The organism is Aeromonas sp. Y311-2, from assembly GCF_027706025.1.
GTDB classification, from domain to species: Bacteria; Pseudomonadota; Gammaproteobacteria; order Enterobacterales; family Aeromonadaceae; genus Aeromonas; species Aeromonas veronii.
Genome location: NZ_JAPDCL010000002.1, coordinates 115343 through 171104, shown reverse-complemented (window position 1 = coordinate 171104; position 55762 = coordinate 115343). Strand labels below are relative to the sequence as shown.

58 protein-coding genes (2 of these 58 cut by a window edge) are annotated in these 55762 nt (G+C 59.1%); 32 read left to right on the top strand and 26 right to left on the bottom strand.

Annotated features, from left to right (window positions below):
• The 9 genes from OKC42_RS02795 to glpT all read right to left on the bottom strand — a co-directional run.
• A protein-coding gene (locus OKC42_RS02795; RefSeq protein ID WP_005350888.1) for an amino acid aminotransferase crosses the window boundary here: on the bottom strand, positions 1-391 show its beginning. It extends 800 nt beyond the left edge of the window; the window shows 391 of its 1191 coding nt (coding positions 1-391); the start codon lies at positions 389-391; its stop codon lies beyond the left edge, outside the window.
• 145 nt (positions 392-536) lie between these two features.
• Positions 537-1478: a hypothetical protein gene (locus tag OKC42_RS02790; RefSeq protein ID WP_162518375.1), complete on the bottom strand. Its 942-nt coding sequence runs from the start codon at positions 1476-1478 to the stop codon at positions 537-539.
• Between the two features lie 171 nt (positions 1479-1649).
• Positions 1650-2522, bottom strand: coding sequence for an HTH-type transcriptional regulator HdfR (gene hdfR, locus OKC42_RS02785; protein WP_005337525.1), 873 nt, complete (start codon positions 2520-2522; stop codon positions 1650-1652).
• Entirely contained in the window at positions 2522-2893 is a 372-nt protein-coding gene (locus OKC42_RS02780; RefSeq protein ID WP_005350885.1) for a DUF413 domain-containing protein, read from the bottom strand. Before OKC42_RS02780 ends, hdfR begins: the two co-directional genes overlap by 1 nt.
• 298 nt (positions 2894-3191) lie before the next feature.
• Positions 3192-3674, bottom strand: coding sequence for a serine protease inhibitor ecotin (gene eco / locus OKC42_RS02775; protein ID WP_005337529.1), 483 nt, complete (start codon positions 3672-3674; stop codon positions 3192-3194).
• Between the two features lie 218 nt (positions 3675-3892).
• Complete coding sequence (gene glpQ, locus OKC42_RS02770; protein ID WP_127005842.1) at positions 3893-4981, bottom strand: glycerophosphodiester phosphodiesterase; 1089 nt, start codon at positions 4979-4981, stop codon at positions 3893-3895.
• A gap of 106 nt (positions 4982-5087) precedes the next feature.
• Positions 5088-6575 carry a glycerol-3-phosphate dehydrogenase gene (gene glpD / locus OKC42_RS02765; protein ID WP_005350869.1) on the bottom strand — a complete coding sequence of 496 codons (1488 nt, stop codon included), beginning with the start codon at positions 6573-6575 and terminating at the stop codon, positions 5088-5090.
• A gap of 311 nt (positions 6576-6886) precedes the next feature.
• Positions 6887-7645, bottom strand: a complete 759-nt coding sequence (locus OKC42_RS02760) for a DeoR/GlpR family transcriptional regulator (protein WP_005347045.1) — start codon at positions 7643-7645, stop codon at positions 6887-6889.
• A 102-nt stretch (positions 7646-7747) separates the two neighbouring features.
• A complete protein-coding gene (glpT, locus tag OKC42_RS02755; protein WP_005337540.1) occupies positions 7748-9106 on the bottom strand; it encodes a glycerol-3-phosphate transporter in 1359 nt (452 codons plus the stop codon).
• Between the two features lie 489 nt (positions 9107-9595).
• On the opposite strand from glpT, the gene OKC42_RS02750 reads away from it, so the two are divergent.
• The 4 genes from OKC42_RS02750 (at position 9596) to OKC42_RS02735 (ending at position 14647) form a co-directional block, all read left to right on the top strand.
• Positions 9596-10444: an MIP/aquaporin family protein gene (locus tag OKC42_RS02750; RefSeq protein WP_005350866.1), complete on the top strand. Its 849-nt coding sequence runs from the start codon at positions 9596-9598 to the stop codon at positions 10442-10444.
• A 54-nt stretch (positions 10445-10498) separates the two neighbouring features.
• The gene (gene glpK, locus OKC42_RS02745; protein ID WP_005337546.1) at positions 10499-12001 is read left to right on the top strand and encodes a glycerol kinase GlpK; all 1503 of its coding nucleotides are present in this window, start codon (positions 10499-10501) and stop codon (positions 11999-12001) included.
• 243 nt (positions 12002-12244) lie between these two features.
• The gene (locus tag OKC42_RS02740; protein WP_270819040.1) at positions 12245-14221 is read left to right on the top strand and encodes a methyl-accepting chemotaxis protein; all 1977 of its coding nucleotides are present in this window, start codon (positions 12245-12247) and stop codon (positions 14219-14221) included.
• Positions 14222-14413: 192 nt separating this feature from the next.
• Positions 14414-14647 (top strand): hypothetical protein, encoded by a 234-nt coding sequence (locus OKC42_RS02735; RefSeq protein WP_199428413.1) that lies wholly within the window; start codon positions 14414-14416, stop codon positions 14645-14647.
• 171 nt (positions 14648-14818) lie between these two features.
• On the opposite strand, the gene OKC42_RS02730 is transcribed toward OKC42_RS02735, so the two are convergent.
• A complete protein-coding gene (locus OKC42_RS02730; RefSeq protein WP_199428414.1) occupies positions 14819-15721 on the bottom strand; it encodes a LysR substrate-binding domain-containing protein in 903 nt (300 codons plus the stop codon).
• 195 nt (positions 15722-15916) lie between these two features.
• Between OKC42_RS02730 and OKC42_RS02725 the strand changes: the two genes are divergently transcribed.
• The 5 genes from OKC42_RS02725 to dkgB all read left to right on the top strand — a co-directional run bounded on the left by OKC42_RS02725 (position 15917) and on the right by dkgB (position 18891).
• On the top strand, positions 15917-16321 hold the full coding sequence (locus OKC42_RS02725) for a DUF6404 family protein (protein ID WP_270819039.1): 405 nt from the start codon (positions 15917-15919) through the stop codon (positions 16319-16321).
• Positions 16308-16670: a VOC family protein gene (locus OKC42_RS02720; protein WP_270819038.1), complete on the top strand. Its 363-nt coding sequence runs from the start codon at positions 16308-16310 to the stop codon at positions 16668-16670. The genes OKC42_RS02725 and OKC42_RS02720 overlap by 14 nt, the downstream gene beginning before the upstream one ends.
• A 265-nt stretch (positions 16671-16935) precedes the next feature.
• Complete coding sequence (locus tag OKC42_RS02715) at positions 16936-17526, top strand: HEPN domain-containing protein (RefSeq protein ID WP_082044030.1); 591 nt, start codon at positions 16936-16938, stop codon at positions 17524-17526.
• 199 nt (positions 17527-17725) lie between these two features.
• On the top strand, positions 17726-18022 hold the full coding sequence (locus OKC42_RS02710; protein WP_270819037.1) for a putative quinol monooxygenase: 297 nt from the start codon (positions 17726-17728) through the stop codon (positions 18020-18022).
• Positions 18023-18087: 65 nt separating this feature from the next.
• On the top strand, positions 18088-18891 hold the full coding sequence (dkgB, locus tag OKC42_RS02705) for a 2,5-didehydrogluconate reductase DkgB (RefSeq protein WP_139434693.1): 804 nt from the start codon (positions 18088-18090) through the stop codon (positions 18889-18891).
• A gap of 162 nt (positions 18892-19053) precedes the next feature.
• Here dkgB and OKC42_RS02700 read toward each other — a convergent pair whose 3' ends face one another.
• Entirely contained in the window at positions 19054-20064 is a 1011-nt protein-coding gene (locus tag OKC42_RS02700; protein WP_270819036.1) for an HAD family hydrolase, read from the bottom strand.
• Between the two features lie 349 nt (positions 20065-20413).
• Between OKC42_RS02700 and OKC42_RS02695 the strand changes: the two genes are divergently transcribed.
• Together OKC42_RS02695 and OKC42_RS02690 are read left to right on the top strand one after the other, a co-directional pair.
• On the top strand, positions 20414-21592 hold the full coding sequence (locus OKC42_RS02695; protein ID WP_201941726.1) for an MFS transporter: 1179 nt from the start codon (positions 20414-20416) through the stop codon (positions 21590-21592).
• Positions 21593-21735: 143 nt separating this feature from the next.
• On the top strand, positions 21736-22407 hold the full coding sequence (locus OKC42_RS02690) for an NAD(P)H-dependent oxidoreductase (RefSeq protein WP_005359664.1): 672 nt from the start codon (positions 21736-21738) through the stop codon (positions 22405-22407).
• Between the two features lie 100 nt (positions 22408-22507).
• Here OKC42_RS02690 and OKC42_RS02685 read toward each other — a convergent pair whose 3' ends face one another.
• From OKC42_RS02685 to OKC42_RS02650, 8 genes are all read right to left on the bottom strand, one after another.
• Positions 22508-23116 (bottom strand): HvfX family Cu-binding RiPP maturation protein, encoded by a 609-nt coding sequence (locus tag OKC42_RS02685; protein ID WP_064338242.1) that lies wholly within the window; start codon positions 23114-23116, stop codon positions 22508-22510.
• On the bottom strand, positions 23113-23907 hold the full coding sequence (locus tag OKC42_RS02680) for an HvfC/BufC family peptide modification chaperone (protein ID WP_199428419.1): 795 nt from the start codon (positions 23905-23907) through the stop codon (positions 23113-23115). Before OKC42_RS02680 ends, OKC42_RS02685 begins: the two co-directional genes overlap by 4 nt.
• The gene (locus OKC42_RS02675; protein ID WP_199428420.1) at positions 23900-24757 is read right to left on the bottom strand and encodes a DUF692 domain-containing protein; all 858 of its coding nucleotides are present in this window, start codon (positions 24755-24757) and stop codon (positions 23900-23902) included. The genes OKC42_RS02680 and OKC42_RS02675 overlap by 8 nt, the downstream gene beginning before the upstream one ends.
• Complete coding sequence (locus OKC42_RS02670) at positions 24745-25074, bottom strand: hypothetical protein (RefSeq protein WP_199428421.1); 330 nt, start codon at positions 25072-25074, stop codon at positions 24745-24747. Before OKC42_RS02670 ends, OKC42_RS02675 begins: the two co-directional genes overlap by 13 nt.
• Positions 25067-26026, bottom strand: a complete 960-nt coding sequence (locus OKC42_RS02665) for an MBL fold metallo-hydrolase (RefSeq protein ID WP_199428422.1) — start codon at positions 26024-26026, stop codon at positions 25067-25069. The genes OKC42_RS02670 and OKC42_RS02665 overlap by 8 nt, the downstream gene beginning before the upstream one ends.
• Positions 26027-26155: 129 nt before the next feature.
• The gene (cydX, locus tag OKC42_RS02660; protein ID WP_005337572.1) at positions 26156-26266 is read right to left on the bottom strand and encodes a cytochrome bd-I oxidase subunit CydX; all 111 of its coding nucleotides are present in this window, start codon (positions 26264-26266) and stop codon (positions 26156-26158) included.
• A 16-nt stretch (positions 26267-26282) separates the two neighbouring features.
• A complete protein-coding gene (gene cydB / locus OKC42_RS02655) occupies positions 26283-27422 on the bottom strand; it encodes a cytochrome d ubiquinol oxidase subunit II (protein WP_199428423.1) in 1140 nt (379 codons plus the stop codon).
• Positions 27422-28993, bottom strand: coding sequence for a cytochrome ubiquinol oxidase subunit I (locus tag OKC42_RS02650; RefSeq protein ID WP_201941732.1), 1572 nt, complete (start codon positions 28991-28993; stop codon positions 27422-27424). Before OKC42_RS02650 ends, cydB begins: the two co-directional genes overlap by 1 nt.
• Positions 28994-29115: 122 nt before the next feature.
• Between OKC42_RS02650 and OKC42_RS02645 the strand changes: the two genes are divergently transcribed.
• Positions 29116-30534, top strand: coding sequence for an aminotransferase-like domain-containing protein (locus tag OKC42_RS02645; RefSeq protein WP_199428425.1), 1419 nt, complete (start codon positions 29116-29118; stop codon positions 30532-30534).
• Between the two features lie 69 nt (positions 30535-30603).
• Here the strand turns inward: OKC42_RS02645 and OKC42_RS02640 are convergent, their stop codons facing one another.
• Entirely contained in the window at positions 30604-31242 is a 639-nt protein-coding gene (locus tag OKC42_RS02640; protein WP_199428426.1) for a tellurite resistance TerB family protein, read from the bottom strand.
• Positions 31243-31390: 148 nt separating this feature from the next.
• On the opposite strand from OKC42_RS02640, the gene OKC42_RS02635 reads away from it, so the two are divergent.
• Together OKC42_RS02635 and rsmS are read left to right on the top strand one after the other, a co-directional pair.
• Entirely contained in the window at positions 31391-31858 is a 468-nt protein-coding gene (locus tag OKC42_RS02635) for an acyl-CoA thioesterase (RefSeq protein WP_111899541.1), read from the top strand.
• A gap of 94 nt (positions 31859-31952) precedes the next feature.
• Positions 31953-32108, top strand: coding sequence for a pleiotropic regulatory protein RsmS (gene rsmS, locus OKC42_RS02630; protein WP_005337582.1), 156 nt, complete (start codon positions 31953-31955; stop codon positions 32106-32108).
• A gap of 76 nt (positions 32109-32184) precedes the next feature.
• Here the strand turns inward: rsmS and OKC42_RS02625 are convergent, their stop codons facing one another.
• Positions 32185-33027, bottom strand: coding sequence for a LysR family transcriptional regulator (locus OKC42_RS02625; protein WP_199428427.1), 843 nt, complete (start codon positions 33025-33027; stop codon positions 32185-32187).
• Between the two features lie 176 nt (positions 33028-33203).
• Here OKC42_RS02625 and OKC42_RS02620 point away from each other — a divergent pair, with 176 nt between their 5' ends.
• Positions 33204-34466 carry a cyanate transporter gene (locus OKC42_RS02620; RefSeq protein WP_199428428.1) on the top strand — a complete coding sequence of 421 codons (1263 nt, stop codon included), beginning with the start codon at positions 33204-33206 and terminating at the stop codon, positions 34464-34466.
• 52 nt (positions 34467-34518) lie between these two features.
• Here the strand turns inward: OKC42_RS02620 and rluF are convergent, their stop codons facing one another.
• Positions 34519-35535 (bottom strand): 23S rRNA pseudouridine(2604) synthase RluF, encoded by a 1017-nt coding sequence (gene rluF, locus OKC42_RS02615; protein ID WP_199428429.1) that lies wholly within the window; start codon positions 35533-35535, stop codon positions 34519-34521.
• Positions 35525-35647 (bottom strand): hypothetical protein, encoded by a 123-nt coding sequence (locus OKC42_RS02610; RefSeq protein ID WP_258721269.1) that lies wholly within the window; start codon positions 35645-35647, stop codon positions 35525-35527. The genes rluF and OKC42_RS02610 overlap by 11 nt, the downstream gene beginning before the upstream one ends.
• Positions 35648-35992: 345 nt before the next feature.
• On the opposite strand from OKC42_RS02610, the gene OKC42_RS02605 reads away from it, so the two are divergent.
• Positions 35993-37573 (top strand): alpha/beta hydrolase, encoded by a 1581-nt coding sequence (locus tag OKC42_RS02605; RefSeq protein WP_199428430.1) that lies wholly within the window; start codon positions 35993-35995, stop codon positions 37571-37573.
• Positions 37574-37689: 116 nt separating this feature from the next.
• Here OKC42_RS02605 and OKC42_RS02600 read toward each other — a convergent pair whose 3' ends face one another.
• Positions 37690-38058 carry a VOC family protein gene (locus tag OKC42_RS02600; RefSeq protein ID WP_199428431.1) on the bottom strand — a complete coding sequence of 123 codons (369 nt, stop codon included), beginning with the start codon at positions 38056-38058 and terminating at the stop codon, positions 37690-37692.
• A 204-nt stretch (positions 38059-38262) separates the two neighbouring features.
• Positions 38263-38526, bottom strand: coding sequence for a hypothetical protein (locus OKC42_RS02595; RefSeq protein ID WP_042056561.1), 264 nt, complete (start codon positions 38524-38526; stop codon positions 38263-38265).
• 214 nt (positions 38527-38740) lie between these two features.
• Between OKC42_RS02595 and OKC42_RS02590 the strand changes: the two genes are divergently transcribed.
• The 9 genes from OKC42_RS02590 to gloA all read left to right on the top strand — a co-directional run bounded on the left by OKC42_RS02590 (position 38741) and on the right by gloA (position 49596).
• Complete coding sequence (locus tag OKC42_RS02590) at positions 38741-41884, top strand: DUF3427 domain-containing protein (RefSeq protein WP_270817006.1); 3144 nt, start codon at positions 38741-38743, stop codon at positions 41882-41884.
• A 181-nt stretch (positions 41885-42065) separates the two neighbouring features.
• Positions 42066-42647: an electron transport complex subunit RsxA gene (gene rsxA / locus OKC42_RS02585; protein ID WP_005337600.1), complete on the top strand. Its 582-nt coding sequence runs from the start codon at positions 42066-42068 to the stop codon at positions 42645-42647.
• A 2-nt stretch (positions 42648-42649) separates the two neighbouring features.
• Complete coding sequence (rsxB, locus tag OKC42_RS02580) at positions 42650-43228, top strand: electron transport complex subunit RsxB (protein ID WP_005350799.1); 579 nt, start codon at positions 42650-42652, stop codon at positions 43226-43228.
• A 14-nt stretch (positions 43229-43242) separates the two neighbouring features.
• Positions 43243-45954 carry an electron transport complex subunit RsxC gene (gene rsxC / locus OKC42_RS02575; RefSeq protein ID WP_199428664.1) on the top strand — a complete coding sequence of 904 codons (2712 nt, stop codon included), beginning with the start codon at positions 43243-43245 and terminating at the stop codon, positions 45952-45954.
• Between the two features lie 11 nt (positions 45955-45965).
• Entirely contained in the window at positions 45966-47018 is a 1053-nt protein-coding gene (gene rsxD, locus OKC42_RS02570) for an electron transport complex subunit RsxD (protein ID WP_005337606.1), read from the top strand.
• Positions 47019-47061: 43 nt separating this feature from the next.
• Positions 47062-47694: an electron transport complex subunit RsxG gene (gene rsxG / locus OKC42_RS02565; protein WP_005359614.1), complete on the top strand. Its 633-nt coding sequence runs from the start codon at positions 47062-47064 to the stop codon at positions 47692-47694.
• 15 nt (positions 47695-47709) lie between these two features.
• Complete coding sequence (locus OKC42_RS02560) at positions 47710-48471, top strand: electron transport complex subunit E (protein ID WP_407704807.1); 762 nt, start codon at positions 47710-47712, stop codon at positions 48469-48471.
• Positions 48472-48484: 13 nt separating this feature from the next.
• Complete coding sequence (gene nth, locus OKC42_RS02555; RefSeq protein ID WP_199428665.1) at positions 48485-49126, top strand: endonuclease III; 642 nt, start codon at positions 48485-48487, stop codon at positions 49124-49126.
• Between the two features lie 56 nt (positions 49127-49182).
• Positions 49183-49596 carry a lactoylglutathione lyase gene (gene gloA / locus OKC42_RS02550; protein ID WP_005347113.1) on the top strand — a complete coding sequence of 138 codons (414 nt, stop codon included), beginning with the start codon at positions 49183-49185 and terminating at the stop codon, positions 49594-49596.
• Positions 49597-49682: 86 nt separating this feature from the next.
• Here gloA and OKC42_RS02545 read toward each other — a convergent pair whose 3' ends face one another.
• Complete coding sequence (locus OKC42_RS02545) at positions 49683-50558, bottom strand: flagellar protein MotY (protein WP_005337611.1); 876 nt, start codon at positions 50556-50558, stop codon at positions 49683-49685.
• Between the two features lie 223 nt (positions 50559-50781).
• Between OKC42_RS02545 and OKC42_RS02540 the strand changes: the two genes are divergently transcribed.
• The 7 genes from OKC42_RS02540 to OKC42_RS02510 all read left to right on the top strand — a co-directional run.
• Positions 50782-51747, top strand: coding sequence for an autotransporter domain-containing protein (locus tag OKC42_RS02540; protein ID WP_199428666.1), 966 nt, complete (start codon positions 50782-50784; stop codon positions 51745-51747).
• A gap of 624 nt (positions 51748-52371) precedes the next feature.
• Positions 52372-52944, top strand: a complete 573-nt coding sequence (locus OKC42_RS02535; RefSeq protein ID WP_270819035.1) for a hypothetical protein — start codon at positions 52372-52374, stop codon at positions 52942-52944.
• A gap of 87 nt (positions 52945-53031) precedes the next feature.
• Positions 53032-53415 (top strand): hypothetical protein, encoded by a 384-nt coding sequence (locus tag OKC42_RS02530; protein ID WP_005359606.1) that lies wholly within the window; start codon positions 53032-53034, stop codon positions 53413-53415.
• Between the two features lie 312 nt (positions 53416-53727).
• The gene (locus OKC42_RS02525) at positions 53728-54354 is read left to right on the top strand and encodes a phospholipase D family protein (RefSeq protein WP_021230635.1); all 627 of its coding nucleotides are present in this window, start codon (positions 53728-53730) and stop codon (positions 54352-54354) included.
• A 69-nt stretch (positions 54355-54423) separates the two neighbouring features.
• Complete coding sequence (locus OKC42_RS02520; protein WP_150388841.1) at positions 54424-55014, top strand: hypothetical protein; 591 nt, start codon at positions 54424-54426, stop codon at positions 55012-55014.
• A 17-nt stretch (positions 55015-55031) separates the two neighbouring features.
• Positions 55032-55187 (top strand): hypothetical protein, encoded by a 156-nt coding sequence (locus OKC42_RS02515; RefSeq protein ID WP_199428667.1) that lies wholly within the window; start codon positions 55032-55034, stop codon positions 55185-55187.
• A gap of 459 nt (positions 55188-55646) precedes the next feature.
• A protein-coding gene (locus OKC42_RS02510; protein WP_199428668.1) for a hypothetical protein crosses the window boundary here: on the top strand, positions 55647-55762 show its 5' portion. The gene runs 88 nt beyond the window's last position; only the first 116 of its 204 coding nucleotides appear in the window; its start codon is at positions 55647-55649; its stop codon lies beyond the right edge, outside the window.

Sequence of the window (55762 nt, the reverse complement as noted above, 5' to 3'; positions counted from 1 at the left end):
CCCAGGTGGGATCGGAAATCCAGATGGTCTTGGCCAGACCGTTGCGCACCACGAATTCGGCCGCGATACGCAGGGCACCGGTACCGCCCGGCGCTTGGGCTGTCTTGGCACGGCCACTGGCAACCAGCGCAGAGTGCTGCCCGAACAGCAGTTGCTGCACGATGCGGCCATATTCGATATTGCCTTCAATACCGAGGTAGTTCTTGGTCTTCTCGTCGGTCAGCAGCTTCTGCTCGGCTTTCTTGACACAGTGAAGAATGGGGGTGGCACCGGACTCGTCCTTGTAGATCCCTACGCCCAGATTGATCTTGTGGCTGCGAGAGTCAGCGCGGAAGGCTTCGGTCAGGCCCAGGATCGGATCCGCTGGGGCGGCAACAACCTTTTCAAACATGGTATTCCCTGTATTCCGTTGAGTTCGTTGGGTGGCAAAGCGGCTTGATAAACAAAAGCGCTCATCTGGCGAGCGCTTCGTCAACTCTTTATATCACCGCGTTCAATGAGGGAAAACCGCTTTTTGGCTCGCTTTCAGACCAATTTCAACCAACGGCATGCCACGCTGGCGCCAGTGCGCACACCTCGGCCGACAAGCCACCATTGGACTCAACCAAACCGCTACAAACTGCTAACAATGACTTGGGGATCCGGCTCGGTTCCCACGGCCTAGCCTCGGTCAAAGGTTGGGCATACGCACTGAGAATGGGGGCCAGATCACGGGGCAGCCACCAGCTGGCCGGACGACCCAAGCGCTGGGCCAGCGCCTGCAGCCGATCCACCCCGGCAGGGTCGAGGGCGGTGAGATGACTCCACAGCACATTGGGGGGCAAGGCGGCCACCACCTGCTGCAAGGCCAGAGGAGCCGATGGGGGAGCCCACACCAGCAAGGTGCCAGCATCAAGGGGCATCTCGGCAAAGGCGCCGACGCTGTCTGTGGTGATCACCCGCTCGATACTCCCCTCCCCCCACAGGATCTTGCCAAGACCCGCCAGGGTGCGCTCGGGCAGGGCCACCTCCCCCAGCGCCTGCAACCAAGGGCCTGCGTCGATCAGGGTGCCGCCGCTAAAAAAGAGGCTGAACGGCTGGGCTGCGCGCAAGCGCAACAGCTGATCGGCGCAGAGCCGGATCCCCTTGTCCTCGAAATCGATCTGCTCGTTGGGGGTGAAGTTCACCTCGCTCTTGCGATAGAGCGCCGCCAGCACCCGTTCGTTGATCTGCTCCCCCAATTGCCAGCCCTGAGCATGCAACCACTCCTCGGGCTCGGGAGGAGCGGTGGCGATCTCGGCCAGCATCAGCTCGCGGGTGAGATAGCGCCGCCCGGCCGGGGTGAGCTCATAGCTGTGGCTGCCATGGGCGAGCAGCAGCTGGTTATCCTTGAGCAGGCCCACCAGCGGTTGCCACTGGCGGCCACGGATCACCACAGGTGAGTGGCTCAGCAACTGCTGCGCCAGCGCCCGCCATTCGGGGTGACTAAAGTCGATCAATTACAATCCATCCCTGTCAGTGCTCAATCGGATAAACAGCCTGAAAAGGTACCGTTACAGGCCGATGACGCCAAGCCTCCCGCGCCAATTACGTGACCTCGCTCCCTGCAATTTTCCCCAAACAGAAGAGCCCACCGTGGGGTGGGCTCTTCCTTAGATAACACTCGACGCTTATTCGACGTTGAGACGCAGCTCGGCATCGTGCCAACCCAGTGGCAGGGTCAGCAACTGATCGATCAGCTCCCGGCGATCGGATTTCTCCAGATAGGCGAGATAGAGCGGGCGGCTCAGCGGCTGGCCCCCCTCCACCAGATGGAGCGCCCCCTTCTCGAGGAAGGGGCTGACCATCCGCCGTGGCAGGTAGGCAGCACCACCGTTGGCCAGCACGAACTGCAACGCCATGCTGGCTGAGCTGGAGTGCAGCACCGGGGTCTTTTGCAGGCTCTGCAAGCGGCTGGGTTGCGGCTCGAAGCTGGTGCCCCAGTCGAGGTGGATGTGCGGCATCTGCATCAGGTTGTCCGCATTGGCAGCCGGATCCCGGCTCACCAGCTCGAACACCAGCTCACCGATGGGATGCAGGGCAATCTCGTCGATCTTGGTGGGTTCGGAGAGCAGGGCCAGATCGAGGGAACGCTCCAGCAACTGGCGGCAGAGGTGCTCGCGGGAGGCTGTTTCCAGCCGCACCGCCAAACCGGGCGCCAGCGCATAGATATGATTGAGCCAGTCGTTGAAATCGAGCTCCCAGAACACCGCGGGCGCGCCGATAGCCAACTGCTGGCTGAATCCCGGCGAGAGCGCCACATCCTGCTTGGCGCGACCAAGGGTGTGCAAGATGGCGTCTGCGTAGGGCAGCAGACGCTCACCGGAGGCGGTCAGGCGGATGTTGTTGCGATGACGGGCAAACAGACTGACACCCAGTTGCTGCTCTAGCTGGCGGATCCGGAAACTCACCGCCGACTGGGTCAGGTAGAGATTTTCAGCAGCCCGGCCAAAATGCCGGGTCTTGCTCACCTCGATAAAGGTCCGAAGCAGCTCGGTATCCATTAATCGATGGACTCGTCACTGCCACCGCCGCTGCCACCACCGACATCAAAGCTGCCGCCACCGCTGCTCTCTTCGCTGGCGCCGCCAACGACGGTGCAGAGGCGATGAACGCGCTTGGGACCGATCACCTTGAGGTATTTGAACCACACCTTGGCATGGGGGTTGGCACCGGCTTCGCCGGATTTGACCTGCTCGACGAAGGCTGACTCGACATCGTCACGGGGTGCAAGGTTGCCCTGGTAGAGTGCCAGCATGGCGGTACCATACTTTTCCAGACTGTCCGCTTCGGCCACAGTGAATTCACCACTGCGACGCAGGCCACGGGGAAAATGTTTGAAGTCGTTGAAACGCTTGTCTGATTCGAAGCTCATAGTGCTCTTTTTTCTGGTTAGTTTGACCTTTGCGGGCAAGTATCATCAGGCCATCGCCGAGTGCAAAATCAATTTTCTCACTATGTTAATAAATATCTTTTATCGAAGTCACTTTGCCCCATCGCTGACGCCGATTTTGTGGCATAACGCACAAAAAACGTTGATAAATAATAAACTTATGTAAACGTGCAGCCAATTTGCACGTCACTTTTTGGACTGTGCAGGCAAAAATAAAGCGCCATACGGCGCTTTATTTATCACATCAGGTGAACCAGCTGAACCTATGGTTCAAACATGCTTACTCAATCATGGCCGGTTGGGCCAGGTTGTCGGCACGCCACAGACGGTAGCGCACTTCATACTCCTGCGGCACGTAAATCACGAACGGCAGTTTTGAGTTGTAGTTCACGAAGAAGCCCTGACCGTAGATCTGGACGAAGGTCTCTTTCTGCTGGTTATCCGGGCACATCATCAGGGTGCTGATGGGGTCGGAGACTTTGCCCAGTTTCAGGTAGTTGTAGCCCCAGCCTTTGACGCTGTGCTGTTCCAGGTTGCCTGCAAAACGCGGTACGTTGCAATCAACCATCATCTTTTTGCCGACCTGCAGCTCGACCATCATGTCGGCTTCTTTTTCGACTTCAGGCAGGCGGATCACCACACGTTCCTGATTCACGTCAGCGGCTGGGAACATGCTGATATCAAATTTTTTCGGCTCGGCGGCGAAGGCATGGCCACCCAGCAACAAGGCGCCCAGCAGGCTAAAACGCAATACGGTTTTCATCTGTACCTCATGGGGTTGGTTCAACGCCGCTAGACTAACCGCTCTGCCGATTTCATGCCAGCGATCTGCTACGTAAAAACTGCGTAAAATGATGCAGATCCGGCACACCATGACGTGATCTGGCTATTTTCTGACAGGACGCACACTCCCGTTGCGGGAACCTGAAACAAAAAGCGAGGCCAATTGGCCTCGCTTTGCATTCAAATGGCGCCAGAGTGCTATTTGGCCGCCTCTTGATGGGCCTTGATGACGGCCACCGCCTTGTCGGGGAAGTCGCTGAACACCCCATCCACATCGGCCTGATAGAGGAAGATATTAAGTAGATCGGTGAAGTCCTTGGCATAGGCCGGGATCTGCCCCTCATCCTGACGGAAGGTATAGGGGTGAACTTTCAGGCCCGCCGCATGGGCTTCTTTTACTATACCGGTGAAGACCGGTTTGCCCAAAGTGCCCGGCTCGGTGACGATCATCGGTTTCCACGGGCCAATCCCTTCGGCATAGCTGGCGATGGTTTTCATCGCCCCCGGCTTGAACATCCAGTCATAGTTGTAGGGGGTAGCCTTGCCCTTGGCGTCGTAGACCATGGTCTCGTTCCAGTCGGTCTCTGCCATCAGCTGCACCAGTTTCAGATCCATACCCATGGCGGGCATCAGTTCGCTGTTGATGCGCTTGAGCTCATCGGCATCGAAGCACTGCAGATAGACCTTGTCATCCTTCCCGGTGTAGCCGTACTCCTTGAGCACCTTCAGCACCGCCTTGGAAATATCCTTACCTTCGTGACGGAACAGCCAGGGTGCTTTGATCTCCGGATAAATGCCGATGTTCTTGCCGGTGCTCTTGTTGAGCCCCTGGATCATCTCGATCTCCTCCTGGAAGGTATGGATCTTGAAGTCTGACTTCCAGAGCGGGAAGCGGGCCGGATAAACCGGCACCTGCTTGCCATCCACCAGCTGGAACGGCTCGGTCATACGCAGGGAACGCACCTCATCCAGGGTAAAATCCACCACATAGTAACGACCGTCCGGACGGGCACGGCCAGGGAAGCGCGCCGCCACATCGGTGATGCCATCGAGGAAGTGATCGTGCATCACCACCAGCTGGTCATCCTTGGTCATCACCAGATCCTGCTCCAGATAGTCAGCCCCCATGCCATAGGCCAGCGCCTTGGACTCCAGGGTATGCTCGGGCAGGTAGCCGGAAGCGCCACGGTGGGCGATCACCACCTTGCCTTCATCGGCAGCCAACACGGGTAATGAGAGGGATGCCCCAAGGCTCAAGGCGATGAGGGAAACGGCGAGTTTTTTCATATGTGATGCTCTTTATTATTGTGTGTAGGTAATTGTTCTATCAGAGGTTTGTTGCATATTTTCGGTGGAAAGCGGTGGGCAGCAGCGCACTGCCCACCGTCACACATCAGCTCGCCTTGCGCAGAGCCTGATGGTATTGGTCGAGCCAGATCTGCAGCATCTGCTGCTCTGACTCGTTCAGGCGCAGCCCCAGCTTGCTGCGGCGCCAGAGGATATCATCCAGTGAACAGGCCCACTCCCGCTCGATGAGATAGCGCACCTCAGACTCGTACAGGCCACCACCGAAGTGAATGCCGCGATCCTCTTTCAGCCAGAGACGGGCATGGGCGCCATAGGCCTCGGCAATACGCAGGGCGCTGCGATCATCGAGCCAGTCAAACTCCAGCGCAAAGGCGCGGGCCAGCTCGCGCACCGAGCAGTCAAACTCGCCGCCGGGCAGACGGCTGGTCGCCGTCCAGTCATCCCCCATCTGGCTGAACCAAGGCTTGAGCTTGTTGCAGGCGGCCTGCGCCAGCTTGCGATAGGTGGTGAGCTTGCCGCCAAACACCGACAAGAGCGGCGCACCGTCAGACTCGCCAGAGAGTTCGAGGGTGTAGTCGCGGGTCACCGCTTGCGGCGAGTCTGACTCGTCATCACAGAGCGGGCGCACCCCGGCATAGGTCCAGATCACATCTTTCGGCGCAATTTGGCGAGTGAAGTGGGCGTTGACCACCTTGCACAGGTAGGTAATTTCGGCCTCGCTGATCTTCGCTTCCCGCGGACTGCCGTGGTGCTCCACATCCGTGGTGCCGATGAGGGAGTAGTCCTGCTGATAAGGGATGACGAAGACAATGCGGTTGTCTTCGTTTTGCAGGATATAGGCCTCTTCGCGCTCATGGATGCGCGGCACTATCATGTGGCTGCCTTTAATAAGGCGAATGCCGCGGGGGGATTTCTCGTGCAGGCTCTCGTCATAGAAGGTCTTGACCCAGGGGCCCGCCGCATTGACCAGACCACGGCAGGTGACGGTGAACTGCTCGCCCCCTTCCCGCTCCAAAGTGAGCGTCCAGTGTTTGGAACCGCGCACCGCCTTGATGCAGCGGGTGCGGGTCTGCACGTCGGCCCCCTTGTCACGGGCCATCATGGCGTTGAGCACCACCAACCGGGCGTCGTCGACCCAAGCATCGGAATATTCAAACCCCTTGTTGATCCCCGCGGTCAAGCCATCTTGCGGCAGGAAGCGCACGCCACAGCTCCCCTTGAGCTTGTCGCGCTTGGCCAGATTGTCATAGAGGAACAGACCGGCGCGGATCATCCAGGCCGGACGCAGGTGCGGACGGTGCGGCAGGCGAAAACGCATGGGACGCGCGATGTGAGGCGCCATACCGAGCAGCACCTCACGCTCCGCCAACGCCTCTTTCACCAGCCGGAATTCGTAATGTTCGAGATAGCGCAAACCGCCGTGGATCAGCTTGCTGGAGTTGGACGAGGTGGCAGAGGCGAGATCTTGCGCCTCAAACAGGGCAACCTTCAGACCCCGTCCTGCCGCATCGGCTGCGATGCCGACCCCGTTGATGCCGCCACCGACGACGACCAGATCATAATGTTCGCTCATGTTCACCTACTTTCATTTTTATGATTGCTATAACAGCAATGTTTGATTTCGCTCATTTTAGAACATGAAAATACAACAAACGAACATTTTATGGCGAAAGTGTGATCGCCACAGCCCGCCAGAGGTGGCAAAAGTGGTACGGCAAGTGACCGAATGGCGTCGGGCCAAAATCGGCGGGTTAATAGCCAAAAAAACCAGATTGAATAGTGGTTTTTGCAATACCTATAAAGGGGTGAGAAGGGTGCAGGGATGGGGGAGAGAAAGGAGGCCGCCCTGGCGGGCGACCGGCACAGCCTTGGCGTGTTTCGCCGTCAGCAGATGTGGCAGGCGATCTGGTGTTGCGCCATCAATCGCGTCAGCTTTTCCGGTGGCTCCTGATCGGTAAAGAGGGCGTGGATCTGGCTGAGATTGCCCAGATTGACCATGGCATTGCGACCGAACTTGGTGTGGTCGGCGGCCAGGAACACCTGACGGGAGTGAGCGATGATGGCCTGGGCAATCTTCACCTCGTGATAGTCGAAATCGAGCAGGGAGCCGTCGTTGTCGATCCCCGAAATCCCGATGACACCATAGTCCATGCGAAACTGACCGATAAAGTCGCGGGTCGCCTCCCCCACGATGCCGCCATCGCGGTTGCGGATCTCGCCGCCGGCAATGATGACGGTGAAGTCATCCTTGGCCGTCAGAATGCTGGCCACGTTGAGGTTGTTGGTGACGATGCGCAGCTCGCGGTGATCGAGCAGGGCACGGGCAATCGCCTCGGTGGTGGTACCTATGTCGATAAAGAGCGATGAGCCGTCGGGAATATTGGCCGCTACCTCGCGGGCGATGCGCTCTTTCTCCTTGAGTTGCATCACTTTACGGGCGCTGTAGGCGGTATTGACGGTACTCGAATGCAGGGAGGCACCGCCGTGATGGCGCCGGATCTTGTTCTGTTCGGCGAGATCGTTCAGATCCCGGCGAATGGTCTGGGGGCTGACGTCAAAGTGGGTCACCAGATCGTCGGTCGAGACAAATCCCTGCCGCGTCAGGACGTCCAGGATCTCCAGATGTCGTTGGGTTTGCTTCACGCTTGCACTCCGATGATGAAACGAAAAAAGGCCCCGGCAGATGCGGGGCCTTTTGGCAGTTTACCTGATCCCCTTTGGGATCAATAAGCTGAGGATCACGTTTTATGCCTTATGGGCAGCCGCTTTCTTGGCCGCAACGGCAATGTTCTCATGCTTGAGGGTCATCGCCAGCAGAATGATGGAGAGCACGCAGGAGACGGTCAGCACCATGAAGCCGCCATCCCAACCGAAGTGGTCAACGGTATAACCCAGCATGGCGTTGGCTGCCACGGCGCCGCCCAGATAACCGAACAGACCGGTGAAACCTGCCGCAGTACCGGCTGCTTTCTTCGGTGCCAGCTCAAGAGCATAGAGGCCGATCAGCATGACAGGGCCGTAGATCAGGAAGCCGATTGCCACCAGCGCCATCATGTCGATGGTCGGGTTGCCGGCCGGGTTGAACCAGTAAACCAGCACAGCCAGGGTGACCAGCACCATGAACAGGATACCGGCCGGGGCGCGGCGGCCCTGGAACATCTTGTCAGAGATCCAGCCACACAGCAGGGTGCCCGGAATACCGGCCCACTCGTAGAGGAAGTAAGCCCAGGAGGAGTTGTCGACGGTGAAGTGCTTGGCCTCTTTCAGGTAGGTTGGCGCCCAGTCCAGCACACCGTAACGAATGAGGTAAACGAAAGCGTTGGCGATCGCGATGTACCACAGCAGTTTGTTGTGCAGCACGTACTTGACGAAGATCTCCTTGGCGGAGAACTCCTGCTCGTGGCTCTCGTTGTAATCCTTCGGATAGTCGTTCTTGTACTCCTCGATGGGAGGCAGACCGACCGATTGCGGGGTATCACGCATCACGAAGAAGGCGATCACCGCGATGGCGGCCGCCGCAGCCGCAGGCACATAGAAGGCGCTGCGCCAGTCGTTGAACCAGCCCATCCCGAGGATAAACAGCGGGCCAATCATGCCGCCACCCACGTTGTGAGCCACGTTCCAGACCGCAACCACTTCGCCGCGCTCTTTCTGTGACCACCAGTGCACCATAGTGCGACCGCAGGGCGGCCAGCCCATGCCCTGTGCCCAACCGTTCAGGAACAACAGCACAAACATGATGGCAATGCTGGAGGTGGCCCAGTGCATGGTACCCATCATGAACATGATGGCAGCCGAGAGCAGCAGACCGGCGGAGAGGAAGTAACGGGCGTTGGAACGGTCAGAGACGTTCCCCATCAGGAACTTGGACAAACCGTAAGCGATGGAGACCCCGGAGAGCGCGAAACCGAGATCACCACGGGAGAAGCCCTGCTCGATCAGATAGGGCATCGCTAGGCTGAAGTTTTTCCGTACCAGATAGTAGCCGGCGTAACCGAAGAAGATCCCGAAAAACACCTGCCAACGCATGCGTTTGTAGAAGGGGTCGACCTTGTCAGCCGGGAGCCTGTCGATGTGCGCCGCAGGCCTGAAGAGACTAAGCATGTTCTGCTTCCTTATTGTTGTTATGGGCGGTTGAGGATGCCCTGACCATTCCAACGAATCATGTGAGTCCACTAATTCGTAAGCGAGCCCATTGTGCTCATATGCGCTCATTTAATCTGTGATGCATGCTCAAATATTGCAGTTTTATTACAAAAAAAAGCTCCAAATGAGAAATCGCTCAGCAAGCGCCAACCCTTGTGTGGCAAGGGTTGCAAGCTACCCCCTAAGTGGTAACTGGCGGTTATCAAGATGCTTTACGTCACATTTTCTTAGCAATGAGTGGGATCTTGTCCACATTTCCTATGGAGGGGGGATGGTGAAATTATTGGGAAGGGTTATTTTCTGTCACGACCGATAACGAGCGCAAACGAGCATGACGTTTGCGCAAGACGCAAAAACAACAAGGAAACGTTTTCGGCGGCAACGGATAGACACAAAAAGATAAAACGGAACATCAAACCTCTACGGGTGGATATAAGGAACAAAAGTATGAGCATACAAAGACCCAATACCCTGCTTGGCGAGTGCATCGCCGAGTTTATCGGAACCGGCCTGCTGATATTTTTCGGCGTCGGATGTGTGGCGGCACTGGTGCTGGCAGGCGCCAACTTCGGGCAGTGGGAAATCTCCATTACCTGGGGTCTGGGTGTGGCCATCGCCATCTATGTGACCGGCGGCATTTCAGGTGCTCACCTGAACCCGGCTGTAACCCTGGCGCTGATGACCTTCTGCGGTTTCGACAAGCGCAAAGTGGTACCCTACATCATCGCCCAGATGGCCGGTGCCTTCTGCTTCGCAGCCCTTGTCTACTTCCTTTATGGTAACCTTTTCACCCAGTGGGAAGTGACCCATAACGTGGTGCGCGGCAGCGTCGAGAGCCTCGGCACCGCCGGGATCTTCTCCACCTATCCCAATGCCCTGCTGACCAACATGCAAGCCTTCGCCGTCGAGCTGGTGATCACCGCCGTCCTGATGCTGGGCATCATGGCGCTGGGTGACAACAACAATGGCGCCCCCAAAGGTTTCGCCGCCGCTCTGCTGATCGGCATCCTGATCGCGGTGATCGGTGCCTCCCTTGGCCCGTTAACCGGTTTTGCCATGAACCCGGCCCGTGACTTTGGTCCGAAACTGTTCGCGTTCTTTGCTGGCTGGGGTGATGTTGCCCTGACCGGTGGTCGTGACAACCCCTACTTCTGGGTTCCGATCCTTGGTCCCATCGTTGGCGCCCAGATTGGTACCGCTCTGTATGTCAAAGTGCTGGCTCCCTGCGTCCCGGGCAACCGTGTCGTCACCACCGAGCAAGCGACCCAAACCGCCAAAGAAGAGGCTGCCGCATAAGAGCGGCCCCCTCCAACGTATAAAAACGTGGAAAATAGAAACGTGGAGAACATCATGTCTGCTGAAAAGAAATATGTCGTCGCTCTGGACCAGGGAACCACCTCTTCCCGCGCCATCGTGTTTGATCAGGATGCCAACATTGTCGGTACCTCCCAGCGCGAATTCACCCAGCACTACCCGAAAGCGGGCTGGGTAGAGCACGACCCGATGGAGATCTGGGCGACCCAATCCTCTGTCTTTACCGAAGTGCTGGCCAAGACCGGCCTGCGCAGCGAAGAGATCGCCGCCATCGGTATCACCAACCAGCGTGAAACCACAGTTGTCTGGGAAAAGGCCACCGGCAAGCCCATCTACAACGCCATCGTCTGGCAGTGCCGCCGCACCGCCGCCATCTGCGAAGAGCTCAAAGCTCGCGGTCTGGAAGAGTACGTTCGCGAGAACACAGGTCTGGTGCTGGATGCCTACTTCTCCGGTACCAAGGTGAAGTGGATCCTCGACAACGTGGAAGGTGCCCGTGAGAAGGCGATGAACGGTGAGCTGCTGTTCGGCACCATCGACACCTGGCTGGTCTGGAAGATGACCAATGGCGAAGTGCACGTCACCGACCCAACCAACGCCTCCCGTACCATGCTCTACAACATCCGCGAGCTGAAGTGGGACGAGAAGATGCTAGACGAGCTGGGCATCCCCATGTCCATGCTGCCGGAAGTGAAACCCTCTTCCGAAGTGTACGGCTACACCACCCGTGGCGGCGGCTCCCGCATCCCCATCGCCGGTATTGCCGGTGACCAGCAGTCTGCCCTGTTCGGCCAGCTCTGCTTTGAAAAAGGGATGGCCAAGAACACCTACGGCACCGGCTGCTTCATGCTGATGAACACCGGCACCGAGCCGGTTCGCTCCAGCAACGGCCTGCTGACTACCGTCGCCATCGGCCCGAAAGGGGAAGTGAACTACGCGCTGGAAGGTGCGGTATTCATGGGCGGCGCCACCATCCAGTGGTTGCGTGACGAGCTGAAGATCATCCACGATGCCCGCGATACCGACTACTTCGCCTCCAAGGTGGGTGACACCAACGGCGTCTATCTGGTACCGGCCTTCGTTGGTCTGGGCGCGCCCTACTGGGATCCGTATGCTCGCGGCACCATGGTTGGTCTGACCCGTGGTGCCAACCGCAACCACATCATCCGTGCCGCGCTGGAATCCATCGCCTATCAGAGCCGCGATGTGCTGGATGCGATGCAGCAGGACTCCGGCATCAAGCTGGCAGCGCTGAAAGTCGACGGCGGCGCCGTAGCCAACGACTTCCTGATGCAGTTCCAGGCTGACATGATGCACACCCCGGTGGTACGTCCGACCCGCATCGAGACCACCGCCATGGGCGCTGCCTTCCTGGCAGGTCTGGCCGTCGGCTTCTGGAAGAGCTCGGATGAGCTGGAAGACAAGTTCAGCGTGGACCGCGAGTTCATCCCGCAGATGGACAGAGACGATCGCGCCAAACGTTACAGCGGCTGGCAAAAAGCGGTTGAGCGTTCACGCCGCTGGGCTGAAGAGGATTGATCGGGCACCCGACATTCCGTTGAGAGAAACCCCAGAGAGGCCGACCGCAATGTCGGCCTCTCTTTTTATGCTTTCCCTTGCCGGTTTCTGCCCCCTTGCCGGTTTCTGCCCCCTTCCCGCTCATTGCTCCCTCCTGTTTTTCTGCCGCCCTCTGTTGTCACCATCCACCACAACGCAATTGAGTTCTCTATCTATAATCATCATCTGGGTCGCATATGCGACCTTATTTATGAGGAGAGCGATATGGAGAGGGCGATACACCGTTTTACACTGCACTCACTCTGGTCAGGGCTCGGGATCCGCACCCGGATCCTCGCTGGCGTAGCGATACTGATGGCCATCGCCATCAGCTGCATCACCTTGATCCTCGAGCAGATATCCCACAGTCAGGCCCAGCAGCGGGTCGAACGCTACGAGCTGCCAAGCAGCGTGGATCGCATTGCCAACCAGCTGACCGCCCAGCTTATCCAGCACCTGACCGAAGCGCAGGCGCTGGCCAGCAACCGTTTTGTCATCGACTGGCTGACCACTGGCATGCCAGAGCAAGAGTGGCCCGCCATGGAGCGCTACTTTCAGGATCTGCAACGGCGGATCGGCGGCAACGTCTTTATCGCCCCCCGCCAGAGCAACATCCTGATCAACTTCAACGGCGGTCCCACCGCCCAGAAATCGCTGAGCGAATCAGACCCGAAAGATGGGTGGTTTTTCGGCTTTCTCAAACGCAGCAAACCCTATGAGCTGAACCTCGACATCTCGGATTTTGACAAGCGCGCCTCCCTCTATATCAACACCGCCGTCACCCACGAGGGCAAGACCCTGGCGGTGGCTGGCACCTCCATCGACATGAGCGCCCTGAGCAAACTCATCAGCGGCTACCGGATCGGCAAGAGCGGTCAGGTCTATCTGGCGGACATGGAGGGCAATATCGAGATCCACCCCGAGCAGGAGGTGGAAGGGGCCGCCCACCACCAGCAATCCTTCCTCGATACCGTCAAGCGGCTTATTCCCAATGCCCGGGAACAGGTGGCCGTAGAGGCGCTAACACTGGAGGGGCAAACCTACCTCATCGCGGTGCGTTACATCCCCACCCTCAACCGGCTGCTGATTGGCGAGATCAACAACGCCGAGCTGGAAGAGGGCCTGCAGGAATCCCGCCAGCTCATCATCATGGTGTCGCTCGCCATCGGCGGGATCGCCATGCTGGCCTCCGCCTGGCTGGCTCACTCCATCAGTCGCCCCATTCGTCAGGCTGCCGATGGCATGCACCACATCACCGCCGATCGGGATCTGGCGACCCGCCTCGATTTCTCTGACGAGTCGGAGCTGGGAATGATGGCCCAGAGTTTCAATCAGCTGATCCAGAGCCTGAACCAGAGCTTCTCCCGCTTCCAGCAGTCAGGGAGCGCCCTCTCCGCCCAGTCGTCCCAATCCATGCAGCAGGCCCAGGCACTGGCAGGAGAAGCGTGCCAGCAGGCCCAGAGCATTCAGGAGCTGACCACTGTGGTCACCACCATCGGCGACAACGCCGAGCAGATCGCCAGCCGCTCGGAAGGGGTCAACGACGTAACCCAACGCATCGCCAACCATATGCTCAGCATCGAGCAGGATGTGACCCAGAGCGCCGCGCAACTCGACACCTTGCGCAGCAGCATCAGCAGCTCCTCGGCCCTGCTCGATGAAGTGGTGAAAGACAGCAACAACATCACCCAGATCATGAACCTCATCCGCGATGTCTCGAACCAGACCAACCTGCTGGCCCTCAATGCGGCCATCGAAGCGGCCCGGGCGGGGGATATGGGACGGGGCTTTGCGGTGGTGGCCGATGAGGTACGCCAGCTGGCGGTGCGTACCCAGACCGCCACCAAGGATGTGCAGGATCTTATCTTGCGCCTGCAGGAGGGAACCCGGCAGGCCAGCAGCTCGATGGCAGACTCCCGCAACCTGAGCGAAGAGGGATACAACCGGATGAATCAGGCCAGAGAGGTGCTGGTTGATGCCACCAGCCAGATCAACCAGACCGCCCTCGAGATCAACGAGATCAGTGCGCTGGCGCAGGCGCAGAATCAACAGATGGGGCAAGCCAGAACGGCGCTCGACGAGCTGGCCATGGTGGCCGAACACCAGCGGGAACACGCGCAGGAGAGCAATGCCGCCAGCCGCGAACTGTTCGAACTGGCCAAGGCCATCGACGAGCAGATCCGCCAATACCGGATTGGCTAGGCCCGGCGCTTCCCTCTCTCCCTCTCAATAACCAAGACGCCACCACAGGGTGGCGTTTTCATTTTGCAAATCATTTTGCCTGCGCTCTCGAAACGGGAATAACGAAAAACTCACAAAGCATTGATAATTAACATGAAAAAATGTGGAATGGCCATTGCTTAGTGATATCAGACTCAACAGAGGGATATCGCCATGAAACCGACCACCACTAAAGCGCCCGTAGCCCACGTCGCCACTCAAAAAGAGACCCTGACCCCCCGCGAAGGCACCTTCCTGATGATGGTGGCCCAACTGGTGGTGCTCACCTGTATCGTACTGGCCGCCACCGTCGGCGGCCTCTCCTGGCAGTGGACCCTGCTGCTGGCCATTCCGCCGGTGATCGGCGGCGCCCTGCTCAGCCGGGTATGGGGCAAACTGCCCCGCTAACTGCGCTTCACCTCACACACCTTCCCGAACCGGCGGCAGACCCTCAAGTCGGCCGTCTTCTTATCTGCCGCCAGGCTAATGCTGATGGGCCGCAACGAAGGCGCGGCTTGTTTTTCGTTAAGCAAACCGCAGCGACGAACCGTTCAAACAAACCGCACAAACCAACCTGAACTACAGGGTATAGCTGCCCAGCTGCTCCTTCAGAAAATCAAGCCAGACCCGCAGCCGGATATCCCGCTGGGCATCGGAGTAGAAGACCGCATTGATGGGGCGCGAGGCGCCGCTGTTGCTGCGGGCCAGCACCTCCACCAGCGCGCCGCTCTCCCGATCCGGCCCGGTCATGAAATCCGACAGACAGACGATCCCCTGCCCCGCCAATGCCAGCTGACGCAAGGTTTCGCCGCTGCTGGCTCGCAGGCTGGGGGTAATGGCAAAGCGATCCCCCTGCTCGGCACTGAGCAGCGGCCAGTGGTTGAGGTGATCGGGATGCAAAAAGCCAAGCAACTCGTGACCGCTCAGCAGATCCGCCGGTTGGCGCGGGGTGCCGCGCTCGCTCAAATAGGCGGGAGAGGCCAGCAGCCGCAACCGCGAACGGCCCAGCGGCAGCGCACGCAGGGAGGAGTCGGTCAGCTCGCCGATGCGGATGGCCATGTCCACCCGCCGCTCCATCAGATTGATAAAGCCCTCCGAGCTGTGCAGCTGCAACTCGATGGCAGGGTAGCGGCGGCGAAACTCGCCGATGATCGGCACCAGCCGGTGCAGAATAAAGGGGGTAGCGGCATCGACTCTCAACACCCCTTCGGGTTGCTCCCGGCGCATCAGCAGATGCCCCTCCGCCTCGCTCATCTCGGTCAGGATCTTCACCGCCCGCTGATAGAACCAGCTCCCCTCCTCGGTCAGACTGACCCGGCGGGTGGTGCGATTGAGCAGCACGGTGGAGAGCTTCTCCTCCAGCCGCTTGATGCCACGGCTCACCACCGAGTTGTCCATGCCGAGGTTCTCCGCCGCCTGGCGAAAACTGCCCGCCTCCACCACCGCCACAAACAGGGTCAGTTCATCAGAATGGGTCTTCATTGCTGTTATCCGGACAAGAGTAATAGGCCTTTATAGGCGCAGCCGCTGTGGATTGGCAAGCGTGCGGTGAGGCCAGTTCTTTTTTTATACAGAGAAAGAACGTGACCGCGAGCCCACATCATACCCGCGATTTGTCAGTACAATGCAGCCTGAAAAGCACCGTATGGCACCACTTGTTTCACAAGGATGAATACCATGACATTTGAAGAACGGCTGGCCGCCGCCCATCAGGAGCTGGCTAACAAAGGGGTATGGCATGCCAACTACAATCCCCCGCTGTGCAGGCTGCTGCGCAGGTTCGGTTATCCAGTTAAACCGCCTCACTATGAGGGCTGGCTAACCAATGTTCTGGCATTCGGTATCAGCGTTGGTCTTGTCTGGGGCATGATGATGTGGTTTTTCAGCTGGCACCCCATGGGGATAGATCCGCTATTTGCCCTGCGCCAAACAGCCCTGTTTGCGGGATTCTTCGGCCTGATCATGGCATCTTGGCTCTGGCTCTGGCTACGGCGCAAGCAGCTTAAACTGACCCCGTGGGAGCAACTTGCTGAGCCCAGCGATGCTGATGATGAGGGAGACGAACTGAATGAAAGCCCATGAAAAACTGAACTATGTGGAGTTTGCGGCCAAGGATCTCGCCGCGACTAAAGCCTTCTTTCAGGCCGTATTTGGCTGGCAGTTTGTTGATTACGGCCCCGACTACAGCGCCTTTGCCGATGAGGGGCTGGATGGCGGATTCTATCGGGCGGATCAGTGCAATCAGACAGCTCAGGGTGGCGCCCTGCTGGTGTTCTACAGCGCGGATATTGAAGCGACTCAAGCCAAGGTGAGCCAACACGGTGGCACCATCAGTCGCCCACTATTCGACTTCCCCGGTGGCCGCCGTTTCCACTTCGTTGAGCCCAGCGGCAATGAGTTTGCAGTCTGGGCTGAACCGGTCTGTGCGTGATGGGTTAGTGGGAGAAGCATCCACACGATGTGCCCCAACAATATCCATAATCAGCCGTGATCTCATACAAATATCTAACAATACTAATTAATAACTTGTTTTGTGATCTTGCCGATGCAATTTTTTGGAAAAAATGAAGTATCATCGGCATTCAATGCTAATGTCTGTTATTAGCATGATGCTGCTCTTGTATATATGTTTTTCATATCCATACATTGAATACCAACCATACAATATTTAAATACCGTTTTATCTGGAAGGGATTATGTCAAAAGCCATTCAAGGATTTGAATACGCAATAAAGGATGCTGAAGAGTTATTAGCCCATTTTGATAGTGTAAATGCAAACCCACCTCCACCAAACAGCGAAGTACTAAAACGAGCAGGACTTGTAATGGCACTCACTGCATGGGAAACCTATGTAGAAGATCGTGTTGTCGAAGAAATGCATAAAAAGCTTGCGATTGTTCAAGGTAGCTATCTTGGTGATTTTATATTAAAAAAACTTCATACAGATTTGAAAACATTCCACAACCCTAGCTCCGATAAAACAAAACGAATTTTTCAAGACTATTTAGGGTTTGATGTCACTGAAGGATGGCGGTGGTCAAATTACGAGCCAGATAAAGCCAGATCAACATTGAATCAATGGATTAAGAAGCGTGGGGATGCAGCCCATCGCTCAAAACCTATAAATTCAGGAATTCCATCAGCTCATTTGATTAAACGTGACGAACTTGAAAAAGTAATCAGATTTATAAAAGACTTGGTGAAGGCCACCGACAACTATGTCAATGAAAAGATAGATCAGCACCATGCTTCTGTTTTTGAGAGACAGCATCAGATATCAAGCTAAACAACTGGAAAATAGTGCTGTATCTTGGCGATTCCATACTAACTACGCAAATCTAACTATCACTTGACACCGACTTTGTCGGTGTCATTTATCGGTTCCCATTGCTGTTCTCCCCTCAATACTGTTTTGCGACCAGCGCCCTGTTTCCTGCAAGTCACGGCAGGCATACTGACCCTTCGTTTTTGCCAAGGAGGTTCAGATGTCATCACCCGTGATTGTGATTGCCCAGCTTGAAGCCAAACCCGAATTCGCCGCCCAGTTTCGCGCCGCCCTTGAGCCGCTGATTACGGCCACCTTGCAAGAGGCGGGCTGCCAGCGCTATCAGCTGCACCAAGACTTGGACAATCCAAACAGCTGGATGCTCTACGAGGTGTGGGAGAGTAACGCCGCCCTCACCGCCCATCAGGGGCAGCCCCACTTTACCGAATTTGTCGCCAAGGCCGAGCCTTGGTTTGCCAGCAGCACCATTCGCCGCTATCAGCCACTGGGCGCCTGACTGGCCCTAGAGCCTGTTTCTGTTCAGCCCATCAAGGGCCAACCACCACCCCATTGAGGAACGAGATGATCAATATGCCACCCATGGGTCTGGGCACCTTCCGCCTGAAGGGCGAGCCGCTGCTTGCCACCCTGACCAACGGTCTGGAGCTGGGCTATCGCCATATCGATACCGCGCAGATCTATGACAACGAAGCCGAAGTCGGCGCCGTGCTGACCCGCAGCACTGTTGCCCGTCACGAGATCTACCTGACCACCAAGGTGTGGACCAGCGAGTTTGGGCCGGGCAAGCTGATCCCGAGCCTTGAGGTGAGCCTGGAAAAACTGGGCACCAACTATCTGGATCTGGCGCTGATCCACTGGCCCTCCCCCAAGGATGAGGTGCCGATGGCGGTCTATCTGGAGCAGCTGGCCGAGGCCAAGGCCCGGGGCCTGACCCGGGAGATCGGGGTCTCCAACTTCACCGTGGCCCAGCTCAAACAGGCTATCGAGATTTTGGGGCCGGGGGCCATCGCTCACCAGCAAATCGAAGTTCATCCCTTGCTGCAAAACCGCAAGGTGGTCGAGTTCTGCAAAGCCCAGGGTATCGCCGTCACCGCCTATATGCCGCTCGCCTATGGCAAGGTGCTGAGCGAGCCGCTGCTGATGGAGATTGGCCAGCGCTACGGGGTATCGGCGGCGCAGGTGTCGCTGGCCTGGCTGCTGGCGCAGGACATGGCAGTGATCCCGAGCTCCACCAAGCGGGAGAATCAGGCCGCCAATCTGGCCGCTCTTGATATCACCTTGAGTAGCGAGGAGATGGCCGCCATCGCCACGCTGGATCGGGGCGAGCGCTGCGCCAATCCCGACTTTGCCCCCGCGTGGGACTGACGCGAAAGGCGTGAGACTAACGCGAAAAAAAGGCTGGCTCTGCCAGCAAGCCAGATAAAACAGGGAGAGCATCATGCTCTCCCTGTCTCTTTTCTTGCCTCACGCTTTACAGCGCTTGCTGAGCGTCCAGCCGCCATATTGATGCCAGATGCAGCCCCGCAATCAGGGCGCGTTCTGGCAAAGGGCGGGATCGAACACTTGCTTCCAGTCTGATTTCATATCGACCACCACCCAACCCCGTGCTTTTGCCTGCGCCAGCCCATCGATCAGTTTGCCACTGGCAGGAGGATGGCTGTCGTAGGCGTATTCGCGCTTGGCATCGGTATGGTGCACCAGCAGGCCGAAAGTGTGGTAATCCGGGTTGGTCGAGGTGTATTGCAGCATGGGCACGTCGCCATCGCTGTTGCCAAAGGCGCCGACCGGACGCTGCCCCATAAAGAGGTGAATGGCGGCCGGTTTCGCCTTGCTGTCATCGAAATAGGCGCCGTTCATGGTCTTGCGGATCTCGCTGCCCTGCCCGGTCAGGGCAAACTCGCCGAGGGTAAAGGAGCCAATCACCTGCTGGGGCGGGATGCCATACATCTGCTCGGACATCACCCGCATAAAATCGACGCCGCCGCCAGAGACAATCCAGGTCTGGAAGCCATTATCCCGCAGATACCCCAGCAGCTGCTTCATCGGCAGATAACCGAGCTGATCATAGTGGCAGCCAAAACGGGGATCCTTGCTGCTGTTGACCCAGCGAGTGACCCGCTCGGCAAACTCGGTGGTGGTCATGCCGCTGTGGGTCAGTCCCACCAGCTTGGCGAGCCCCTTCTCCCCCGATTTGGCCACGGCCTTGAGGTCGTTGTTCAGCACTGCCGCGACGATGGGGTCGGCCTTCCACTCCGGGTGTTCCGGCGCCAGGCGCTTGATCTCGTCCATCGCAAACTGCAGCTGATAAGTCATGGGCGCTTCCGGCCAGAGGGTGCCGTCATTGTCAAACACCACATGGCGCTTCTCTGGCGGAATATAAGTGGGCTGCTGCTGATCGGTGGCATTGGTTACCCAGCGGGTGATCGCCTGCTTGGCCGCCGTGTCATTCCAGGCAGAGAGGGGATCGCTCTGGCCAGCCTGTACCGCAAAGGCGCCGCACAGCAGCAAAAGAGAGGAGAGTCGATTCAATGTCATCATGTTACCTGTCAGCTGGATGTTGCCTGTCTATTGCCTGTAGATGAAAGCGCACGGCCATCACAACACCGGCGCGCATGGGTTCAACACACGGGTTTCACAGGGAAAATCCTATGGCGGCCAGCTTGTACTGGAGCTTAAGCAAGCTCAGAAAAGGAGCAGCGTTCATCCCGTTCTGCGAGGCAGATCACTGCGTTGCGCTCACGCCGCGGGCAACACAATCCCCTCCCACTCAGCGTTATTGCTGCTTATTTGGCAAAAGTAATTTGATGTCACCGTCATTTTTGCCAACAAAACCCATCGGCATACTGGCGCCATTCTCCCGTCGGGAGTCCCTAACCAAGGAGTTGTTATGCCACTGGCGTTATTTGCCCTTACCTTAAGTGCCTTTGCGATAGGCACCACCGAATTTGTGATTGTGGGGCTTATCCCCACCATAGCCCAGCAGCTCAATGTCTCGCTCCCCTCCGCGGGCCTGCTGGTCAGCCTCTATGCCCTTGGGGTAGCCATCGGCGCCCCCGTGCTCACGGCGCTGACTGGCAAGGTGCCGCGCAAGTGGCTGCTGGTGGGACTGATGGCACTCTTTACCGCCGGCAACCTGCTGGCCTGGCAGGCCCCCGGTTACGAAAGCCTGATCGTCGCCCGCATCCTGACCGGATTGGCGCACGGGGTCTTCTTCTCGGTGGGCAGCACCATCGCCACGGGTCTTGTGGCCAAAGAGAAGGCGGCGAGCGCCATCGCTATCATGTTCAGCGGCCTTACCGTGGCGCTGGTAACCGGCGTACCGCTCGGCACCTGGATTGGTCAGGTCTTTGGCTGGCGTGAAACCTTTCTGGTGGTGAGCCTGCTGGGTCTGGTCGCCATGGTGGGTAGCCTGCTGCTGATCCCGAGCAACCTGCCCAAGGGGGCAGCCTCGACCATTCGCGAGCAACTCTCGGTACTGACCAAAAAGCCGCTGCTGCTGGTCTACGCCAAGACCGCCCTCGGTTATGGCGGCGCCTTCACGGCGTTTACCTTCCTCGCCCCCATCCTGCAGCAGGTGAGTGGCTTTAGCGCCGGTGCGGTGAGCCTGATCCTGCTGGTGTACGGGGTATCGGTTGCCGTCGGCAATATCTGGGGCGGCAAGCTGGCCGACAAGATGGGCCCATTGCCCGCACTGAAACTGCTGTTTGCCGGTCTGGCGCTGGTGCTGCTGGCCCTCACCTTCACCGCCCCCCATCCGGTGCTGGCCGTGTTCACCGTGCTGGTGTGGGGCGCCTTTGCCTTCGGCAACGTGCCGGGTCTGCAGGTGCTGGTGGTGAAGCAGGCCGAACTGCACACCCCCAAGGCGGTGGATGTGGCATCGGGCCTCAATATTGCCGCCTTCAACGTCGGCATTGCGCTCGGCTCCGTGGTTGGTGGTTTTGTGGTAGAGCACCTCGGCCTGATGCACACACCCTGGATCGGCGCCCTTATCGTGCTGCTGGCCTACGGGCTGACCCATGTCAGCGAGCGACGCGAAGCCCTCCGGCTCGCCGCCTGTCAGGCATAGGCTGCGCCAGCAGGCGTCACGCAAGGGCGTGGCGCCTGCTGCAATCGGCGCGGCAGGCTTCTATGCTGTGACACAGCGTTAACCCGGCAACTGTTTCAGCAACCAAGCCTGTCACCCTCGCATCATTTGCCACGGAGTCTGTTATGAAGGTGCTTATTGTCTATGCCCATCCCGAACCCAAAAGCTTCAACGGTGCCCTCTTCTGCCACGCCATCAGGGCGCTGGAGCAGGCGGGCCACACCGTGATGACCAGCGATCTCTATGCCATGGGCTTTGATCCCGTCTCGGATCGGCGCAACTTCACTGCCGCCAGCGATCCCGATTTTCTCAAGCTGCAGCTTGAAGAGCTGGCTGCCACCGAGCAGGGCAGCTTTGCCCCGCAACTGGAGCAGGAGATGCAAAAGCTGGAGGCGGCCGATCTGCTGATCTTCCAGTTCCCGCTCTGGTGGTTTGGCCTGCCAGCCATTCTCAAGGGGTGGGTGGATAGAGTCTTTGCCATGGGGCGGGTCTACGGTCAGGGCCATATCTACGAGAGCGGCAAGTTTCGCGGCAAGCGGGCGCTGCTGAGCCTCACCACCGGCGGCCCTGCCGAGACTTATCTGCCCGACGGCTTCAACGGCGATATCGACGGGGTGCTGCGCCCCATCCAGCGCGGGATCCTGCAATTTGTCGGCTTCGACGTGCTGCGCCCCCATATCTGCTATGCCCCGGTGCGGGTCTCGCAAGAAGAGCGGGAAGCCTGGCTCGCCCAGTGGGCCGAGCGCCTTGGCCAGATTGAACAGGAGTCCCCCATCGCAGTCGGCCGCTACCAGTAACAGCTGACGCCCCCCAAAGCACAAAAACAGCGAGAGGCACCCGGCCGCTCGCTGTTTTTCACGCTCTGTCGTTATGGTTTTTGTTATCCGTTAGCGGGTCTTATGCCGCCTGTTGCACGCCTGCTTTGCCGGTCACGGCCCGCTTGAGCCAGTAGTCGAGGCTGACGTAGCGGCCCCCGCCGTAAACCAGCAGCACCAGTAGCATCACGAAGTAGGTGGCGGCAAACTCCATCCCGTTGTTGAGCATCACGGGATCCCCGAGCTCGGTGATGTAGTTGTAACGACCGGGGAAGTTCGCCGCCAGCCACTCGATAAAGCCGTTGAGGCGCAAGGTAGCCTCCATGCTGCCGGTGGCGATGGCATCCCAGCCGTGCTTCCAGTGCACCATGGCACTCGCCACGCTCATCAGGAAGATGGTGGGAATGGCCATGATGCGGGTAAAGAGGCCAAGGGCGATGCAGATGCAACCCAGCACCTCGGTACCGGCCGCCAGAAAGGCGAGCAGGGTCGGGAACGGCAGGTTGAGCCCCCCTTCCGAGACCGGCGCGCCAAACCAGGCGACCGTGCCGGCAAAGCCCATCACCTTGGAGTGGGCCCCCACATAGATGACCGGAATGAGATAGAGACGAATGGCCAGCAGGGCCAGAAAATCGAGCCGCTTGCACTGGGCTACCGCCCGCTCGTACCACTGGATAAGGGTGTTGTTCATGGGAATTCTCCTTGGTGTTTGCTAAATGGGGGCAAGGGAGTGCCAGGCTGGCGCTCGCCAACGGACAAGGTCAGCAGACCCAGCCGGTAAAAATGGCGCGCCCACTCGCTCAGATCAAAATCACTGCGAACCTGTTGCACCTGTTGCTGGAACGCGGCTTGGGTGCTCCCCGGCTGCTGTTGCAGCAGCTGGATCAGGGCCACATCCCATTCGCGCAAGCGCTGGGTCACCACCTGATGATCCGGGCTGCGAAACAGGCCATAGAAGTGGCTGCCCTGCCGGGTCGGCACCACGCCGCTGCGACGAATGGCAAAGGGGAGCTCAAGCAGTTGCAGGGTGGGATTGAGCGTAAACGAACTCTCCGCCGTTACCTCCTCCCCCGGCAACACTTGCGGCACCACCCCTTCATCAATCTCGACACAGAGGCAGGCCCACTCGTACTCCAGCAGCGCCAGCCGCTGCCTGGGCCAGTTGAGAGAGCCCTCACTGTGGCGATGCTGCACATAGCGGACAAACTCGGTGGCGATATGGTGAAACTCGGGGGCCTCGGCGCCGTGTGCGATGACAAAGCCCTCCACCAGTTGCCATCTGTCCACCGGCGCCCAGTGAGCGTGGGTGAGCGGAAAGGCACTCTCCAGCACCGACTCCACATTGGCGCGCACGCTGCGGGCATAGTGGCTGGCGATGCCATCCTGCGGCAGCCGCACCCGGCTCGCCAGCCAGGCGGTCTGCTGCTGCATCCGCTGCGGCGCCGTTTTGGGCGCAGTGATCAGGGATAACCGTCTATCCATAGCGCACCTCCCGCACCTGATGGTCGATCGCCTCGCAACAGGCGCCGTGCACCCGCGCCAGCTCGGCCTCCAGCTCTGCCAGCGGTGGCAGATGGTGATCCCGCTCCAGCAGCAGGGGGCGCAGGCCGTGGGTCTGAACCGTATAACGGGCCAGCGCCACCACCTCCTCGCACACCGGTTTGCCATGGGTATCCAGCAAGGTGCCGTCCGCCTCTTCCAGATGACCGGCGATATGGAAGTAACGGATCGCACTGCCCGGCAGCCCGGCGATCATCCGCTTGGGGCAGTAACCGTGGTTGCGGCTGTTCACAAAGACGTTGTTGATATCGAGCAGCAGCTCGCAGCCGCTGCGCGCCACCAGCTCGGCGAGAAAATCCTCCTCCGGCATCTCGTGGTCATAGCCGTGGTAGTAGGAGATATTTTCCAGCACCAGCGGGCGGGCCAGCGCCTCCTGCACCTGCGCGATCCGCTCGGCCAGATAGGGGATGTTCTCCCACTGGCGCGGCACCGGTAAGAGCTCGTAGAGATAACCCTGCTGGTCGCGGGAAAAGCTCAGGTGCTCGCTGTAGATCTCGATGCCGAACTCATCCAGAAAGGTGCGGATCTGGCCGAGCAGGGTGCGATTGAGGGGTTGGCAATCGCCGAGGGAGAGGCTGAGGCCGTGGGCCACCAGCGGGTAACGCTCGGCGATCCGGTGCAGCTGCGCCCGCCTGGCACCGCCGATGGCCATCCAGTTCTCCGGCGCCAGCTCGAGAAAATCGATGCCGGGGCGGACGGGGCCGGAGCAGAGCGCATCCAGATGCTCCTGGCGCAATCCGATCCCCCGACTGCGGGAGCTTATTGGCCGCATACCCCCTCCGTCATCTTGCTGCCGTTTCTGGATTTGTCGCCATCAATCCCCTCGCCCGCCACGCCACACTTGCCGTCGCGGGCGCGCACCAGCCGCCCCTGCGGATCGCTGTCGAGGGCCTGCTTTTCAAAGCGCTTCTCGGTGCCGCACTTGCCCGCCGCACACTTGCCGCCGTGCTGTTCGCTGGGGGCGGCTTTCACCGGCGCATCGCTCGGGGTGGCCGCCAGCGCAAGTCCCGGGGTCAGGGCAATCAGGCTGGTCATGGCGATGGAGAGGGTCAGTTTGCCGGTGGTTTTGTTGCTGCTTGAGTTACTCATGAGCGGACTCCTTGACGGATGAAACGGGATAGCTGGAGAGATCGCGGGCGGCCACGATCTGGCCGTGGAACTGCTGTTTGACGATGGCCATCGCCTCTTTCTTGTGATTGAGGCCAACCCCCATCCAGTGGTTGAGCACCAGCAGCTTGGGGTTCACCTCGGCGGCAATTTTGGCCACCACAGATGGCTTGGCATGGAGCGAGGCGGAGACCGGATCGGCCCCTTCGTGGATGGCGAGCGGCATCACCAGAATGTCGGCCCCCTTGGCAAACGGCACAAAGGCCGGGTTGCTGCCGTTCTGATCCGCCGAGATAACGATGGTCCCCTCAGCGCTCTCGATGCGATAGGCCAGACAGGGCACGTCACCGTGAGGGATGCCGAGCGCCGTGATGGTCAGCCCATCCTGCTGATAGACGGTGTGAGGCTGCGGGCTCTGGTAGGGCACATCATGGAGAGTGATGGGGAAGAGGCCATCGGTGCCATCCTTGAAGCCGCTCAGGTAGGCATAAGCGCCCTTGTCTTTGTTGAAGAGGGCATCAAAGTAGCCGCTCATGCTGGGGAAGGCCGAGCCGGCCTCTGGCCCCGCCAGATCCAGCGGATCGCTGCGCTCGAAGAAGTAGGCCCCCTTGAGCAGGGCGGGCAGGTCGGTCACATGGTCGGTGTGAAAGTGGGTGATGCCGATAAAGTCGACCTCTTCGAGCTTGACCCCCGCCTGGCCGAAGCGCAGGTAGACGCCGCCACCGGCATCGATCAGGATGCGGGACTTCCCCTTCCACCAGATCACCTCGCTGGAGGAGGCACGCAGGTCGTCGGAGATGGGGCCACCACTGCCGAGCACCTGCAGGGTGAAGGTTTTATCCAGTGGCGTCAGTTGTACCGGTTCGGCACAGGCCGGGGCGACGGTGAGCGCGCACCCGATGGCCAGCGCCACCGCTTTCAATCTCTGTTTCATCACAATTACCTGTCGGTTGGTTGTCGGTTGAAAGTGTGTCGTTTGTGTCGTTTAAAGAGGGGGAGAGAGGGGCCGATGGCGACGAGTGAACACCAACCGCCGGCCGTGGCGGGGCGCGAGCCCCCGCCGTCAGTTACCGTCCCGTTCGTCCGCCTGCCAGCGCGCTTCCAGCCAGAGCAGGTTGCACAAGCCCAGCAGCAGGGCGAATCCGAGGCCCAAAATCCAGGTGAAGTACCACATAGCAGATCCCTTGAGGTCAGTAGAGTTGATGGCTGTCGCGCTTGATGCGGGCACGGTCGAGCTTGCCGCGTACCACCCGATAGACCCAGCCGGTGTAGCCCAGGTTGACCGGCATCAGCACCAGCACGAGGCCGAACATGATGGCCAGGGTTTTGTAGCTGGAGGTGCTGTCCCACAGGGTCAGGCTGCTGACCGCATCGAGGGATGAGGGCAGCACGAAGGGGAACAGGGCGATGGCCACCGAGCAGAGCATGGCGGCGCAGGCGATGGCGCTGGCCAGCAGCGCAATTCGGCCCCGCTCCAGCCAGGAGGCAATCCCGCTCACCAGCGGCGCCAGCGCCCCGATGATCGGCACCAGCCACAGCAGCGGATAGTCAAAATAGTTGCGCAGCCAGCCACCGGCGTGGGGGATCACCCCCTTCATCAGCGGGCTGATGGCAGCATTTGGGTCAAAAGGTTGTGTGCCGACACCGGTCAGCTGAAACCCTTGCAGATCCACCAGATGCCAGCCAGCCAGCAGATAGCAGAGGGTCACCAGCGGGGCCAGCAGGATGGCGATCCCCCGTGCGCGCAGCGCAGGGGTGCCGGTCACCTTGGCTTGCAGAAAACCGGCGCCGTGCAGCAGCAACAGGCAGATGGCAGTGGCCAGCACCGAGAGCAACCAGCCCCAGTGGAAGTCGAACGCGCCATAGTGCAGACGCAGCGCCGTGTCGAAGCGAAACGGCAGCCCCTCCATCACCAGACCGATAGCCGCACCGAGGATGAGCGCCGGTATCAGGCCACCCGCCACCAGTGCCCGATCCCACCAGCGGCGCCACACCGGATCGGCCAGCTTGCTGCGATAGTCAAAACCGACCGGACGCAGAAAGAGCCCGAGCAGCAGCACCACCATGGGGATGTAGAGCCCCGAGAAAGCGGCGGCATAAACCAGCGGCCAGGCGGCGAACAGGGCTCCGGCACCGGCAATCAGCCACACCTGATTGCCCTCCCACACCGGTCCCACGCTGTTGATCACCAGACGGCGGTCGTCGTCATCTTTCGACACCACCGGCAGCAGCATGGCGATGCCGAGATCGAAGCCATCCATCACGATAAAGCCGACCATCATGAAGAGCAGCAGCGCCCACCAGATGAGTTTCAGAGTTGCGTAATCCATCAGGCGATCCTCGCAAGTTCGGATTGTTCACCGCTGTAGCGGCCGGTATGGAGAATGGCGGGCCCCTTGCGGATCACCCGGCGCAGCAGGAACAGCTCCACCACCAGCAGCAGGGTGTAGATGGAGCAGATGGCGATAAGGCTGAACCAGAGCTGGCCCGGGGTAAGCAGGGAGACCGAGGCCGACACCGGCAGCACGTCGCTGATGGTCCAGGGCTGGCGACCAAACTCGGCCACAAACCAGCCCGCCTCGATGGCAATCCAGGGCAGCGGAATGCTCCAGAGCAGGGTCTTGAGCAGGCGTGGCGAGCTCTGCAGCCTGTTGCGGCAGAGCTGGATAAAGCTCACCACCATCAGCCCCAGCATCGCGACGCCGAGCCCCACCATCAGGCGAAAACCGAAGAAGAGCGGCGCCACCTGCGGGATGGAGTCCTCTACCGCTTTGGCAATCTCCGCCTCCCCCGCCTTGGCGATATTGCTGGCATAGGGGGTGAGCAGCAGACCGTAGCCGAGATCCTTGCCGTGCTTGGCAAACAGCGCCCGGTTTTCGGCCGAATCGTTGCCGGCGCGGATCTGTTCGAGCGCTCCGGACGCCACCATGCCGCTGCGAATGCGCGCCTCGTGCTGCACCTTGAGATCCTTGATGCCGGTCACCGCCTCATCGAGGGATCGAGTGGCGATGATCCCCATCAGATACGGGATCTTGATGGCGGCGTGGGTGGTCTCCCCCTGCTGATCCGGGAAGCCGAACAGGGTGAAGGAGGCAGGTGCCGGCTCGGTGTGCCACTCCGCCTCGATGGCGGCAAGCTTCACCTTCTGCACCTCGCCGGTGCGATAGCCAGACTCATCCCCGAGCACGATGACCGAGAGGATGGCGGCCAGCCCGAAGCCGGAGGCGATGGCAAAAGAGCGCAGGGCGAACTGCACCTCGGTCTTGCGCAGCAGATACCAGCTGCTCACCCCCATCACAAACATGGAGGCGGCCACATAGCCCGCCGCAACGGTGTGAACAAACTTCACCTGCGCCACCGGGTTGAGCAGCACGGCGGCGATATCCACCAGCTCCATCCGCTGGGTCAGCAGGTTGAACTCGGCCCCCACCGGGTTTTGCATCCAGCCGTTGCCGATCAGGATCCAGAGCGCCGAGAGGTTGGAGCCGAGCGCCACCAGCATGGTCACCAGCAGGTGCTTGCCGCGGGAGAGCTTGTCCCAACCAAAGAAGAAGAGTCCCACCAGGGTCGATTCGAGGAAGAAGGCCATCAGCCCCTCGATGGCCAGCGGGGTACCGAAGATGTCCCCCACATAGTGGGAGTAATAGGCCCAGTTGGTGCCGAACTGGAACTCCATGGTGATCCCCGTGGTGACCCCCATGACGAAGTTGATGCCAAACAGTTTGCCCCAGAAGCGGGTGATGTCCTGATAGATCACCTTGCCGGTCATCACATAGGCCGACTCGGCGATCACCAGGATCCAGGACAGCCCCAGGGTGAGGGGGACAAACAGGAAGTGGAACAGGGCCGTGGCGCCAAATTGCAGGCGCGACAGGCTGACCACGTCATCTGGATTGATCATGCGTCACTCTCTTTTGTTGTATTTGCCTTGCACGTTTCATGCAGGACAAGTACACCACGGGTCATGACACCTATAACAGATGCAGTTATAGTGAATAGCACCTATAACAGTTGATCCAGATCATGCCTCTTTACCAACAACTGGCCGAACGCCTGAGCCGCGAGATCGATGACGGCATCTGGCAACCGGGGGAGCGCATCCCCTCCATCCGCCAGAGCTGCAAGACCCACAACCTCAGCCCCATGACGGTGCTGCAGGCCTATCAGTTGCTGGAGAGTCAGGGGCGGATCCTCGCCCGTCCCCAGTCCGGTTACTACGTCAAGGCCGCCTCGCCAAAGGTGGCGCGCCACACCCCGAGCCAGACCCACTACAGCGGCTCGGTGGATATCAACGATCTGGTGTTCGAGGTGTTGCAGGCGAGCAAATCGCGGGCGCTGGTGCCCCTTGGCATGTCGGTGGCCGACCCGACCCTGTTCCCCCATCCCCAGCTCGGGCGGGCGCTGGCCAGCTGCATGCGCAGGCTCGACCCCTTCAGCACGGTGGCCGACCTGCCCCCCGGCAACGAGGCGCTGCGCCGCGCCATCGCCCAGCGCTACGCCAGCGACGGGGTCGCCATCAACCCGCAGGAGATCATCATCACCACCGGCGCCATGGAGGCGCTCTCCCTCAGTCTGCAGGTGCTGACCGAGCCCGGTGACTGGGTGGTGGTAGAGTCCCCCACCTTCTATGGCGCCCTGCAGGCCATCGAGCGGCTGAAACTCAAGGCGGTGGAGATCCCGGTGATCCCGGGGGTGGGCATCGATCTGGCGCTGTTGGAAGACGCCCTCAACCAGATGCCGATCAAGGCGTGCTGGCTGATGGGCAATGTGCAGCACCCGCTGGGCCACACCATGCCCGATGCGCACAAACAGGGGCTGATGGCGCTGCTCAACGCCCACAAGGTGCCGCTGGTGGAGGATGACGTTTATGCCGAGGTCTACTTCGGCCGTGAGCGCCCCAAGCCCATCAAGCACTGGGATCAGCGCGGTGACAGCCTGCTCTGCAGCTCCTTCTCCAAGTGTCTGGCGCCGGGCTTTCGGGTCGGCTGGGTGGTGGCGGGGCCCCATGCCGAGCGGATCCAGCGGCTGCAACTGATGTCCACCCTCTCCACCAATGTGCCGAGCCAGCTGGCGCTGGCCGAGATGCTGCGTCAGGGCGGGGTCGATGCCCACTTTCGCCGCCTGCGCCACACCCTGGCCCAGCGCCAGCAGCAGATGCGGGCTGCGCTGCAGCGACTGCTGCCGGGCGAGGTGCGGATCTCCTCCCCCGATGGCGGCTACTTTCTCTGGCTGGAGTTTCCGCCCCGCCTCGACAGCCGCGCCCTCCACGCCATGGCGCTCGACTGCGGCTTCTCCATCGCCCCCGGCGCCCTCTTCTCCAGTCAGGGGCAACACAACCACTGCCTGCGCCTCAACAGCTCCCATCCCTGGAGCGAGCAGCTGGAGCAGGCGCTCCACCAGCTTGCAGGTCTTATAAACCGGCAGCTGGCAACAGAGGGGTGATCGCCAAAGCGCAGAAACAACAACGCCCCTTGAACGGGGCGTTATCGGCAATCCATGGCGGTGAGGGTATCAGGCGGGGGCGTTAAGCTGGGCCACCTGCCGCTCAATGCTTCCTTTGAGGTTGTCATCGAGCTTGAGGGCGCGTGCCAGCTCATCGAGATAGCCGCGTTCCATAAAGTGATCCACCTCGATGGCAAGCAGGGAGGCAAGATAGACCTCGGTGGCCAGCTCCATATCGGTCACTTCCCGCGCCAGCGCGTGGGGGTCGAGGGGACGGGCCAGTTCGGCGTCAATCCAGCGGGCGGCATCGCTCTGGCCCTGTTCGGTCAGGTACTCCTGAATCTTCTGGCGCTCGGCGCCATCGATATGGCCGTCGGCCCGGGCTGCGGCCACCATGGCGCGCACCAAGAGAGCCGAACGGGCATCCAGCGCATTACCTTCCAGAGTGCTGACGGGATAGGTCGGCTGGGCGGGCGCCGCCTGCTGGGCCTGCCAATCCTGATAGAGCTTGTAGGCCAGTCCGCCGAGGGCCGCAGCGCCGCCCACGGCCGCGGCCTTGCCGCCATATTTGCGCATCTTCTTGTTTCCCAGCAGCAGACCGAGCGCACCACCGGCCAGCGCCCCCTGCATCTGCCCCTTGCGCTTGTCTCCGCCTTCGTTGAGCCAGCCTTTGCCAGCCCCCAGCAACTGTTCCAGCATCTGTTTCATGGTGTCACTCCTGCGGGTCAAAAAAGTGAAATCGGGATGAATAGAGCCAGATAGTGACCCCGCCCCCCTGAATCGGGGATGAACCCTTGACCGGGCAGGCCGATGGGGCAAAGCTCAGGGAAACTCTTCAGGCAATAAGGATGTGACTGTGCCCAATCGCGAACTGACCCTGCAATTTCTGGCCGAACCCTCTGACGTCAATTTCGGCGGCAAAGTGCATGGCGGCATGGTGATGAAGTGGATCGATCAGGCGGGCTATGCCTGCGCCGCGGGCTGGTGCGGCGGCTATGCGGTGACCGTCTATGTGGGGGGGATCCGCTTTTTGCGCCCCATCCAGATTGGCCAGCTGGTCGAGGTGCACGCCCAGGTGATCCACACCGGCACCACCAGCATGCATCTGGCGGTGGATGTCTACAGCCGCCATCCCACCGAGAGCGAGCGCCACAAGACCACCCACTGCATCATCATCTTCGTGGCGATGGATGAGCAGGGCAAACCGACCCCGGTGCCTCAGTGGCAGCCGGTGAGCGAGAGCGATCTGCAGTTGCAGCAGTACGCCAAAAAGCTCATCGCCCTGCGCGAGGAGATCGACAAGGAGATGCGCCAGCACCTCTGACCCTGATGCCTCACAGCCCGACAGAGCGGGCGCTTTCGGCCAACGGCGGCGCCCCTGTATAATCCCCCCTCTTCCCGCAACCGGAACTCTGCCCATGTCACTGGAAACTGCCCCGCCCGAGGTAAAACTCGCGGTGGATCTGATTGAACTGCTGGAAACCAATGAGCTGGCCCCCGAGCTGGTGCTGGCGGCGCTGGCCATCGTAAAAAATGACTACGAGCGCAAGCTGGCGGAGGGGAAGGATCACTGATCCCTCCCCGCACTTTTTCTGCCTTATCTTGCCGACGTCAGTTTTTCCCCACAGAAGTTTTTCACCACATAGCCACTCACTGCGGCCCCATCACCTCGTCACAGAGGGCGATCAGGGCCGAACTCAAGCGGGTGAGCGGTTCGCTCCCGCTTACCCCGGCATGGAGGGCCAGCTCCACCGGCGCCACCCTGGGCCACTGGGTCAGGGCCAGCTGATCGGCGGGCATCAGCCGTTTGGGTAGCAAGCTCACGCCAATGCCCGCACTCACCGCCCCCTGCAAGCTGGCGAGACTAGCGCTGACATAGGCAATGCGCCAACGCCGCCCCAGACCATCGAGCGCCTCGGTCATCTGGCGCCGATAGAGCCCTTCGCTCGGGAACACCACCAGCGGCAGCGGATCCCGTTCCCGTGCGGGCCAGTCGCGACTGTCGACCCACACCAGCGGCTCATGCCAGCTGGCGAGGGGTGCCCCCTGCCCGCGCGTCTGCTTGACCAGCGCCAGATCCAGCTCCCCCGCCTCGAAGCGCTGCCAGATGTGGTGGCTCAGGCCGCTCTCCACCTCCAGCCGCACCTCGGGGTAGTCGCGGGCAAAGGCGGCCAGCACCGGGGTGATGGCGCCCGCGGCAAAATCCTCCGGCACCCCGAGGCTAAGGGACACGCTCCCTTCCGTCACTTGTTCTTCTGCCTGCGCCAGCAGCGCCAGAATGCGGCGGGCCAGCCCCAGCAATTTTTCCCCCTCCGCCGTCGCCACCACCTGACGGCCAGCGCGATCCAGCAGCGGGCAGCCGAGCTGCTGCTCAAGGCGGCGGATCTGCTGGCTGATGGTGGATTGGGTCAGATGGACCCGTTCACCGGCGCGGGTAAAGCTGCCGGTGTCGATAATGGCGACAAAACTGCGCAGTAACAGGGGATCCAGCATGGGATACTCCATTTACAAAACCACTGAACCCCATTCTATCATTTAATTTCCAAATGACTTTCGCCCCCGCTAGGCTGGCGCTTTTGCCTCCTTTGACGGTGATCTGCCATGTTCAGCCCCGATGACTCCGCGTCCCGAATGCCCCCTGTTTCTCCCAGAACCGGAAACAGCACCCGATGAATCAACGAAATGCGGATCATCCCGCAGGCCAGACTGCCCTGCTGGTGCTGGTGATCCTGATTGGCCTGAACCTGCGCCCCTTTCTTACCGCCATCGGCCCGCTGGCCCAAGCCATTGACCAGCGTCTGTCGCTGGGGATGGACACCCTCGCCTGGCTTACCCTGTTGCCGCTCTGGCTGATCGGGATTGGCGTGCTGCTCACCCCCAGCCTGCGTCGGCGCGCCAGTGCGTGCCAACTGCTGGGGGCCGCCCTGCTGCTACTCGGCATTGGCAGCGCTATGCGCTTCGATGCCCAAAGCGGTGCCTTGCTGATCGCCAGCGCGGCGCTTTGTGGATTGGGGTCGGCACTGGTGCAGGGAGTGCTGCCCGCGCTGATCAAGCAGGCCTTCGCCCGCAAGGTGCCGCTGGTGATGGGGATCTTCTCCGCCTGCATGATGGGGGGCGGGGCGCTGGGGGCCAGTCTCACGCCACGGCTGGCGGCGAGCCTCGACTGGTCGCAGGCACTGGCACTCTGGAGCCTGCCGGTGCTGCTGGCCCTCGTCTGGCTAGGGTGGAAAGTGCGTCTGCCACGGGCCGCCGCGGTCGCAATCCCCCACGGCGAGCAGCGGCTGATCACCCTGCCCCGCAGCTGGTTGCTGATCGTCTGCTTTGGCATCATCAACAGCGGCTACGGCATCGTAGTGGCCTGGCTGGCCCCCGCCTATATGGCGCAGGGATGGAGCCCCGCGCAGGCGGGCGAACTGGTCGCCTGGCTGGCACTGGCGCAGACGGCGAGCGGCCTCGGCCTGCCGCTGCTGGCCGCCCGCAAGATGGATCGGCGGCCATGGATGGCGCTGGCAATTGCCATGCAGCTGGCGGGATTTGGCGGTCTCTGGCTGGCGCCAGCCATTGCTCCCATTCTCTGGTGCATGCTGTGCGGTGCCGGTCTTGGCGGCAGTTTTTCGCTCATCATGGTGATTGCGCTCGATCACCTGCCAGACCCGCGCCGCGCCGGAACCCTGAGCGCCCTGATGCAGGGCTTCGGCTTTATGCTGGCAGCCACCGGCCCCTGGGTGGCGGCGCGGCTCTATCACTGTGTGGGCGACTTTGCGGCCGCCTGGCAGTGGCAACTGGGGGGCTTGCTGCTGATGAGCCTGCTGGTAGTGCGCCTCGACCCGCGCCACTACCCCCGAGTCATGGGGTTACCGACCGCCAGCGAGCCATCCCTTTCGGCACCTCTCCCAACCAGCTCTGCGGCCCAAAGCAACACACCGGCCTGAGGCCGGTGTGTTGGGGATGACAAGGTAGGCTGACGCCGCTCAGGGGAGCAACTCAGCGCCCCTTCTTCTGCCGTCCGGTGTTAGCGGTGCGCGGCTTGCCAGCGGCCGGTTTACCACCCTTGGGTGCCCCTTTGCCAGCACTGCCCTTGTTGGCGGCACCTTTGCCCGCGCCACCCTTGCCCACCGGCAGCTTCTTCTCGAAGGCTTCCGGGCCCGGCACATTGGGACGCCCGCCAATCTCGTGATCGTCATCGCGGCGCGGCTTCTTGCCCTGCCCCGGTTTGGCGCCTTGCGCCGCAGGGGCCTTGGCAACCTTGGGTTTGTCGCCTTTGGCCGGTTTCACCTCGGAGGAGGAGTCCTCAATCAGCTTGAACAGATCGATCAGCTCGTCGTCGGTGAGATCGCGCCACTCGCCTACCGGCAGCCCCTTGAGGCTAACGTTCATGATGCGGATGCGCTCCAGCTTGGTCACTTCAAAACCGAAGTGCTCGCACATGCGGCGGATCTGGCGGTTAAGCCCCTGCACCAGGGTGATGCGAAAGACAAACGGCGCCTCTTTCTTCACCTTGCACTTCTTGGTCACAGTACCCAGGATCGGCACCCCGGCCGCCATGCCGCGCACAAACTCGTCGGTCACCGGCTTGTCGACGGTCACCAGATACTCTTTCTCGTGATCGTTGCCCGCCCGCAGGATCTTGTTGACCAGATCGCCGTGGTTGGTGAGGAAAATCAGCCCCTGCGAATCCTTGTCGAGCCGCCCGATGGGGAAGACCCGGGTGCTGTGGTTGACGAAATCGACGATATTGTCCTTCTCGCCCGCCTCTGTGGTACTGACGATGCCCACCGGCTTGTTGAGGGCGATCAGCACCAGACTGTCCGCCTCGCGCGGCTCGATCACCTGACCGTTCACCTTGACCAGATCGCCAACCTGCACCTGATCGCCGATCCCGGCCCGCTTGCCGTTGATAAAGACGTGGCCCTGCTCGATAAAGCGGTCGGCCTCGCGGCGCGAGCAGATGCCGCTCTCGCTGATGTATTTGTTCAGGCGCATGGATTCGTTAGCCAGCATGGGGCACCTGCCACAGGTTCTGGGCCGCGCCCGGTTGTGCCATCGCCTGTTCCGGCTGCGCCGGGGAGGCTGTTTGCTGCATCAGCCAATTCACTACGTCAAAGTTCTGCATACCATTCCATCTTCAAAAAAGGCCAATGCCAGCTTATCCATCAAAAAACGCCGCTACAGTAGCATAATTGCCCCCTTTCAGGGGCAGATAGTTGCAAGGTCGCAGCGCCCAAGCGGGCATCTGCGAACAAGTTCACGCCGCCAGATGGCCCGCGATGCAGCCTTTGAACAACCAGCCTGATGCCAACGGCGGGGTCTGGTGCCAACGACCAGCGTGGCCGAACGCCATCAACTATACATATCACCTTGTTTCCATTAGGCTTTAAGCCGGTTGGCTGCGCCCAATGTGCTGCGCCAAACTCGCCCGCCCAGAGGCGGCCCCACCCCTATCGCCAAGGATTGCACCATGCTGGCTCACACTCGCCGCCTTGTTCGCCGTGCTCTGCTGACCCTGTTGCTGCTGTTGCTGACCGCATGGGCGGTGATCGCCTACTTCGCCTGGCAGGCAGCGCCGCTGCAGCTGTGGCATACAGTGGTGCCCCCCGAACTCAGTGCCGATGAGCTCGACAGCAGCGACTGGCAAGCCTATCTGGCCCGCGAGGCAGAGCTGTTCGAGCTGGTGGCCACCGAGGTAGTCGCCAAAACGCCGCCGGAGCAGCAACTGGCCAGCAATCGCTACTATCAGGACGCCCCCATCAATCCCGCCCGCTTTCAGCAGAACTGGAACCGCTCCTACCTGCTGCGCCCCGAGGGGGAAGTCAAAGGGGTGGCGGTGCTGCTGCACGGCCTGACCGACTCGCCCTACAGCCTGCGCCATCTGGCCAGACGCTATCAGCAGCAGGGCTTTATCGCGCTGGGGCTGAGGATCCCCGGCCACGGCACCGTGCCCGCTGGCCTCGTGGATGTGGATTGGGAGACCTGGCTGGCCGCCACCCGACTGGCGGTGCGGGAGGCCAGATTGCTGGCACCGGGCAAGCGGCCGCTGCATCTCGTGGGCTTTTCCAACGGCGGCGCGCTGGCGGTAAAATATGCGCTCGATGCGCTGGCCGACCCGAGCGGCACGCTGGCAAAACCGGATCGGCTGGTGCTGATCTCCCCGATGATCGGGGTGACCCGCTTTGCCCGCTTCGCCGGGCTAAAGGCCGTACCTGCCCTGCTGCCCGCCTTTGCCAACGCCGCCTGGCTCGACACCATGCCGGAGTTCAACCCGTTCAAGTACAACTCGTTCCCGGTCAACGGGGCGAGCCAGTCCTACCGCCTGACTCACGCCATCCAGCAGCAGGTGCGCCAGCTGGCCGCCGGTGGCGAGCTGGCGGCATTTCCCCCCGCCCTCACCTTCCAGTCGGTGATGGACTACACCGTCAGCACCCGCTCCATCATTGCCGATCTCTACCACTACCTGCCGGCTAACGGCAGCGAACTGGTGCTGTTTGATATCAACCGCAGCACCCTGTTTGGCCCGCTGATGAGCTCGGCCTCCGAGCTGGCGCTGCACCGCTTGCTGCCAAACGCCCCCGGGCACTATCGCCTCACCGTGGTGGGCAATGTCGAGCCCATCTCCCCCGCGACGCAGGCCAGAACGCTGGCCAGCGCAGACCAGCCTGAGCAGCTCCGCCCGCTGGGTATCGATTATCCCAAGGAGATCTACTCCCTCTCCCATGTGGCGCTCCCCTTCCCGATGGACGATCCCCTCTATGGCATGGCAGCGCGCCCGGAGCAGCGGGAGCAATACGGCATCAATCTCGGCGGTCTGGCCCTGCGCGGCGAGCGCGGCGTGCTGATCGTCAACCCCGGCGCCCTTACTCGCACCTCTTCCAACCCCTTCTACCCCTATCTGCAGCAGCGGGTGATGGAGACCCTCACCGCCCCTCCCGTGGCTCGTCCTGCCGCCGTAACCCCAGCCAGCAGCGGTCAACCTGATGCGGCCTATCAGGCCGAGCTGGAGCAGTTTTTACAGGAGAGCGATGAGAGCAGCTCGCCTTTCTAGGGCGTCTCTGCCAGAGCGGCTAACGGTGCTTGGCGTGATAGCGATACAAGAAAGGGGCCGTCAATTGACGGCCCCTTTCTGCTGGAGATGGCGATGGGACTGATGGCTTGGTGGGCTCAGGGATAGATGCTCACTTCTATCAGGTTCCGGTCTGGGTCGAGGAAGTAGACTGATTCTATCGGCCCGCAGGCGCCGCTTTTGGTCACCGGCCCCTCGACAATCTCCACCCCGTGGCAGGCAAGCTGGGCCATCACCTGCTCCAGCGGCCAGCGGGTGATAAGGCAGACATCCCCCGACCCCACCTGCGCCCGGTTGCGCGGCTCCTGCCCCAACAGTTGCAGATTGATCTTCTGGTTGCCAAACCCTACCGCCCGGCGCCCCGCACCGAAGGTAATGGCCTCCATATTGAGCACCGAACTGTAAAACGCCACGGCCCGTTCGATATCACTGACCGTCAATACCAGATGGTCGATATGGCTGATCATGGTTACCTCCTGGTGGTGATCTGGCTGATGTGACCGGCATATACCCGCAAACATCCGACTGTCGTCGCCACGGCGGGCAACCCCATCTTACCCGGCAAGAGAGAGCCCATGTGTGCCGTGACGCGCAAAGCGAGCGCAAATGATGATGTAATTTTTAAGGGGTGTTCAGTTGGGCGTTGCAATGGCTGCTGTTGTCGCGTTTGGCTAACTCTTCACTGGCATTAATGCTTCTGGAGTCATCACAATGAGCGGGATGGCCAGCGCCTGACTCAACCGCTCCGCCAGTTCGTAGGCAGGGCCGATGGTGTCGTAGTCTGCCACACAGGTTGCCAAGGCACAGCCGTTGCTCTCTTCGACTCGCAAGTAAACGCTGTAGCCTTGAACGGTCAGACCGCTGTCACGCACCACCTGTATCTCACCTTCCTGATTGATGGCCTCCAGTTCAACCGCTACCGGTTTCTTGAACATCTGTACTCCTCAGTCACTGCAGATAGTGGCAGTAATAAAGCCCAGCATGGGGTAAGAAAAAAATGCTGCCACATCTTGAATCTGTGAGCCACGTGAAAAAATTAATAATACGGGCTCCATAACCAAATATGCCACCGATAATAACATGCTGATTTAGATGAAAAAAATGATATTATCTCTTTCTTCTATAGACAATGTTCGAGGCTCGTGCGTGATGCAACAATGCGGTATTTATGAACAGCTCATTACTCAACTGCTGACATCTCGACTCGACCGCGAGCACTTTTACGTAGGGGAACGCCAGCTTGAACCTGCCGAAGCGGCAGTTTGGTTATCCAGATTTCTGAGCCGGGTTTTGGAATATGCGGTGGGCTCGGTAACTGGAGAGGATCAGCTGCAACGGCAGATCAAGCTGGCTAACCAGTTATTGCTTTGGCTAAAGGATCGCACCCAAGACCCAGACTTTATTAGCGAGCACCTCATCGATAGTCAGGGAAAAATTCTGACAGCGCTCTACCAGTTGGATAACCCCATCTCCGCCAATTTAAAACAATATGCCGAGGATATTTTCCCTCTGACAGGTCTCACTCAGAGCGAACTGTTTTGTGGCAGCAATGCGGGTTTGTCGATGGAGTCGGAGATTAAACGGGAAATATTATCGGCAGATAGCATCTGCTGGCTGGTCTCATTTATCAAATGGGCAGGTATCCGGATTTTCCGTCATGAGCTGGAAGAGTTCACTCGCAGCGGCCGCCAATTAAAAGTAATTACTACCTCTTATATGGGGGCGACCGACGCCAAGGCAGTTGAATTTTTAGCCAGCCTCCCAAATACCGAAGTCAAACTCAGCTATAACACCCAGCGCGAGCGGTTGCATGCCAAGAGCTATCTCTTTTGCCGAAATACCGGCTTTCATACCGGCTATATAGGTTCCTCCAATCTCTCTCACTCTGCCCTCACTAGCGGCTTGGAGTGGAACCTAAAAATCACCTCGCAAGAGATCCCTCATATTATCGAGAAATCCCTAAGTACCTTTGAAACCTATTGGGAATCCGATGATTTTGAGCTGTTTGATGGCAAGCTCGAAAGCCGTACAAAATTGCAGCATGCACTGCAAGAGGCCCGTGGGGATGGGGACAAAAATAGCCCTGCCTATTTCTTTGATATCACGCCGTTTCCCCATCAACTGGAGATCCTTGAACAATTGGCGATGGAGCGCGCTTTACACCAGCGCTTCCGTAACTTGGTGGTTGCGGCCACTGGTACAGGGAAAACCCTGATCTCCGCTTTTGATTTTGCGCGTTTTCTGAAAACCAAACCCGACGCCAAGTTCCTGTTTGTCGCCCACAAAGAGGAGATCTTGCGCCAAGCATTAGCCTCGTACCGCGGTGTGCTCAAGCAATCCAATTTTGGCGAACTCTTGGTCGGCGGCGCCGTGCCAACCCACTACCGTCAACTATTTGCCTCGGTGCAATCCTTGAATAACCAGCTGGCTAATTTACGTCTTAGCCCAGATTATTTCGATTACATCGTCATTGATGAGGTTCACCATATTGCGGCGGCCAGTTATCGCGGTCTGCTCGCCGCCTTTGAACCTCACATTCTGTTAGGATTAACCGCAACGCCAGAGCGCCATGATGGCGGTGATATTCTTGCCGACTTTTGTGGTGTCATCGCAGCAGAGATCCGCTTGCCCGAGGCTATCAATCGTCGCCATCTCTGTCCGTTCCAATATTTTGGTATCGATGATGATACTGACTTGCGCCAAGTGGCTTGGAAAAATGGCCGTTATGACATCACTGAGCTCACCAATATCTATACCCACAATCAGCAGCGGGTACAGAAAATCGTCCAGAGCCTCAATGAGATCGTCACCGATATTACCAAGATCAAAGCACTGGCATTTTGTGTGAGCCGTGAACATGCCGATTTTATGCGCAAGGCCTTTTTATTGAAGGGCATCAAGGCTGATATTCTCACCAGCGATAATCGAGACGAGCGGCATAGTAAACAACAAGATTTGCGCACTGGGGTTATCAATATTCTCTGCGTGGTGGACATCTTCAACGAAGGGGTTGATATCCCGGAAGTCGATACCTTGCTGTTTTTACGACCAACGGAAAGTCTCACCATCTTCTTACAGCAATTAGGGCGCGGCCTGCGGCTGGCGAGCGATAAAGAGTGCTGCACCGTGTTGGACTTTGTTGGCAATGCCCGTGTTGAGTATGACTTTGCCCAGAAATTCCGGGCACTGGTGGGCAAAACCAACAAGGCGATCAGCCACGAGATCAAACAGGGCTTCCCTCACGCCCCCTTGGGTTGCCGCATCGAGCTCTCAAAACAGACCCAAGAGTTAATTCTGAGCAATATCAAGAAGGCGACTCTCAATACCTCGCGCCTTATGGGCCTGATCCGCCGTTTCTCACAGGATTGCGATTTACCTCTGACACTAGCGAACTTTTTGAAGCTCTACCCTCACATTAGCCTTGAGGAGATCTACAAGCGCGGCAATTGGAGCGCCTTGGTCAAACAGGCCCACAACCATACCATTTCTGAAATGAGCGATGAAAAGCTGTCGACTCTCTACACCCGGGCCATCAAAACCCGGCTATTGGGCTGCGATGCGCTCCATTACTTGAACTTCTTACAAACCTTGGTGGCAGACGCATTTACCTTAACGGCCGAGCACGATGCACGCATGGCCTTGATGTGCCATTACGACTTCTGGCAACAGAGCGGCCCCACTGCTGGCTTTAGCTCCTTGGCGCACAGCCTGAAACAACTCAATCAACCTGAATTAAGGGCCGAGCTGGCAGATCTGTTGCCCATGCTGATCAACCGGGTGCAGCACGAACAAAGCGCCATGCCAAACCTTCCCGGTAATCCACTGCAGCTGCATGCCCGTTATGCCAGAGAGCAGGTGCTGGTTGGCTTTGGCGCGACTACCTTCGCGCAGCAACCCACTGCTCGCGAAGGGGTCTATGTCATCGCAGAGCAACATATCGAGTTGCTGTTCGTGACCTTGAACAAAACGGAACAGCACTTCTCCCCCACCACCCGTTATCACGACTACGCCATCAACGAGTCGCTGTTTCATTGGCAGAGCCAAAACAGCGCTCGCCCAGAACGGGGTAAGGGGCTGAGTTACATAAACCACAGAGCAGAAGGTAAGCGCTTGTTTCTGTTCGTCCGCGAGCAGAGCAAAGATGAATTTGGCCGCACCCTTGGCTTTGTGAACTTTGGTGAGGTGGAGTACGTATCCCACACAGGCAGCCAACCGATGAACATAAAATGGCGTCTCACTACTCCGATGCCGCCATTTATGTGGAAAGAGGCCGCCAAACTGGCTGTTGGTTAGTAAGGCTTCTCACCCGGTGGGGATATGACGCAAAACCCACCGGATTCTCGCCCAAAACCCCGGCTAAATTATCCAGTTGCATAATAACCATGCGGCCTTGCGGTTGTTTAACTGGCCCTAACGTCAGATAATACCGCCCGCCTTCAAACCCCGATAACCCGACTTTCAGTGACGGTAATTGATGACTGAGTACCTGCTTTTATTGATCGGCACCGTGCTGGTTAACAACTTCGTGCTGGTGAAATTCCTCGGCCTCTGCCCCTTTATGGGGGTCTCCGGCAAGCTGGAAACCGCCATCGGCATGGGGCTGGCGACCACCTTCGTGATGACCCTCGCCAGTGCCAGCTCCTATCTGGTGGAGCACTATATCCTGCTGCCGCTGGATATCGCCTATCTGCGCACCCTCGCCTTTATTCTGGTGATCGCCGTGGTGGTGCAGTTTACCGAGATGGTGGTGCGCAAGAGCAGCCCGACCCTCTATCGCCTGCTGGGGATCTTCCTGCCCCTCATCACCACCAACTGCGCGGTGCTCGGGGTGGCGCTGCTCAGCATCAATGAGCGACACGACTTTATCCAGAGCGTGATCTACGGCTTTGGCGCCGCCACCGGCTTCTCGCTGGTGTTGATCCTGTTTGCCGCCATGCGCGAGCGTCTGGTCGCCGCCGATGTGCCCGCGCCGTTTCGCGGGGTGTCGATTGCCATGATCACCGCCGGTCTGATGTCGCTGGCCTTTATGGGCTTTACCGGCCTTATCAAGATATAACCATGATCCATATTCTCTTTGCCATTCTGGTGCTCACCCTGCTGGCGCTGGCGTTCGGGATTATCCTGGGCTTTGCCGCCGTCAAGTTTCATGTGGAAGCAGACCCCATCGTCGACCAGCTCGATGCCCTGCTACCCCAGACCCAGTGTGGCCAGTGCGGCTATCCCGGCTGCAAACCCTACGCCGAGGCACTCGCCAACGGCGATCAGATCAACAAGTGCGTACCCGGTGGCGAGGCCACCATGCGCAAGATTGCCGATCTGATGGGGGTCGAGCCCCAGCCACTGGGGGGCAGTGACGAGGCCGCAGTGCCAGTCAAGAAGGTCGCCTTTATCCACGAAGATCAGTGCATCGGCTGCACCAAGTGCATTCAGGCCTGCCCGGTGGATGCCATCGTCGGCGCCACCAAGGCGATGCATACCGTGATTGCCAACGAGTGCACCGGTTGCGATCTCTGTGTCGATCCCTGCCCGACCGACTGCATCGAGATGATCCCGGTGCCCACCACGGTCGATAACTGGAAGTGGGATCTCAATAACGTGCATGTTCCGGGCAAGATTCCGGTCAAGATAGTGGAATAAACAGCGGAGCAACCATGCATTCCTTACTCGAACGTATCAAAGCCGGCACGCTCTGGGACTTTCACGGTGGCATTCACCCCGCCGACAACAAGCTGCAATCAAGCCAGAGCCCGGTGGTAGACGCCGGTCTGCCACCGCGCCTCATCATTCCGCTGCGCCAGCACGCAGGCCCCGCCGGCGATCTGCTGGTGCAGGTGGGCGACAAGGTCAAAAAAGGGCAGCCGCTGACCCGTTATGCCAAGGGGCGGGTCGTCCCTGTCCATGCCTCCACCTCCGGCACCATCACCGAGATTGGCAACCACACGGTTGCCCACCCCTCCGGGCTCGGCGATCTCTGCGTCATTCTCACCCCGGATGGGGAAGATGAGTGGGGCGAGCGCAATGGCAAAGCCGATTACTGGAATCTGGAGCGGGGCGAGCTGCTCGAGCGCATCCAGCAGGCAGGGGTCGCGGGCCTTGGCGGCGCCGTGTTCCCCACTCACAGCAAGCTCGACGGCCGCGGCCAGCTCACCGAGATCCTGATCGTCAACGGGCTGGAGTGCGAACCCTACATCACCACCGATGATCGGTTGATGCAGCAGTACGCCGACGAGATCATGGATGGCATCCGGGTGCTCAAGCACCTGCTCAAACCGAAACTCACCCTGATCGGGGTAGAAGACAACAAGCCCGAGGCGATCGAGCAGCTGACCCGGCACGCCACCGATGAAGATGTGCTGGTCAAGACGGTGCCGACCAAGTACCCCTCGGGTGGTGCCAAGCAGACCATCGAGCTGCTGACCGGCCGTCAGGTGCCCAAAGGCGGCCGCGCGGTCGATATCGGCATCATGGTGCTTAACGTGGCCACCGTGTTTGCCATCAAGCGCGCCATTATCGACGGCGAGCCGCTGATCGAGCGGATCGTCACCCTCACCGGCGACAGCTTCAAAAAGCCCGGCAACGCCTGGGTGCGCCTCGGTACGCCGGTGCGCTGGCTGTTGCAGCGTTTCGAGCTGCAACCGGAAGCGGAGCAGCGGGTGATCATGGGGGGCCCCATGATGGGCTTTACCCTGCCCCACGCCATGGTGCCTGTGGTCAAGGCCACCAACTGCCTGCTGGCACCGACGCAAGCCGAACTGCCCGCCCCCGGCCCGGAGCAGCCCTGCATCCGTTGCAGCGCCTGCGCCGATGCCTGCCCGGCCACCCTGCTGCCGCAAGAGCTCTACTGGTACAGCCGGGCCAAGGAGTATGACAAGGCCGAGAAGCTCAACCTGATGGACTGCATCGAGTGTGGCGCCTGCGCCTGGGTCTGCCCGAGCGAGATCCCACTGGTGCAGTACTACAAGATCGCCAAAGACGACATTCGCGAAGCCCGTGCCGAGGCCGAAAAAGCCGAACGCGCCAAGCAGCGTTTCGAGGCCAAGCAGGCCCGCTTCGAGCGGGAGAAAGCGGCCCGCGAAGCGCGCCATGCCGAAGCCGCCGCCCAGCGCCGTCAAACCATGACGGCCGCAGGCGGCGAAGATCCGGTGGCAGCGGCACTGGCCCGCATCAAGGCCAAGCAGGATGCCCCCATCACAGCCATTACCGCCACCGCAGAGGGCTTGCCTGACAACAGTGCCGTGATTGCCGCCCGCGAAGCCCGCAAACGGGAAGCGGAAGCGCGCCGCGCCGCCAAGCTGGCGGAGAGCGCAAACAGCGACACTGCCGCTGCGGCGCAACCCGCCGAGGCGGTTGACCCCGCCAGCGATCCCAAGAAAGCAGCCATCGCCGCCGCACTGGCGCGCGCCAAGGCCAAGAAAGCCGCTCAGGCAGGCGAGAGCGCCGAGCCTGTGACTGCCGAAGCCGTTGCTGCGCCTGCGGTAGATGCTGATCAGCAAAAGGCAGAGGTTGATCCGAAAAAGGCAGCGATTGCCGCCGCCATTGCCCGTGCCAAAGCCAAAAAGGCCGAGGCCAGTGGCGAGCCGGTAAGCGCAGCCAACAGCGCAACAACCGACGCTGACACCCAAAGCGATACACCCGCAGATCCCAAGAAAGCGGCAATTGCTGCTGCCATCGCTCGTGCCAAGGCCAAAAAGCTGGCGCAGCAGGGCAACAGCGCTGAGGGCGACCTGACCGCAAATGCTGGCACCAGCGAATCCGCTGCAACCCAAAGCACTGCGCCATCTGCGGCCAGCGAAGCGGTCGATCCCAAGAAGGCCGCTATCGCCGCTGCCATTGCCCGCGCCAAGGCCAAAAAGCTGGCCCAGCAGGGCGAGAGTGCCGGTGCTGAAGGTGCGCAGAGTGAGCCAGCTGCCAGCGCACAGACCCGCGACATGACGCTAGCCAAGAGCGAAGTAACCACCAGCCACAGCGATACGGCTGCAAGTGAGGCGGTCGATCCCAAGAAGGCCGCTATCGCCGCAGCCATCGCCCGGGCCAAGGCCAAAAAGCTGGCGCAGCAGAGCGAGCGTATCAGTGCTGAGGTAGAGAGTGCCGGTACTCAGGTAGATAGAGCCGGAACTGAGGGTGAGCGCGCACCGACCGAGCCGATGCAAACCGATGCCGCCAGCAGTGAGCAACCACTTGCCGTCGCAGAGGCGCCTGAAGCGAGCGCCCCTGCGGCTGATGCCCCGGTTGATCCGAAAAAAGCGGCCATTGCAGCCGCCGTGGCCCGCGCCAAGGCGAAGAAGCTGGCGGCCGAGGCGGCCAGAGCTGCAGAGACCGCCGCTGAAGATGCCCCGTCAGCCGACCGAACAACCACAAGGTAATCGACAGACTCATGTTCAATATTGCGACTGCGCCGTTTGCCCATAACCGCAAACAGACCCGAACCCTGATGCTGCTGGTGATCCTGGCCTGCGTGCCGGGCTTGCTGGCTCAGACCTGGTTCTTCGGCTGGGGCTCCTTTATCCAGATCCTGCTGGCGTTGGTGACAGCGCTGCTGTGCGAGGCGCTGGTGCTCAAGCTCCGTGGCCGCGCCATCAAGCCTGCCCTGATGGATGGCAGTGCGGCGCTCACCGCCGTGCTGATCGGTCTCTCCCTGCCGCCGCTGCTGCCGTGGTGGATGCTGGTGGTGGGCACGGCCTTTGCCATCATTGTCGCCAAACACCTTTACGGCGGACTGGGCCAGAACCTGTTCAACCCGGCCATGGTCGCCTATGTGCTGCTGCTGGTCTCCTTCCCGGTGCAGATGACCAGCTGGCTGCCGCCGGAGAGCGTGCGCGCCTACAGCCTCGGCTTTGGTGATGCGGCGTCGGTGATCTTCACCGGCTTTAGCCTCGACGGCTATAGCATGGCCCAGCTCAAGCAGGGGGTGGATGGTCTCACCATGGCGACCCCCCTCGATACCCTGAAAACCGGCCTGACTCAGGGGCTCACCACCGGCGAGATCCTGAGCGGCCCGCTGTTCGAGGGTTGGGGCGGCATCGGCTGGAGCTGGGTCAACCTCGGCTACCTGCTGGGCGGCCTCTTCCTGCTGCAACAGAAGGTGATCAACTGGCGCATTCCCACCGCCATTCTCGGTGCCCTGCTGGCGGCCTCCACCATCGGCTATCTGGTGAGCCCGGATGCGACTGCCACGCCGATGTTCCATCTATTCAGCGGCGCCACCATGCTGGGAGCCTTCTTTATCGCCACCGATCCGGTCAGCGCCTGCACCACGCCGCGCGGCCGACTGGTCTATGGCGTGCTGATCGGGGTGCTGGTCTACATCATTCGCCGCTTTGGCGGCTATCCCGATGCGTTCGCCTTTGCCGTGCTGCTGGCCAACCTCTGCGTACCCTTTATTGACAGCCTGACTCGCCCGAAAGTGTATGGAGCCCGTCGCCAATGATGTTTCTGCCCTTTTCCACCATCACAGCTGACGGAGCCCGGACATGTTAAAGAGCATGCGCAAGAACGGCCTTATTCTGGCGATGTTCGCGCTGGGCTGTACCGCGCTGGTGGTACTGACCAACGAGCTGACCAAGGATAAAATCGCCCACCAGCAGCAGCTGGAGAAGCAGCAGACCCTCTCGGTATTGCTGCCGGAGGGGAGCTATGACAACGATCTGGTGGCCAGCTGCAAGCAAGTCACCAGCAGGAAGTATCTGGGCAGCGATCAGCCGCAAGCCCTCTATACCGCCAGCAAGAATGGCGTGGTGACCGGCTATGCATTGGAGGCGATTGCGCCGGATGGCTATAGCGGGGCGATCCGCATCGTGGCGGGTTTTGATGCCAAGGGCACCATCACAGCCGTGCGCGTGCTCGCTCACAACGAGACCCCGGGCCTGGGTGACAAGATCGAGCTGAAGAAATCGGACTGGATCAACAGCTTTGCCGGAAAATTCCTGACCCATGACAACGAGCCCCAGTGGGCGGTGAAGAAGGATGGCGGCGAGTTTGATGCCTTTACCGGCGCCACCATCACCCCGCGAGCCGTGGTCAAGGCGGTGAAGAACCTGCTGAAACTGCAGCAGGAGCAACCCGAACTGCTCAGCAACGCCCCGGCTTGTCCGGCGGCGAACTAACGGAGTCGAGCCATCATGAAACAGATGGAACAGATTGAAACGGGCGCAACCCCGATTGCCGAGCTGGAAAGCCGCAAGGGCGAGCTCAAGGAGCTGATGAGTCAGGGGCTGTGGAAGAACAACCCCTCGCTGGTGCAGGTGCTGGGGCTCTGCCCGACCCTCGCCGTCTCCTCCACCTTTACCAATGCGCTGGGGCTGGGCCTTGCCACCATGGCGGTGCTGGTCTGCTCCAACCTCGCCGTCTCGCTGGTGCGCAACTGGGTGCCGAAGGATATTCGCATCCCGGTCTATGTGATGATCATCGCCTCGCTGGTGACCAGCGTGCAGCTGCTGATGAACGCCTACACCTATGGCCTCTATCAGGCACTCGGCATCTTTATCGCCCTGATCGTCACCAACTGCGTCATCATCGGCCGCGCCGAGGCCTATGCCTCCAAGAACCCGCCGCTGTTGGCGGCCCTCGACGGCCTGATGATGGGCCTTGGCTTTACTCTGGTGCTGCTGGTACTGGGCGGCATGCGCGAGATCATCGGCATGGGCACCCTGTTTGATGGCGCCGAGCTGCTGCTGGGCGAGTGGGCCAAATCCCTGCGCATCGAGCTGTTCCACGCCGATGCCAGCCTGCTGCTGGCGATTTTGCCGCCGGGCGGCTTTATCGGGCTGGGACTGTTGATCGCCGCCAAGAACGCCATCAACGACTGGCGGGACCGCAAACAAGCAGCCACAGTGGCCCACTGCAACGTTGCCCCGGCTCGCGTCCGGGCGACCGAACTATGATCGGACGCAAGGCATGAACAACCAGAAACGCAGAGAGATCCTCGAGCGACTGCGGGAAAACAACCCCCACCCCACCACAGAGCTCAACTTCAACTCGCCATTCGAGCTACTGATCGCCGTGCTGCTCTCGGCGCAGGCGACCGATGTCAGCGTCAACAAGGCGACCGACAAGCTCTATCCGGTGGCCAACACCCCACAGGCGATGCTGGATCTCGGGGTCGAGGGGCTCAAGAGCTACATCAAGACCATTGGCCTCTTCAACACCAAGGCCGAGAACGTCATCAAGACCTGCGCCATCCTGCTGGAGCGCCATGGCGGCGAGGTGCCGGAGAACCGCGAAGCGCTGGAAGCCCTGCCGGGCGTCGGCCGCAAGACCGCCAACGTGGTGCTCAACACCGCCTTTGGCTGGCCCACCATCGCCGTCGATACCCATATCTTCCGGGTATCGAACCGCACCGGCTTTGCGGTGGGCAAGAATGTGGATCAGGTGGAGGAGAAGCTGCTTAAAGTGGTGCCCGCCGAATTCAAGCTGGATGTCCACCACTGGCTCATCCTGCACGGGCGTTACACCTGTCTGGCTCGCAAGCCCCGCTGTGGTTCCTGTATCATCGAGGACTTGTGCGAGTACAAAGAGAAGGTCTATCCCGACAGCTGATAGCCTCGCAACCGAGATTGAAAGCAGTACACATCACCAACCCGGAGAACTGAGCAATGAGAATTCTGCATACCATGCTGCGTGTCGGCGATCTGCAACGCTCCATCGACTTCTACACCCGCGTCCTTGGCATGAAGCTGCTGCGCAAGAGCGAGAACAGCGAGTACAAGTACACCCTGGCTTTCGTCGGTTACGGTGACGAGAAGGATGAAGCGGTGATCGAGCTGACCTACAACTGGGGGGTGAGCGAGTACGAACTGGGCTCAGCCTATGGCCACATCGCGCTGGAAGCGGACGACATCTACGCCACTTGCGACGCCCTGCGTGCCGCCGGAGCCAAGATCACCCGCGAGCCGGGCCCGGTCAAGGGCGGTACCACCGTCATCGCCTTCGTCGAAGATCCGGACGGTTACAAGATTGAACTGATCGCCAAGAAAGATGCCGGTACTGGCCTGGGTGACAGCTTCTAAGCTATCCGACTCCCGCTGCCGAATGGCAGGATCACAAAAGAGCGCAGATGCGCTCTTTTTTTGTGCTTCTCTGACCGGGGACCGTGCTAGATCTCGCCATTACGCCCCATGCTGATCACCACCCGCCGGTTCTTGGCACGTCCCTGTTCGGTTTCGTTGGAGGCGACGTGCTGCTTCTCGCCATGCCCCTCCACCGAGATCTTGCCGGGATCGATCCCCAGATCGACAAACACCTTCTTGATGGCATCGGCCCGCTTCTCGGAGAGTTTCAGGTTCGGCCAGCGGCCGCCATAGCTATCGCTGTAGGCGTCGATCACCACCACGTCGATGCTCTTGTCCGCCTTGATAAACTCGCTGATCATCGCCAGCCGCCGCTTGGAGGGGATGGAGAGCTGATCGCTGTTCTTGTCATAGGTGAGCACGCTAAAGGCGATATCGTTGAAGCTGTAGGGCAACAGCCCGCTCAGACAGTCGATAAAAGCCTGATATTTGACCCGAAAGTTGACTGACGACAGCGATACACGCACCGCGCGGTTCTGGCGATACCAGTCCCGATACTGGAAGGTCGGCATGCGCCCCCCCTCCAGCTCGTCGAGCATGGTCCAGGCGGTTTGCCCCTCCACCAGCCCATCGAACTGCTGATAGAAGCGCAGCTGGCTAACTTCTCGCCCGGCTATTCCCGGGCGCCATACCGGCGGCATGATGCCAAGGCTCACCGTCTGGGTCTGGGCCTGCGGTCGCTTGCCCTTAAGCTCGAAGTCGAGATTGATCTTGCGCCCGGCACGACTGACAAAAGCCCCCGTTCCCCAGTTGGGAATAGGATGCTCGAGGCGACACTCAATCTGGGTATCGGAGGTCAAACGCCAGACGGATTGATCCAGACCGGCACCAAATTCGGTGACCCCAGCCTGTAACTGCATACTCACGGATATGCTGACCAACCCCAACACCCAAGCGTTCAATTGCTTGTCCTCCACACGATCTCACAAGAGATATCGGCGGCAAGAGGCCAAGCTTTAGCGACAAACTGCAAAGGCGTGCCGTTGGTGTGGCAAAGGCTTGCCCCTCAGCGGCAACCGACCGCAAGCGACGCCTATTCCCCCCTCTTAGCTCCGTGCCAACCGGCAGGAAGCTCGCTACAGTAAAATCAGGGCAACCAGAAGCCGATTATCGGGAACCAAACTCATGCACCGCTCTTGCTCCTCTTTATTGCAGATGTTGTTGCCAATGCTGCTGGCGCTATCCGGCGGCGCCGTCAAGGCCGCAACACAGGATCAGGAGTGGGCACAGGAGCGCGCCAATGCGGTGCTCTCGCTGATGACCTTCACCGTGGTGCCCGACATCACCGCCAGCAACCTCGATATCGGCAGCGGCACCAATCAATCTGCTGCCCTCAACATGACCCAGATCGGCGGCGGTGCCACCATAAGTGAAGCCGTGCCCATCTATTTGGAAGGGGCGATCGGCTTTAGCCGCTACGATCCCCAGTTTGTGGTGAGCAACGGCACCGAGAGCCGCACCCTCCCGACCAAATGGAACAGCCTGACCGCCTCTGGCGGGATCGGCTGGGATATCGCCCTCCATGAAGACCCGCGCGGTGGCCACTGGGTACTGCGCCCCATCGCCAACGTCTCGCTCGGTACCATGGCCAGCGATCTGCGGATCGGCAACTGGCTGCTGGAGCGTACCAAGGGCTACTCGCTGGATTTTCTCGATGGTGGGCAGCTCAATATGTACGGACTGGGAGGCTCGCTGATGCTCGACTACGAGCTCTTTTCAAAGGTACAGGATATCGATATCGAAGTGCGCTACTCCTACCAGCACCTGCAGAGCTTTGGCGGTACCTCGACCAGCGTCCGTGGTCACGCCGAGGCGGAGAACCTCGGTCTCTATCTGCGCCGCCGGGCCCCGCTGTTTGACTGGACACTGCTCGACAGACCGGTGCGCTATGTACTGGAGGGGGCCCATACCGCATATCTGGGGGAGCAGAGGGGGTTGCTTGGCTTTGACTCCCTCAACTCTATCGGCGCCGGTCTGGAGCTGGATAGCAGCAAGTACGACATCATAGTCACCCGTACCCGGCTGGTTGCCCGCTATATGTTCAGCCACAACACCAGCGGTTATTCCATCGGGTTGGCCATGAGTTTCTGAGTCGTTATTTTTGCCTGCCAAAAGTGGGCAATCCTCAGGAAAAGTACATTAACACTCCAGATAATCATGCCTCTATTGATGGAGGGTTTATTTATTCTGTCCTTTTCATATGCCTCACCACCCAGTCATATCAGGTAAAAATATCCACCTGCTGGCAGGCCCATTTTGCCACCCTCGTACACCGAATATTGAAGTTTTTATCTGTATATTTACGGTGCGCAATGGCTGATTGGCCCTTGATATCGCCAGCCTGTGCCCGCTTACAACAGAAAAAAAACAAACGCCCGACATCACAGACCAATGGCCAACTTTATCGATGCCCATAAGAAACCAACCCGGAGGTCCCCCATCTTTTACCCAGTGACCTGAGATGCACCTAACCCATTGTTTTAAATGATTTATAGTTTTTCATATTTTATGAACTCAATTAATCCTGTTTTATTTTACTTACATCACCCGACTGCTAAATTTGGCGTCATCCCGGCAGGACGAGGCGCACTGAAACGACCGACTGCGGGCTACCGATAACAGGTGTGCAATGGGCACAGAAATAACGTTCAGGCATAGCAACCGTTATTTTGACGACATCACACTTGCTGATCCTTGTTGATTTGAGGTTATCTGATGAAAAAAACGCTGCTTGCTCTCTCTGTATTGGTCATAACCGGAACCGCATATGCAGGGGTGCCTGATTTATCCGCTAGCTGTCCTGGACATATTAATCTTCGCGTCGAAGATGGCACGGCTTATATCAATAACCAGCAAGTTCCGCTTAAAAAAGTGAATTCAAATTTCTACGAGGCGAGCAAGGGGCGCACCACCCTCTCCATGGTGAAAAATGGCGACTGGGGCATCACCTATTTTGTCAAAAATGGCGACTGGGGCATCACCTATTTTGTCAAAAATGGCGACAGCGGCGCCTGCCAGCTCAATGACGATGAGAACAATGACGACGGCGATGATGAGAGCGCCAGCAGCGGTGCCTACAACGGCAGCACTGCGCAAACCAAGGTTGCCGAGAACGCCTGCATGAACGCCGTCGCCAGAAAAGCGGGCATCAGCCGCAGCAAACTGACCCTCGACTATGTGGCCGACTCCCAGGCGGGGATGATGATTGATATCAAGGGGCCCCATGACCGGCTCTGGCACTGCCTCACCGACGCCCGCGGCCATATTTATGGCATCAATCAGGACTGATTTCGAGCCACGGCTCAACAGGGCCCACACCTACCGTGGGGGCTCCACCCCTTATCCATTGCAATTATTTGATACAGGTAAATGAAGATGAAATCCAAACAGACTCTGCTCAATGTCACCCTCGGTTGCCTGCTGGCGGTCGGTATCTCCGGCTGCGCCGTGGCCAAAACCCATCACGGCCACAAGACCCATGCCCAAGCGCACGCGCAGGAAGGGGCCGTGCAGTATGGCGACGAGAGCCCGTGGGCTGGCAACTATAAAGCGGTTACTGACGATGGCCGCACCGTGGCCGAAATTCACGTCGATACCACAGGGGAGACCTATATCGATGGCAATCAGGTCAAACCAAGTCACAGCGGCAGCGACTACCTGAAATTCAAGCAGGAGACCATCACTTACACCCTGCGCAAAAGCGGCGCCAGCTGGAAAGACAGCGATGCCGGCACCAGCGGCCGCATCCTGTTCGATTGATAACCCCGACACCGGCCTTGCCAGACACCAAGCCCCGCCAAGGGGCTTTTTTGCACCTGCGATTTACCATCAACCACAGCCCGCCCCGAAAAATCCAGCCTTGTCACAGAGTTAGTGCAATCTGTCACATATTCCTGTTGATGAAATTGTTAGGATGGTTCAGTTCGGCGCCCAATTGTCCGCATGAAACCATGATGTCGATTGCCAGCCGCAGTGGCTGGGTGATCACGGCGCCTGGAATGAAAATGACCTGCCGAACGCCAGCCAAGTATTTGCGCCACCAGTTACACCACAGGGATAGAGATTTTTGCCATGGCCAAGTTTTTGAATACCAGCGCAACCAACTACTTTCTGGAAGAACTTATCAAAGATGCCAAAGATCGTCTGATCCTGATCAGCCCCTTCCTCAAGCTCAACGACAGGATCAAGGAGCTGCTCACCGACAAGAACCGCCTCAAGATCGATGTGCGGATCGTCTATGGCAAAAGCGAGCTGCAACCAGAAGAGATCAGCTGGCTCAAAGAGCTCACCTATATCCGCACCAGCTTTTGCAAAAACCTCCATGCCAAGTGCTATCTCAATGAAGAGATGTGCATTGTCACCAGCCTCAATCTCTACGAGTTCAGTCAGGTCAATAACAACGAGATGGGGGTATTGATCCAACGCTCGGAAGATCATGACCTTTACCGTGATGCCTATGATGAAGCCCAACGGATTATCCGGGTTAGCGAAGAGGTTCGCATCACGTTGGAGCGCGTCGCAAGCAACAGTGACGAGCATGATACCTCGACCGCCAATACAGCTCCGGCACCAGCTTGTCCCAAATGCGGTACCCCTATGGTATTGCGTATCAGCAAGCGGGGGGACACCAAGGGCAATAGCTTCTGGGGCTGTCCCGGCTATCCACAATGCCGCAGCTTGCTCCCTATTGAGAACTAAGCATCGAATTAAAAATCACTTGCTCCTGAACAGATCACTAAATTCATAAATTTAAAATAAGGATGTTGTATGCCAGAGTTAGCTATCTCAGATTTCACTAATATCGCTGTTGCAACGGGCTCACCTAAAAACACAAAACTTAGACAGATCGCTCTTAGAGGTGACTACGCACACTATAAAGATTATTACTTGCAACTTAGAACAGCTATAAAGTCACTTTTTAGCCAAAAGAGACACATTTCATACCTGATTGATATATCACGAAGGCAAAAGGACTCTAGTAAAAAAATAAAATTTGAACGCCTCGCTCAAAATTTTATTCAATGGCAGTCAGGTAAGAAAATTGATGTTTATGCATCATTGCGCGAGTCCTTCGTTTTTAATAGTACAACTATTCATTGTAACCCCGAGCTAAGCGCATTAATAAATGGGGTTAGAACTCATGTCAAGCTCCATTTCACCGAGACACAGAGAATGACAAAGGAGCGAGCGGACTACATCTGCTATTTAATGCATGAAGCAATTCAAGAGGTTGGTGCGGAATATATCGTTCTTGATTTACATTCAGGCCAAGAGTTCAGACTTACCTCTAACAGAGACAGAATGGAGGAAAAAGTGTGTCAGGAAATATTATGGATTGAGCAGAACTGGCCTATTTAACTCTTCGAGGATTATTCATGAAATGTGCACTGTTCTATGATTTTGATGGAACCTTGGCTGAAGGTGATTGCGCCCAGCATGGGGTTATGCCCGAATTAGAGATAACAGATATTCCTGAATTTTGGGCTAGTGTTAAGCGTAGAGCAAAGGACGATGACGGCGATGAAATTTAAACCTATCTTGGCATGCTGGCAGAAAGGGCTCGCATGCTTAAATCTGATGTCCTTAGTACAGAAAAACTAATGATGCATGGACAATCTATCCCCCTATTCAGTGGCGTCGAGTCATGGTTTGACAGAATTGACAGGTTTGCAGAAAGTATTGACCTAGAATTAGAGCATTACATTATATCAAGCGGTCTTGATTCAATGATCAGAGGTACTTGCATTGGAAATAAATTTCGTGACATTTACGCTTGCAAGTATCACTACTCAGATGATAAGTATTACGCAACATGGCCAGCTCAAGCAATAAACTATACAACAAAGACCCAGTTTCTATTTAGAATAAACAAAGGGATACATAATTCTTGGGATAATGGAGAGGTAAACAAATTTATTTAACTTCAAGATAGAGATATCCCCTTCCAGAGGATGATATATCTTGGTGATGGTGATACAGACATTCCATCCATGAAGATGGTCAGATATCAAGGTGGTAGATCTATAGCAGTCTTTGATAACAAAAAATGGCCTTTGAAATCAACTCAAGACAAAGTTGAAAAACTCATTTCTGAAGAGAGAGCTGA

Excerpts from the sequence above, each read along its gene's own strand:
- OKC42_RS02710 (WP_270819037.1), top strand. The coding sequence starts at position 17,726 with ATGTCATCACCCGTGATTGTGATTGCCCAGCTTGAAGCCAAACCCGAA.
- rsxG (WP_005359614.1), top strand. The coding sequence starts at position 47,062 with ATGTTAAAGAGCATGCGCAAGAACGGCCTTATTCTGGCGATGTTCGCG.
- OKC42_RS02685 (WP_064338242.1), bottom strand. The coding sequence starts at position 23,116 with ATGAACAACACCCTTATCCAGTGGTACGAGCGGGCGGTAGCCCAGTGC.
- OKC42_RS02625 (WP_199428427.1), bottom strand. The coding sequence starts at position 33,027 with ATGCTGGATCCCCTGTTACTGCGCAGTTTTGTCGCCATTATCGACACC.
- OKC42_RS02515 (WP_199428667.1), top strand. The coding sequence starts at position 55,032 with ATGAAATGTGCACTGTTCTATGATTTTGATGGAACCTTGGCTGAAGGT.
- rsmS (WP_005337582.1), top strand. The coding sequence starts at position 31,953 with ATGTCACTGGAAACTGCCCCGCCCGAGGTAAAACTCGCGGTGGATCTG.
- OKC42_RS02530 (WP_005359606.1), top strand. The coding sequence starts at position 53,032 with ATGAAATCCAAACAGACTCTGCTCAATGTCACCCTCGGTTGCCTGCTG.
- OKC42_RS02730 (WP_199428414.1), bottom strand. The coding sequence starts at position 15,721 with ATGAAGACCCATTCTGATGAACTGACCCTGTTTGTGGCGGTGGTGGAG.
- glpQ (WP_127005842.1), bottom strand. The coding sequence starts at position 4,981 with ATGAAAAAACTCGCCGTTTCCCTCATCGCCTTGAGCCTTGGGGCATCC.
- OKC42_RS02595 (WP_042056561.1), bottom strand. The coding sequence starts at position 38,526 with ATGTTCAAGAAACCGGTAGCGGTTGAACTGGAGGCCATCAATCAGGAA.
- OKC42_RS02690 (WP_005359664.1), top strand. The coding sequence starts at position 21,736 with ATGAAGGTGCTTATTGTCTATGCCCATCCCGAACCCAAAAGCTTCAAC.
- glpD (WP_005350869.1), bottom strand. The coding sequence starts at position 6,575 with ATGAGCGAACATTATGATCTGGTCGTCGTCGGTGGCGGCATCAACGGG.
- rsxD (WP_005337606.1), top strand. The coding sequence starts at position 45,966 with ATGTTCAATATTGCGACTGCGCCGTTTGCCCATAACCGCAAACAGACC.
- hdfR (WP_005337525.1), bottom strand. The coding sequence starts at position 2,522 with ATGGATACCGAGCTGCTTCGGACCTTTATCGAGGTGAGCAAGACCCGG.
- OKC42_RS02525 (WP_021230635.1), top strand. The coding sequence starts at position 53,728 with ATGGCCAAGTTTTTGAATACCAGCGCAACCAACTACTTTCTGGAAGAA.
- OKC42_RS02590 (WP_270817006.1), top strand. The coding sequence starts at position 38,741 with ATGCAACAATGCGGTATTTATGAACAGCTCATTACTCAACTGCTGACA.
- gloA (WP_005347113.1), top strand. The coding sequence starts at position 49,183 with ATGAGAATTCTGCATACCATGCTGCGTGTCGGCGATCTGCAACGCTCC.
- OKC42_RS02645 (WP_199428425.1), top strand. The coding sequence starts at position 29,116 with ATGCCTCTTTACCAACAACTGGCCGAACGCCTGAGCCGCGAGATCGAT.
- cydX (WP_005337572.1), bottom strand. The coding sequence starts at position 26,266 with ATGTGGTACTTCACCTGGATTTTGGGCCTCGGATTCGCCCTGCTGCTG.
- nth (WP_199428665.1), top strand. The coding sequence starts at position 48,485 with ATGAACAACCAGAAACGCAGAGAGATCCTCGAGCGACTGCGGGAAAAC.
- OKC42_RS02700 (WP_270819036.1), bottom strand. The coding sequence starts at position 20,064 with ATGATGACATTGAATCGACTCTCCTCTCTTTTGCTGCTGTGCGGCGCC.
- rsxA (WP_005337600.1), top strand. The coding sequence starts at position 42,066 with ATGACTGAGTACCTGCTTTTATTGATCGGCACCGTGCTGGTTAACAAC.
- rsxB (WP_005350799.1), top strand. The coding sequence starts at position 42,650 with ATGATCCATATTCTCTTTGCCATTCTGGTGCTCACCCTGCTGGCGCTG.
- OKC42_RS02665 (WP_199428422.1), bottom strand. The coding sequence starts at position 26,026 with ATGAAACAGAGATTGAAAGCGGTGGCGCTGGCCATCGGGTGCGCGCTC.
- OKC42_RS02640 (WP_199428426.1), bottom strand. The coding sequence starts at position 31,242 with ATGAAACAGATGCTGGAACAGTTGCTGGGGGCTGGCAAAGGCTGGCTC.
- eco (WP_005337529.1), bottom strand. The coding sequence starts at position 3,674 with ATGAAAACCGTATTGCGTTTTAGCCTGCTGGGCGCCTTGTTGCTGGGT.
- rluF (WP_199428429.1), bottom strand. The coding sequence starts at position 35,535 with ATGCTGGCTAACGAATCCATGCGCCTGAACAAATACATCAGCGAGAGC.
- dkgB (WP_139434693.1), top strand. The coding sequence starts at position 18,088 with ATGATCAATATGCCACCCATGGGTCTGGGCACCTTCCGCCTGAAGGGC.
- OKC42_RS02740 (WP_270819040.1), top strand. The coding sequence starts at position 12,245 with ATGGAGAGGGCGATACACCGTTTTACACTGCACTCACTCTGGTCAGGG.
- OKC42_RS02720 (WP_270819038.1), top strand. The coding sequence starts at position 16,308 with ATGAAAGCCCATGAAAAACTGAACTATGTGGAGTTTGCGGCCAAGGAT.
- glpT (WP_005337540.1), bottom strand. The coding sequence starts at position 9,106 with ATGCTTAGTCTCTTCAGGCCTGCGGCGCACATCGACAGGCTCCCGGCT.
- OKC42_RS02715 (WP_082044030.1), top strand. The coding sequence starts at position 16,936 with ATGTCAAAAGCCATTCAAGGATTTGAATACGCAATAAAGGATGCTGAA.
- OKC42_RS02535 (WP_270819035.1), top strand. The coding sequence starts at position 52,372 with ATGAAAAAAACGCTGCTTGCTCTCTCTGTATTGGTCATAACCGGAACC.
- OKC42_RS02605 (WP_199428430.1), top strand. The coding sequence starts at position 35,993 with ATGCTGGCTCACACTCGCCGCCTTGTTCGCCGTGCTCTGCTGACCCTG.
- OKC42_RS02680 (WP_199428419.1), bottom strand. The coding sequence starts at position 23,907 with ATGGATAGACGGTTATCCCTGATCACTGCGCCCAAAACGGCGCCGCAG.
- glpK (WP_005337546.1), top strand. The coding sequence starts at position 10,499 with ATGTCTGCTGAAAAGAAATATGTCGTCGCTCTGGACCAGGGAACCACC.
- OKC42_RS02725 (WP_270819039.1), top strand. The coding sequence starts at position 15,917 with ATGACATTTGAAGAACGGCTGGCCGCCGCCCATCAGGAGCTGGCTAAC.
- OKC42_RS02670 (WP_199428421.1), bottom strand. The coding sequence starts at position 25,074 with ATGAGTAACTCAAGCAGCAACAAAACCACCGGCAAACTGACCCTCTCC.
- OKC42_RS02620 (WP_199428428.1), top strand. The coding sequence starts at position 33,204 with ATGAATCAACGAAATGCGGATCATCCCGCAGGCCAGACTGCCCTGCTG.
- OKC42_RS02600 (WP_199428431.1), bottom strand. The coding sequence starts at position 38,058 with ATGATCAGCCATATCGACCATCTGGTATTGACGGTCAGTGATATCGAA.
- OKC42_RS02520 (WP_150388841.1), top strand. The coding sequence starts at position 54,424 with ATGCCAGAGTTAGCTATCTCAGATTTCACTAATATCGCTGTTGCAACG.
- OKC42_RS02610 (WP_258721269.1), bottom strand. The coding sequence starts at position 35,647 with ATGCAGAACTTTGACGTAGTGAATTGGCTGATGCAGCAAACAGCCTCC.
- cydB (WP_199428423.1), bottom strand. The coding sequence starts at position 27,422 with ATGGATTACGCAACTCTGAAACTCATCTGGTGGGCGCTGCTGCTCTTC.
- OKC42_RS02650 (WP_201941732.1), bottom strand. The coding sequence starts at position 28,993 with ATGATCAATCCAGATGACGTGGTCAGCCTGTCGCGCCTGCAATTTGGC.
- OKC42_RS02735 (WP_199428413.1), top strand. The coding sequence starts at position 14,414 with ATGAAACCGACCACCACTAAAGCGCCCGTAGCCCACGTCGCCACTCAA.
- rsxC (WP_199428664.1), top strand. The coding sequence starts at position 43,243 with ATGCATTCCTTACTCGAACGTATCAAAGCCGGCACGCTCTGGGACTTT.
- OKC42_RS02750 (WP_005350866.1), top strand. The coding sequence starts at position 9,596 with ATGAGCATACAAAGACCCAATACCCTGCTTGGCGAGTGCATCGCCGAG.
- OKC42_RS02560 (WP_407704807.1), top strand. The coding sequence starts at position 47,710 with ATGAAACAGATGGAACAGATTGAAACGGGCGCAACCCCGATTGCCGAG.
- OKC42_RS02675 (WP_199428420.1), bottom strand. The coding sequence starts at position 24,757 with ATGCGGCCAATAAGCTCCCGCAGTCGGGGGATCGGATTGCGCCAGGAG.
- OKC42_RS02780 (WP_005350885.1), bottom strand. The coding sequence starts at position 2,893 with ATGAGCTTCGAATCAGACAAGCGTTTCAACGACTTCAAACATTTTCCC.
- OKC42_RS02540 (WP_199428666.1), top strand. The coding sequence starts at position 50,782 with ATGCACCGCTCTTGCTCCTCTTTATTGCAGATGTTGTTGCCAATGCTG.
- OKC42_RS02695 (WP_201941726.1), top strand. The coding sequence starts at position 20,414 with ATGCCACTGGCGTTATTTGCCCTTACCTTAAGTGCCTTTGCGATAGGC.